Source organism: Flavobacterium sp. GNP010 (assembly GCF_056428945.1).
Map to the genome: position 1 here is coordinate 1 of NZ_JBWJVK010000013.1, position 57,671 is coordinate 57,671.

A 57,671-nucleotide genomic window follows, 5' to 3' on the forward strand; every position below is an offset into this window, starting at 1 on the left:
GGACGCATGGTTTTCATCCATGTAAGAGCGGTTCGATTCCGCTACGGGCTACAATTTCAGTATACTATATTGATAAAAACTTAGGGGATAATGGTCCGTTCGTCTAGGGGTTAGGACGCCAAGATTTCGTCTTGGTAACAGGGGTTCGATTCCCTTACGGACTACAAAATTAGTAAAAGATAAAAAAATTATAAAATGGCAAATCATAAATCAGCTTTAAAAAGAATTAGAAGCAACGAAAAGAGAAGAGTATTAAACAGATACCAACACAAAACTACTCGTAACGCTATCAAAGCATTGAGAATAGCTACTGACAAAACAGATGCTACGTCAAAATTATCAAGCGTAATTTCGATGATTGATAAATTAGCAAAAAAGAATATCATTCACGATAATAAAGCTTCTAATTTAAAGTCTAAATTAACTAAGCACGTTGCTAAATTGTAATTCATACAATTATAAGATATTTAAAAGCTCTCAATTTTTGAGAGCTTTTTTTTTGGTTTGGATTGTTTGGATTTTAATTTATTTTGTCTTTTAAATAATCAAGCATAGCTTGGGTTATCGGTTTGGATAAAAAATCAATCACCATTGGGTATTGTTTTGATTTTTCTAAATCTTCAGGATCTATTGTAGACGATAGTACTACGACTTTTATATTTTTGAATTCTGCAAATTCTGGAGTGTTGAAATAATCTAAAAATTCCCATCCACCCATAACAGGCATGTTTAAATCTAAAAAAATTAATTGAGGTAGTGCTTTCGATTGGTTTTCTACTTCTTTTAAAGTCTGGAAGTATTGTAATGCTTCTTCGCCATTTTGCACTGTTATTATTTCATGAGAAAATGATGATTTGATTATTACTTTTTTACATAACATCAGTGTTATCGCGTCGTCATCGATGCATAAAATTGTATCTAACATTAGTGTTTGTTTTTAAATGTTAATGTAAAGGTAGTTCCTATATTCACTTCACTATCGATTTCTATTGTACCTCCCATAGTTTCAACTTGCGATTTTACTAAATAAAGACCAAGTCCTTTGCTGTCTGGATAATTATGGAAACGCTGATAAAGTCCAAAAATTTTAGTCCTGTTTCTTTTTAAGTCTATACCGATTCCGTTATCTTTAAAAATCATCACAACACCATTTTCTGTTTTTTCAGTGGTAATTGTTATTCTAAGCTTTCTATTCTCGGATTTGTATTTTATTGAATTAGACAAAAGATTGAGTAGAATGCTTTCTAGATAAGCTTTATTAGTATCTAGAACTAAAACCTTTTCAAAATTGAGTTTAATTATTGGTTTGTGTAATTCGATTTGTGAAGTAAGTTGACTGAAAACATTTTCAAAAATTTCTTTTATTAAAACCGTTTCTCTCTTAATTGAGGGATTGTCCTTGATAATAATAACTTTTACCAAGTCATTGATAGTGTCATTTAATAAATGGGTAGACTTAGTGAAGCCATTTAATATTTCTTTTAATTCTGGATTCTCAATTGGGATATCTTCTAGTAGGTTTAAAAGTCCAATAAGATTTGATAATGGCGCTCTGAGGTTGTGAGATGTGATATAAGAAAATTGTTTTAAGTCTTTGTTGTTTTGAGTCAATTCTCTAATGAGTTGCTCTTTTTCTTTTTCTTGCCTTTTTTCTTCGGTAATATCTCTTTGAATTGAAATCCAATGCGAAAGTTCATTATCAGAATTGTAAATGGGTATCATAGAAAAGCGTACCCAATACTCTTCTTTATTTTTGGTGTAACTCACCGTTTCTATTAAACATTCTTTTTTATTGTTTATCGAAATTAAAAGCTTGTCAAGTTCGCTCTTATCAGAATTAGGACTGTTAAATGGATTTGCTGGTTTTCCTTTAATTTCATCAAAACTAAATCCTGACATTATTGAAAAAGCAGGATTTACATATAAAATGTTTGGAATTTTTCCTGCTATTGCATTGGCTTCGGTAATGATTATAGAGTCTTTGGATTGCGTAAAAACCGTTTCTAGTAACTTAAGCCTTAGTTCTTCTTCTTTTTGTTTGGTAATGTCTTGTATTGCTCCAATCATTCTAATGGCTTTACCGTTTTCATCTTTTAATAAAAAACCACGATCTAAAACGTATTTATAAGAATCATTAGCACATTTGAAACGGTATTGATCTTGCCAATTTTCTGTTTTTTGTTCTATAAATGAGTAGAGTCTTATAGACATTTTAATACTGTCCTCGGGATGAATTTTGTCAAACCACCATTTCGAACTTTTCCCAACTTCTTCGTCAGAGTACCCAAAAACATTTTCTATTCCTCTGTTCCAAGAAAAGCTGTCTTCTTGCATCTTCCAATCCCAAATTGTATCGCTAGTGGCTTTTGCAACAATGTCGTATTTTTCATTTGACTCTTTGATATCATCGTTCGTTTTTTTTAGCTTTTTTACGATAGAGATGTTTCGAGAATCGTTTTTGGATAAAATAGTTTTGAACATTATTCCAGTCAATATAATGAACAAAATATCTTTAATAAAAGTATAGAATTGATAATTTGGATCGGTGTTGTAATGGTATAAAAATTTGTAACTAACAATGACTAAAAACACTGCAATTAGTATGTAGATGCTGATTACTTGATTAGTTTTACTTTTCATTACTCAAATATAATTAATAATTGCTTAGTTTGTAAGGAGCAGGTATAACTTATTTTTCAGTTTTTTCTAAAGGTCTATTGTTGTGGTTAATGGGTTAAGAATTTGTAAACAATTGTTTAAATATTTTTTATATCAAAATAAAGTGTACCTTTGCACCCATTAAAAATCACAGATGGAATCTATTAGAAACATTGCAATTATTGCCCACGTCGATCACGGTAAAACAACTTTGGTTGATAAAATTATGTATCACTGTCAGTTATTTCGTGATAACGAAAATACAGGTGACTTAATCCTTGATAACAACGACTTAGAGCGTGAAAGAGGTATTACCATTACTTCAAAGAATGTTTCTGTAGTTTACAAAGGAACAAAAATCAACATTATCGATACTCCTGGTCACGCTGATTTTGGTGGAGAGGTAGAGCGTGTGTTAAACATGGCCGATGGGGTTTGTCTACTTGTAGATGCCTTTGAAGGACCAATGCCACAAACACGTTTTGTATTACAAAAAGCGATTGACTTAGGATTAAAACCTTGTGTTGTAATTAACAAAGTTGATAAAGAAAACTGTACTCCAGAAGAAGTTCATGAGAAAGTTTTTGACTTAATGTTTGAATTAGGCGCCGAAGAATGGCAATTGGATTTCCCAACTGTTTATGGTTCTGCTAAAAATAACTGGATGTCGGATCATTGGGAGAACGTAACTGATAATGTAGAAGCATTGTTGGATATGGTTATTGAGAATGTACCAGCTCCTAAAGTTTCTGAAGGAACTCCACAAATGTTAATTACTTCATTAGACTTCTCTGCATTTACGGGTCGTATAGCTATTGGTCGTCTTGAAAGAGGTGTTTTGAATGAAGGAATGCCAATCTCATTAGTAAAAAGAGACGGTACTATTTCAAAATCACGTATTAAAGAATTACATACTTTTGAAGGGCTTGGTCGTAAAAAAGTACAAGAAGTTATCGCAGGAGATATTTGTGCAATTATTGGAGTTGAAGGATTTGAAATTGGAGATACTATCGCTGATTTTGAAAACCCAGAAGCTTTAAAAACAATTGATATCGACGAGCCTACTATGAGTATGTTGTTTACAATCAATGATTCTCCTTTTTTTGGAAAAGAGGGTAAATTTGTAACTTCTCGTCATATTAGAGACCGTTTGCATAAAGAATTAGAGAAAAACCTAGCGATGAAATTGGGTGAAACTGATTCAGCTGATAAGTTTATGGTTTTTGGTCGAGGAGTACTTCACTTGTCAGTTCTTATTGAAACAATGAGAAGAGAAGGGTATGAATTACAAATTGGTCAACCACAAGTTATTATCAAAGAAATTGATGGTAAAAAATGTGAGCCAATTGAAGAATTGACAATCGATTTACCAGAAACACTTTCTGGAAGAGCGGTAGAGTTTGTTACTATGCGTAAAGGTGAAATGTTGAGCATGGAAACTAAAGGAGAACGTATGATTGTAAAATTCAACATTCCATCTCGTGGAATTATTGGATTGCGTAACCAATTGTTGACTGCAACTGCTGGTGAGGCTATCATGGCGCACCGTTTTATAGGATATGAGCCTTTCAAAGGAGAAATTTCTGGACGTAATAAAGGTTCGTTGATTTCTATGGAAAAAGGAAAAGCTATTCCTTATTCTATTGATAAATTACAAGATCGTGGAAAGTTTTTTGTTGAACCAAATGCTGAAATTTACGAAGGTCAGGTAATTGGAGAAAATTCTCGTGGTGATGATATGTGTGTAAACGTAACGAAAGAGAAAAAACAATCTAACGTTCGCTCGTCTGGAAATGATGAGAAAGCAAGAATAATTCCTCCAATTATTTTCTCGCTTGAAGAAGCTTTAGAATACATTCAGAAAGATGAATATGTTGAGGTTACACCTAAATCGATTCGTTTAAGAAAAATATATTTGACAGAAACAGATAGAAAAAGATTTAAATTCTAATTTTATTTTATATTAGAAAAGCCATTCGAAAGAATGGCTTTTTTTATGACTTTATTTTTTTAATAAAAACTCTAGCGGAATATTCAATCTTTCTTTCCAAGATTTTTCAGAATGATCTTTGCCTGCAAAGTATTTTGTCATCCAGTTTTTAGAGGTAAACTCTTTCTCTTTCATTACTAGATCTACTTTTTGCTGTAGTGGTTTATACAGTGCGTCTAAAGTTTGATCTCCGTAATCAAAATAGATTTTATTGGTTTTTGGATTTGGAAGGTTTTGTTTTAAATAGCCGACAAATGAATCCGGAACAGGATTGTTTTCCGTCGAAAAAATTCCAGGCCAATGTGTCGATAAACAAGCTACACCTCCAAAAACTTTTTGATATTCACAAATGGCATAGATCGAAATTAATCCTCCCATACTGGAACCTGCTGAAAATGTATTTGTCGCATTACTTTTAGTATAGAAAGTTTTATCGATAAACGGTTTCAATTCGGTTACTAAAAACTTTAAATACAAATCAGAAATTGGATTAAAGTTTTCTGAAATTCTCCCTTTTTCTTTTAGTTTTTTGGTAACAAATTCTTTTTGTTCCGTCGTTAAGCCTTCATATGGTTTTTGGGGGAAATATTCTTCATGTCGTTTTTGACCATTATTCCAAATTCCAACTACAATGAATTGCCTCGTTCTTTTTTCAGACATTAATTTACTTGCTATCTCATCGACTTCCCAGACTTGTTTGTTCCATGTGGTTTCGGCATCATATAAAGACTGTCCGTCGTGCATGTACAAAACGGCATATTTATGTTTATCAGAATAGCCTTCTGGTAACCAAACATCGATATTTCGATGATCTATATATTGTGATTTAAAGTTTTCAATACGCTGAACGCTTCCTGAAGAAACGTTCACTTTCTGAGCATTTAAATTTTGAGAAATAATACACAATATAAAAAATAGAATTTTATTTTTCATTAATAGATTAGCAATATATTATCTCTTTAAACTAAAATGACCTTTTACCTCTCGTCCATCCTCTAATTTTACGGTGTACCAATAATCGTCTGAAGGAAGTGGTTGCCCTGTAAAAGTACCATCCCATCCTTGATCTGTTGGAATGATTTGTTTTAAAAGTTTTCCAAATCTATTGAAAATATAAATGATGGAGTTGCCATTAAAATTAGCACTTAATCCTTTAACGTTCCAGTAATCATTATAACCATCACCGTTTGGAGTAAAAAACTTGGGAACGCCAACAACAGCAATTGTTTTACTAACTGTTCCGCAACCATTTTTATCATTAATGTAAACTATATGAATATCAGCTGTAACATTGTCAAAGAAATTGGAGTCTTGAAAAGGTCCAAAAGGCGAATCAAGACTATATTCATAAATTCCTTTTCCTGTTACATTAACAGTTACCGTATTTGTATCTGATAAATCAACTACATCAATGCTGGTAATACTAGCAATATCAGAAGCTGTAACTTTTATTGTTCGAATTCTAGAACATCCTAAAACCGTCGTTACTGCCACAGTGTAGGTTCCTTCTTGATTTACATCTAGGGTGTAGTTGTTTTCATTTGGAAGAAGAACATTATCTTTAAACCACTCATAGGTGTAGTCAGTAGTTGGGGATCCGTCTTGAATTCCAGCATTTAGTGTTACAAAAAAAGTAGGAAGATTAGAACATACCAATTCGTTTTCGGATCCATCAGTATTTAAGTTTATAGGTGGTAAACTATTTACTATGAAAGGTAAAATAATTGAATCTGTACAAGCTGGGTTAGTAGGATTCTCCACAACCGCTGTAATGTTTTGGGTGTTGCTAATGAAGGGATTTGGTAACGGACTAGTTAATGAAGCTCCATTTGCATCAAAATATTTTACAATCATCCCTGTTTGATTTCCTAAAATCGTATTCTGAAAAGTACTAGTGTCAAACGCAAACTTGCCATCTTGTAACAAAGGATCTATTTCATCATCACATACGGTTGTTAAATTTACAGCTACTTGGAAAGCTTCTGGAAGATCATCAACTGTGAACGTTATCAAAGTCTCGTCAAAACATTTTAAAGTTGAATTATTAGTAACAACTGCTTTTATCGTTTGTGTGCCTGTAGTATAAGTCGATGGAAATGGACTTGATAATGAATTGTTATTTTGATCAAAATAAGTAACAGTAATATTAGTTTGTCCTTGTACTAAATCAGATTCTAAAGTAGCTGTATTAAAAGTATAGTTTCCATCTTGGTCGTCATCACATTGTCTTGGAATAGTCACAGGATAAGCAAACGGAAGTTTTTCAACAGTGAGCGATACGTATGGCCCCAGTCCATAACAAGCATTATCTGTATCACTGTCTACGCGACCCCAAATTTCTTGAGTGTTTGCATAACCAATATTTCTGTAATTAGATATATTAGTGATTGCATTTGTTTCTGCTAATGCATCGGCTTGATTGCGATAAAATGTTATTGTATAATTTCCCGCGGGTAATAAATTTTTTATATCCGTTTCTGCACTGCTAAAATCAAAAGTACTTACGCCATCTCTTTTATCATTATTTAGATTATTATTGCCGTTGATATCTAAAAAATCGTCACATTGCGTGAACTTTCTATTGAATGTACTAGGAACTTGTGTTGCTAAAACTTTTAGAGTCAATTCAGCTACACTAAAACAACCATTAGAATTAAGTACTCTTGCATATACTTTCATCATTCCGGGTGTTGTATTCGTAAAAGCTGTTGGCATACTAATTAACTCTGAAGCGTTTGCCGTTGTAGCACCTGAAAATGAGGTGTAGTAAGAAAAGGTTTCATTTGTAAAATTACTGGAAATCTCATCATTCTTTACCGTTAGATTAAATGTGGTTACCGCATCTAAATCATCGTCACATTGAATAATGGTTACATTGTTTACTGTTGGTAACGTATATACGATTAACGTAGTATCATTTGAAAGTAAACCACAACTGTTTCCTATTTTGTCTAATTTTACGCGATACTTATATCCATTCATTGTGTTTGTTACGCTGTTAATAGTCAACTTATTTGTGGTTGATCCAGCATACATCGTATTGTTTGTAATGTCAGTCCATGTTGTTCCATTGATCGAAACTTGCCACTGATAGGTATTTCCGCCATTATCAGCTAAGGTAATAACCGCATTTTGTAGTTCACAAGTTGGCGAAACTGTTGGTTGTGTAGTTATAGCTATAGGAGCAGCGGTAGTATAATTGCTATTTGGAGTTGTATATCCTGTAGCGCTAGTTACTTGACCATTTGGATTTACTGTAACTGGATTATTGCCCAATATTTTGTCATTGTTTGGGTCTAAGAATCCGGCTTCGATAACATCGCTGCATAAATCACCATCAATATCTAAATCACGATAATTTTTTATTCCATCAGAATCAAGGTCATTTCCCGTTTCTATTGCATCAAAAATTCCATCGTTATCACTATCTAAATCTAAATAATCAGGAATACCATCGCTATCAGTATCCACTGGTGTTAGCCCTGGATCGTACGCGTTGTCGATACCGTTTTTATTTGTATCGCTATTTGTTGTAGCTACTGCAGTGTTTGGTTGCGCTTCAATATTATCAGCAATTCCGTCATTATCGCTATCGCTGTCTAACTGATCTGCAATCCCATCATTGTCGCTGTCTTTAGGAACGCACACTGCATTGATAGCTAATGTTGATTTATTAGCGTTAGCATCTGATAAGTTTTTGTGTGTAAAAGTTATAGAGTTCGATAAATTGGTTAGAAACTGAAATGTTGCTGTTCCTGCAGCCAATGGAGTGATACTATTTAATCTAAATCTGATTTCAAATGACGAAAATTGCTTTACTCCACTTTCATAAATTCCGTCATAATTAGTGTCAATCAATAATTGGTCACTTGGATTTAATAACGTGATGGTTTTATTAATATCTGAATTCACTAAGTACTCAGCATCTGCATTCAATAAATCAGTTACATTAGCTGTATTTACATATTTCATTTCCAAACTGATTGGATTGGAGAAAGTCATTTTATAACTAACAAAGTTTCCTTTTCCTGCTGGTACATAAGAAATAAAACTTCCGTCAGTACTTCCAATAAATGGCGTTGAAGTAGCAGTTGTTGAAGTGGTAATTGTTCCAGAAAATGAATTGGAGTAAAGACCAACTGCTACCGTTCCACTAGAAGAATTGGAGATGTCTATAACTTGATTCCCATAAGATTCTGTACAATTTGTAATACCGTCTTTGTCATTATCTTGATCTATATTGTCATTTACGGTATCAAGATCTGTATCCGTTTCACAGGTACTAACAGGAATTAAATCAGACAATACAGGTGGAGAATTACATCCTGAAATACTGCCTCGTACCTGATAGTAACCTGGTTGCGTTGGGGAATAAGAATTGCTGTTTGTATTAGGTATGGCAACGTTATTGAAATACCATTCAAAACTATCATATGATGAAAGTGAACTTACTTTTAGAATAACATTGGGGATGCAATTTGAATTGGAAACTGCAATATTATTACTTACAATTTCTGGTTTTGTATCAAATCCTGAGTAGTAGCCTCCATAAGTAGCTGCTCCATTTGTTCCAAAGTACGATACATAAACCTGTCTAGTAGATTTTATAGTAATATTTCCAGATAAACCATTTACTGTGTAGCGCACAAAATTAGGATTTCCTACTATGGCTACAGCGGGGCCTACAATAGGATTATTATTAAGAGTTACAGTTGCGCCAGTCTCCGTTACTATATTTAATCCACCATCATAAAATGTATTCCCAATTTTTTCAATAGATGGAATATTATCAACAATATTTGGTGTTGAACAATTTATTGGTGGTACAAAAAATAAATTTTGATTGGCAGGCGGATTATTAATTGTGTTTCTTCCTCCAATACTTTGGTAGGCAAATACGCTTTCAGAAGTAGTTACGTATAAGTTTTCATTAGTAAATTTGCTTCCGTCAATATCAGCATATTCACCTTTATTTAGTGTTCTAAAAAGAGTAACGCCGTCTAAAAATATTTTGGTATTGTCTTCATTTGCGATCAATAATACACGTTCTATTTCATCTGTGCCAAGACCTTTGACAAAAATATATTCTTTCCCAGTTTTTTCTGCGGAGACGATTTGGTCAAAACCAATATCTCTCCCTGTTGGTTGCCCATTATTTAGCATTGTGCTATTACTCCCGCCAAACGAACCTGAATTCACAACAACCGGTTTGTCTGTTATTACTAGAGCACCAATCATTTTTGAACTGTTTGAAGGTGTTGTGTTTGGGGAGTTATCCATTGCCAACACGTAACTTTCATTTTTATTTAGAGTAACTACAATATCGCCAGAAATAACAGTTCCATTAGACAATACTGTTCCATTAGGAATATTAGAGATAGTTACTTTGGTTCCGTTTTCAGTGGATAAAATGGAGGCGAAATTGAGTAAGCTGCTGTCTAAAAGTGGGTTTAACATCGCGCCCAACCTAAATATTTTGCCTAATGCACTATTACCTTTAGACACTAATCCTCCCGCATGTGCAAAGGAATTATTACCCTGATTAAATCCACCATTAACTCTCACGCTAACGTATATTAAATCCTCAGCTTCTACGATATATCCCCTGTTACTTAATATGCCAATATTCGTTTTTGGAGTTACCAGTTGTGTATCTTGGCCCTGACCAATGGTATAAATGTAGGGTGTTGTCTTATTGACCACTCCGGTTATAGTACCGCCTCCAATTGCCATAATTTTAAAATTGACATTGGTAGTACTTGGAGTAGAAATATATAAGTACTGGTCGCCAGCTATATTTGTGGCACAAGCTACTGGTGGTATGTAATGTGTTTTACTGAATTGTGCGAAACAGCCAATTGATAAAAAAGTAAATAAAATGAGTATTGTTTTTTTCATGGGCTAAAAATAGGAAAATTAGTTTTATCTTTTTAAAGAAAAATGACCTTTTATAATTTTTCCATCTTCAAAAGTTAATTTAAACCAATAATCATCAGCAGGTAATGAAATTCCATCAAAGGTTCCATTCCATCCTAAATCTGAGGTGTTTAATTGCTTAAGTAATTTACCATAACGATTGAAAATAAATAAGTTTGTTTGGGCAAAATTATCCATATTTTTTATCTTCCAAAGATCATTATATCCATCACCATTTGGGGTAAAAAACCTTGGATAATCTAAAACATACGTTGTATATGGTACTGATAAACCACATCCATTTTTATCACGGGCGTAGATTGTATATTCACCGGCAACAATGTTACTAAAGGTAGGAGATTCTTGAAAAAAAATACCATCTATAGAAAATTCATAATTTCCAATTCCAGTATATGTAATGACTATTGAATTTTTTTCTCCAGAAAAATCAGTTACTATTGTTCCTGTAATACTTGCAATTTCTGAAACTATAGCCGTATATTTTTTTGTTTTTGAACAACCATTAGCATTGGTGACGGTAACAAAATATTCACCAGGAGTGGTAATAGTGATAGTATTGGTATTTGAACCTGTGTTCCATAAATAACTTGTAAAACCAGAGTCTACATTTATATTTATCGAATTGCCTTCACATAAACCTACAGTTTCATCTTGAAAATTGGGAGGATCAAACGAATTCACAACGAGTTCTATGGGTGTTATTGCATAACAATCTGGACCATTTATTATGCGAGCATAAATCGTTTGTTGGTTTCGAATCGTATTTTTAAAAATATTGGGAACTTGATTTTGTTGTATAATAGCATCCTCTTGATTTAAAAAATATGCTACGATGAGACCTGAAGGTAATCCTGTAAGAACTTGAGGAGTTGCTTGAGCCTCTAGATCAAATTGTGAAAATCCATCTAACATGCCATCAGTATCGCAGGTAGTGATTGGATTTTGAGGTGCAATAGCAGTACTTGCGATGAGGAGTTTGACTTCGGCATAATTTACGCAATCGAAAGCATTACTCACTCGTGCAAAAACGGACTGATTGACCACCTTATTGCTGTATGCTGTAGGATTTACAATTGGGTTAATTTTTGCCACAGCATCTGCTAATGTTTCGTAGTATACGACTGCGCTTAGATTGGCTGCATTATTTTTTACAACGGCATCTACTTTCGTTAAATTAAAAATTGATATACCGTCAGTATCAACATCGCATTGTGATAGTGATGTATCTTTTAAGAGTATTGCTGCTGCAAACTCGATTTTTATTTCTGCTGTTGTGATACAGCTTGGGGTCAATTGGACTTCTACTTTGTAAGTACCAGGACTTGTTGCCGTAAAACTGGAAGAATTATTTATAAATGCAACATTATCTTTGTACCATCTGTAGGTATAACCAAGGCTAGCTGGAAGTTTAGCATCGATGGTATATCCTTCGCCTGAACAAATGGGATTATTATTAGCTAATAATCGGTCTGGTCCTAAATCAATTTTTGGTAAAAAACTGCCTGCTTTGAGGAAAACCGCAGAATCATAAAATCGGTTTCTTTCATCAGCGATTACTAATTTTATATGGTATGTTTTTCCTGGCTCCACTTTTGTTTGTGCAGTCAAGATTTTAGTCTGCCCAGCATAATTTGCGGGACTAGTCGCTGTATTGTAGCCGCCCCAATATATTTCGTTTTCAGGTCCGCAACTCTTTATTGGTTCTGTCGAATTCGGAACCGGATTAATTGTTGGATGTATGTTTTTTGAAGAAACGGGTGTGGCTGTACCCGGAAGCACTGCTAAATTAACATAAGTACTAGTGTTTACTTCTTTGATTAAAAAAGCGAACCCGTCAGAGTAATTACAAGGAAAATCATCTTGATATTCATTAGATGCAAATAGGTAGTCAAAACTGATGAAGTCTGTTAAAGCCTTAAAATCAAATTCTACTAAGGTAGCATTTATGGTGTTTGAAGTGCCTAATGCTTGTTCTAAATCAGCATCACCTAACCAAGCAGAACTTCCACCTCCAAGATTCCTTACAAAAGGTCCTTGGGAATTCTGACTACTCCAAGTGCTCAAAACAATTCCTTCAGTAAAAGGAAAACTCCCCCCTTGATTATTAAAATATCCGTAGCTGTTTTGACTACCTGAGAAAGGATCTCCTTTTACTGTAAAATTTGAAACAGTAACGCAAGAACTGTTTACTAAAACATTTTCAACAAGTTGTTGCGCTGTATAGGAGTCATTAACCACAATAGATTGAGCTGTTGCGTCAAATAATGTGCAGTTGATTAAAATAGATAATAATATGAATTTTACACATTTCATCATGTGTAAAGATACTACAAATCTCTATTTTTTAATAATCGATACGAAAGGAAAATAAAAGTTACTGTCCAAAATAAAACGATACAAATAGACAGTAAAGTAACATTGTATTCTTTGATGTTGTCCAGACCAATTTGGGTTCCTAGGTTTTTTACAACGGATAATCGTGTAAACGGTTCTACTATTAAATTCGACATGGATTGCATTGGTAAAAACTGTGTAATTGTTGCAGCAGTTTCACTATTTGGGAATACTTTAAAAGTTAAAACTCCATTAATAATTCCTTCGATAATATTCCAGACCAAAAGAAATCCCAGCGCAAATGCCGAGCGCTTTACCAAAATACCTAAAAACAAACAAAAAGAGAAAAAGCCAACTAGTTTTACAAAGTATGCCAGAAGATACTCTAAACCAGAAAAAACGATGCTAAACTCGGTATACGAGGAGTAACTAAGTCCTAAAATAAGTGACATCAAAAAAACAAAAGCAGTAGATACTGAAGCAAACAAAAGGACAGTTAAGAATTTAGATTGTATAAATTCTTTTTTACTCATTCCGTCAATTAAGTTTTGTTTCAGTGTGCCATAACTATACTCATTTGCCATCATAGACACAATTACGATGGCTAAAAAAAGTTTCAAAATGGCTGCTATATACGTATTAAAGTGCCAGATGAAAGGAAAATTAAAAATTCCCATTTCGGCTAAGTGAAATTTAAAAATCCCGAGATCAAATTTTATAGATGCTATTAATGCTATAAAAGTTAGGAGAATAAAGTACGCTAATGTTAAAACTCGACTGGCTTTGTTTTTCCAAATTTTTTGTAATTCTATGGAGAGTAATCTTTTCATGTTTTAGTTTTTGAAATTTGAATTGGAATTAGTCAGTTCTAAAAATTGTTCTTCTAAGCTGTTTTTGCGCTTAACCAAATGATTTAGAATAATGTTTTTTTCAAAAAGAAAGCGATTTAATTCTTTAGCTTCCAAGTCATTTTTTAAATACACTAGAATCTTTCCATCTTCATTAATTACATTCTTTACTGCCGAATGGGTTTTTACAGCTACCATTAAACTCTCAGCATCATCTGCTTGTAATTCAAAAAAGCCTTCATTAGCTGACATGCCATCGACTAAACCAGTATATAAAATTTCTCCTTTTCTTAAAACTACCACATGGGTACATACTTTTTCGACTTCGTCTAATAAATGCGAAGCCAATAAAATAGTAGTTCCCTGGGATGCAATTCGTTTAATAATATCTCTAATTTGATGAATTCCTTGAGGGTCTAAACCGTTTGTGGGTTCGTCAAGAATCAAAATCTCTGGATCATTAAGTAATGCAGAGGCTATTGCCAAGCGCTGTTTCATTCCTAAGGAAAAAGTACTGAATCTACTATTTTGTCGCTCAACCAGACCAACTAACTCTAGTTTTTCAATAACTTTTGAAGATTGAATTCCTTTGATTTTACAGACTAATTCTAAATTTTCTGTAGCCGTCATGTACGGATAAAAGTTAGGTCGTTCAATAATGGCACCTACTTTTTTTAGCGCTTCATGGGTTTCGATAGTTCCATTAAACCAATTGTATTCACCAGAGGTTTTGTTAACTACATTTAAAACGATTCCTAATGTTGTTGATTTACCGCTGCCGTTTGGCCCCAGAATTCCGTAAACATTGCCTTTGTGTATGTCGAAAGAAACGTTTTTTAGAGCTTGAATAGAGCCATAACGTTTGTGGAGATTTTTGATAGAAAGTATTGTTTCCAATGGGTTCATCTTTTTGGTTTAACATAGGACGAACAAGTTTGGAAATTGTTACGGGGAAAGCTATAATTAGTTTATTTCAGCAATTAATTTGCACAGCAACTCTAATTTGTTTGCAGTTATAGGTTTCTTAATATAATCTTTAATGACATCGTATTTTTTTGCCATTTCAATATCTGCAGGGTCTATGGAAGAAGTCATAATAAAAATAGAGATTTCTTTTTTTAGGGCTAATAAAATAAATTCATCCAAAAATTGCCATCCATCCATTACGGGCATATTTAAGTCGAGTAAAATAGCATCTGGAAGAATTGAAGTATTAGTACTATTTTCTTTTAATGTATCAATAGCCAATTGGGCATTATAAAACGAGTGGATTTCTTCGCAAAACTTACTTTTAGAGATAAGAATACTCATTAATTTCACGGTCAATTTATCATCGTCAATGATGTATGTTAATTTATTTTTCATTTAAATAAATTTTAAAATTAGAACCTTGACCCTCTTCGCTCTCCATTGCTATTTTACCATCCATAGCTTCGAGTTGGTTTTTTGTAATGAATAATCCAATTCCTTTAGCATCTGCATTACCATGAAAGGTTTTGTACATTCCAAAAAGTTTGTGTCCATTTTTTTTCAAATCCAATCCTAAGCCATTGTCTCGAAAGTTAATCACAGAGTAGCCGTCTATTTTTTCATAATAAATATCTAAAGTCGCATTGCGTTTTGGGGATTTATATTTAATAGCATTTGTAAATAAGTTAAGAAAAATACTATCTAAGTAAGCAGGAATTGCTTTAACTACAACATCCTCCGGAATAGTATTTGTAATTGTTATTTTACTCTCTTTTATGGCTAAACTCAATGCCATTCTTGTTTTTTCAATTTCACTTTTTAAGTGAATCTTAGTTTTTTCAACATTTGTTTTTTGTTGAATGGTAATAATTTCATTCAAATATTCTATCGATTCTGATAATTTTTCTGTTCCTTCTCTAAACAATTCAAAGTAAGAAAGCTTTTCGTCAATATCATCAGTATTTTCAATAACATCTACCACCATTGATAAATTGCTGGCGTGGGAGCGTATATTATGCGAAACAATATGCGTAAAATTATATAATTTATTATTTTGATTGCTCGTTACCTCTAGCAATCGTTTCATCTCAAGCTCCTTTTCAATTCGCCTTGTCACGTTGCGACCGACACCTATAAAATTAATGAAATTATTGTTACTGTCAAAGACGGTAGTAATGTTGAGTTCAAACCAATATTTCTCTTTGTCTTTATTGTAATTTAGTATTGTGATTTTGATGCTCTCTTTATTTTTGATGGCCTCTCTCATTAATTTTGAAGCTGATAAATCAGTTTGAGGACCTTTAGACAAATAACCAGGTTTTTGACCTATTATTTCTTCCATATTCAAACCAGTTAAATCTAAGTAGGCTTGATTTGCCCATACTGCTTCCCCTTTTTCATTTGCTATTACAATGGTATCTGTTGTCTCTGAAGCAGCAAGTGAAAGTAAATTTAATTTATTTTCCGCATTTTTTCTTTCGCTAATATCTCGGATAAAGCATACAACATAGGTTTTTTGATCAACTTGAAATTTTTTTCCAGATGCTATTTCAACTGGTTTTATCGTATTAGATTTTGTTTTGATAACAGTTTCATTGATGGTATATTCATTTCGATCTAAATTATATTTTAGAAAATAACGGATGTCTCTTTTAAATTCATTTGGAAATAATTTAGAATTGTGCAAGCCTTTTAATTCTGCATTACTATAACCAGTAAGTTCTGTCGATCTGAGATTACAGTCACTGATTTTTCCATTTGATGTGTCAATGATAAAAATGGCATCATTAGCACTAGAAAAAATAGAAGAGAATTTCTCTACATTATATTGCAATTCATTTATTAAATTCTGCTCATTTGTTATATCCTGAAATGTACCTAATAAATTCGATGGCTTTCCGTCAATAAATTCTACCTGGCAAATACATTCGATATACTTGATATTATTTTTAGCGGTAATAATTTGAAATTTTCTCTCAAAAGAAATCCCTTCACTTACTGCTTTATCCATCAATAATCTAATCCGATCTCGATTTTCCCCGGCAGTATAAAAGTTTACTGCCGTGTCAAGCTCTGGCTCGTAATCAAGGGGTACTTCATGAATACATTTAGTGACAGCATCCCAAAAAATAGTATTGGTATGCAAGTTAAATTTCCATATTCCGATTTTAGCTGACTGTGCAGCCTTGATATAATGGTCAAGTTTTTCTTTCATTAGTAGGATTCGGAGGGTTTAACTGTCTTTCAGACAGGCAATATAAAGTTTACAATTTTGGTTTTACAATTTTAATATATAAAGCATTAGCCTATAATTCTATTTTTATTATTCGTTAATAGTATCGTTTTTAGGTACTAATGAGCTTTGATATTTCACAGTAAATAAAAAATTGAATATAATCCTTTGATTAATTAATTTGCTTTTTATAGTTAACCCATATTGTTTTCATTTCAATAAGAAAATCTGGTAGCGTATGCAGGTTATTTTAAACTTCAAATGGTAAGGTAGTTAAAACATATGGAATGAGTGTATTACATCGGCTTATTTTATTGTAATTTTGTTTTAAATCCTTATTTCAATGAGTAGTGAGCCCGTAATGCTTTTTAAAAAACCATCGTATCCAGTAAATAAATCACTTTTAGAATATTTGGAGCGTTTTGATCGTTTGTCAAAAGTTGCTATTGTCTATGATGATTTATTGCGTTTTTCTGGATCGGTAACCGTTTATGATAAAAACGATGAAGATACGTTATGGATTCGTGTGTATTATACTGAATTTGAGCGACAAGAAATTGATTTAACTTTAAAAAAAATCTATTCATTGCTGCATTCTGATGGTAATTTGGGAATCATTAAATTCTTAAATGTAGATTCTATAGATTATTGCACTTTTGGTAACTCAAAACCTTTTCGAATAAAAATCAGAAATATATTAAATGACAATTACACGCACTTCTACGTAAAGAAAGCCGATGCTTCTCGAATTTATGGACTCGAATTAGAGCATATTTTATCTCCAGATAAAATTAATTTTCTGGTGTATAACGACACTTTAATAGAAGAACACATTATGGGAATTCCCGGTGATGTTTTTATTAAAAAATTATTGTCAGAGTGCACCGAAACTGAGAAATCTCAAATTGCTAAAGAGTTCGTAAAATTCAATGAGCGTTCCATGATACGATTGCTTGGCGATATGCGCTCCTACAATTACGTGATAGTTCCCACTCATGATTTTGATCATGTTGTGTATAAAATTCGCGCTATAGATTTTGATCAGCAGTGTTACGAAGGAAATTTTAAAGTGTACCGACCTCAATTTTTTAAGGAAAATTATCCAATGGTAAAATTGGTAAAGGATAAACTTCAAAACAGTTCTATCGAGCAATACAAGGATGAAGAAAGAGCGGTTCTTGCCAAGAGAATTCATTCTGCTGAAAACCGCATAAAACGACTGTTGCAAATTATGGGAGATGACGTAATCGCTCCCGAAGAACATTTGAAACAATTGCAATTAGAATTGTATCGCTACACGAATGATATGAATTTTAAAAAAGCCAAATCTATGGGGAATATCATGAGTGCAGCTTTTGGATTTATTACAAGAAATTTCAAGAATGCAACTGTTTTTAAGATTTGATATTAGTTTTCTTAAATCTATTTATTACTACTAATTTTACTATGAGAAATTATATTTTCACTCTATTTGCATTGATTGTTTTGTCCTGTCAGCACGATTCAGGAACTGTATCACCCGTTTATTCATTACCCAAAAAACTAAAAGAAGTTTCAGGAATTATATATTTAGATTCAAGTAATTTACTCTGGGTGCTGGAGGATAGCGGTAACGAGAATGAAATTTACGGACTCAATTTTGAAAACGGTGCAATTGAAAAAACACTAACGATTTCAAACACAACCAATATCGATTGGGAAGACATTACTAAAGACAAAGACGGCAATCTCTATGTTGGAGATTTTGGTAACAATGATAATGAACGAAAGGATTTATGTATTTACAAAATTGATAAAAAGTCTTTAACTACAAAAAGCGCCATTCCAGCCTACAAAGTTTCCTTTGCATATCCTGAGCAAAAAGATTTTCCTCCTAAAAAAACAGAAATGTTTTATGATGTAGAAGGATTTTTCGAATTCAAAAATAATTTCTATCTCTTTACAAAAAATCGAAGTAAAGGTTTTGACGGAACCGCTTTTTTATATAAAATCCCCAATACACCTGGTTTTCATCAAGCGGTTTTGATGGGAGAATTTAAAACCTGTGACAACTACAATCATTGTGCAATCACGGCTGCAACTATAGCTCCAGATGACTCTAAAGTTGCTATTTTAACCCATGATAGGATTTTCTTATTCGAAAATTTCGAAGGGGATAATTTTTTGAATGGAACAAAAACTACTTTCGAATTAAATCATTTTTCCCAAAAAGAAGCAGCATCATTTATTGATAATGACCGACTTTTTATTGCCGATGAAAAAACCAAAAGCGTAGGAGGGAACGTTTATGAAGTTAGTATCAAAAAATTAAAATCCAAATCCTAGTCCAAAAGCGATTCGGGCTTCCTCATTAGAATTTTTAAAATAAGTGATTCTGGCTGTGATTACATTTAATCCATTGAGCCATAAACCGCCTCCAAAAGATTGATGCCATTTCTCTGAATTTTCACCTTTTTGCCACACGCGTCCATAATCTACACCACCCAGAATTCCGTACGTCATAGGCAAAACGCTTCTTCTTATTTTTCCTATATTCCAGCGAATATCGCTGCTTTGATAGAATGATTGATTGCCTAAAAAACGTTCGTTTCTAAACCCTCTTAAATCATAATCACCACCCAAAGTAGCTCCTTGATAAAATTCGAAATTAGTATTCAACAGCATTTTTGCTTTCAAAATTGTTGCTAATACTACTTTTCCATTGGCATCAATTTTATGGTTAAAATTCAGTTTACTCTCTAATGAAGGAAAATTTCGTTTGGTATCATTCACATTCATTTTCCAGGTTCCTGCAATAGAAAATCCCATTCCCATCGATGGAAATGAAGGCATATCATAATTTTCAAAACTGTATTTGAATGTTGCTCCAGCAAATCGTTGGTTATCAAAAACATTGGGATTTACAATTCCTGGAATGTTTACGAATCGGTTATTGGTTTCCTCTACACTGATTTGTTCAAATGAAGTTTGAAAATAAATTGTACTACCATATTTCCCTACTTTTTTGATTGACGGTAAAACTTTGAGCATTCCAATACGAACGCGATTGTAATCCATTCCGAAAATTTCGTCATTATTTGCGCTTTCGTTACCAGTTCCAAAATAATTAATGGTAAAATTAGGACTGTTAAACTGGCTCTCTAAGTCTAAATCCCATTTACCTATTGATTTTGGGAAATGTGCATTGTAAACCAGTTCATATCCATCTGTTGCAAAAAAGTAATTTGCTTTCAAAATGTGTTTCTGTGTGTAGGGATTTTGATTGAATTTATTGATCGTATAGCTGGTAATAAAACCTATTTTGACTCCGTCATCTGGATTAAAACCAATATTGGGTAATCCTGAAAAAGCATTATATTTTGGTTTTTTATAATCATATAAACTAGCTTTATAATCATCAGATAAAAGGACTCTTGTTTTTGAGTCTAAAGTGAAGGTATTCGTTTTGGATTTAAAATCATGAATTTTTACCTTTTTACCATTCTCAACAGTATAAGAATCTTCGTTTTGACCGCCAATTAACCGTATGTTTATACCTGTTTTTGCGATTCCTTTTACTTCAAAAATATCATCTTCATCCAAGCCGTAGATCCAAATATTTTTTGTTTTATCGGCAAAGAATTCTTTCTGGTACAGTAATTCGTCTCCTTCATTTTTAGCACGGTATACGTCGACTTCTATTTTATTTTTGGTAGCTTGTCGAATTATAAATTTATCTTTTTTATCGGTACCAACAATTAAAACTGTTTTTTGTAAAACCGTATAATAAGCTGATGCGTAGCTTTGTAAAGCTGTTTTTCTAATAATTAATTTTTGTTTAATGCTAGTAAGTGTTGCATCTTGAACTTCCTTTGGTAGATTGTCAAAGGCATTGTAAATAGCTGTATCGGTTAGATTTTCCTGAATGAATTTAGCTTGTTTGATCCACTCCTTATCGTCGGCCGTTTTAAGCAAAGCGAGGTCCAAAGGATAAGGCTCACGATTAAACCATTTTACATTTTTAATTTTATTTTCAAAACTTTGCATGTGGCGCAACAAAGGCATATTCATCAATATGGTAAGCAATGCTCCATCATATTTTGTAAAAGCCTGATCTCGATCCCTTGGTATTGGTTTGTAAACTATTTTTTTTTCTACTTTATATTCGCCCCAGCGCCATTGATCTTCGTTTCTGTTCCAATCTCCTATGAGCATATCAAATAATCGTGCTTTGATATATTCGGCTTCGTCTACACTATATTTTTCATCTTTATGCAGGTTCTTTAAAACATCTTGTGTACTGATAATAGCACTAGGATTCCCATAGCTTTTCGCATTAATTTGGCTATCAGTAGGACTTTCTTCAACCAAATACAATTCATCTCCAAAACTTGTATTGAAATTTTTTAAGACTTTGTGTTTAGGAATATAATACAATACTGGATTGGGATGCGAAACTCCAATTTTTTCGGCTAAATTCCCAACTGCAAATGTTGTGTAAGGATGCGAAGTTGTGTAAAAATCAAGCAAAAAATTCTCGGCATAGGTGTCTTCAAATTCATTTTCGATGAATTGGTTTTTAAATGCTTCTGCTTGAAGGAAACGAGAAGCGCTTTTTTTCAAGGCTCGCATTACATATTCTTTCCCGTTTTTGTCCACAATTTGTAATGATCTGGACTGATGACCACCTCCAGCTCGTTTTGGTTGTAATCCCCCAAAAAGAGTATCAAGAGTTGTTGTTGTTGTTGCTGTTATGGGTAAACTGTAATAATTCCTGTAATGTTTTCCAAAAAGGAATCTATAAAAGGCTTTTTGATCCGTTTGTTTTGCGGTATAGACAGTTGCAGTAGTGGTTTTAGCAAATGAAGTAGGGAAGCTTCTAGTACTGAAATCATCTTTTTTTGCAAGTATAAACTGTTCGAAAATCAGTTTTTCTTTATTGTTTTCTTTTCCATAAAAAGTAACTTTTGCCGCTCCGTTTTCATAAACACTTAATTGAGCATAACCATTTCCCCCATAAGAAAAATCATTAGGGTTCACCGCTTTTGCAGCTTCTGATTTTGAGCCGGCCCCACTTATAATTTGTCTGAGGTTGTCTTTTTCAATGTATTGTAAATTATGGTCATGACCAGAAACTACAATGACATTTTCTTGACTTTGTAACAATGTTTTTAGTCGTTTAATAAAAATTGTATACTGTTTATTTTGAATGTCTTGCGGGCTAATCCCCGATGTTTTACGAACGAAGTTAAGAATAGAGCCTAACACAGGTAACGGAATTTTTTGTTCTAATGGGAATAGTTGTTTTTCTAGTGAAAACTGTCCACCATGTGTCCCGTTACTCATTAATGGGTGATGCAACGCCAGAAGTATTGTTTTTTCTTGGTTTTTATTCAGGATTTCTTCTAATTCATTAAAAAAAGCATCTCTAGATTTTATTGTACAATCATCATTTATAGTAGGACTGTTGTCCCAGTCTTCTAAAAACCATTGACTGTCAATAGTTATTAAAACTAGATTTTTATTGATTTCTAGGTTGTCGATACCACAGCCTTTTCTGGGCAAAAATGAATTTTTATCATTCAAATAATCGGTGATAAATTTTGCTTGGCGTTCTAAACCTTTTATTCCGCTGTACCAATCGTGGTTTCCTGGTATAAATATGGTTTGGCCCTTAAAAGTTTTAGACAATTTGAGTTGATTTGTAAGTTTACTTTCGGCAATTAATCGCTCATTTGCTTTAGTAGTGGTAGGTAATCCTTTTGGATAAATATTATCACCAAGAAATAAAAGTGTTGCGTTATTATCTGCTTTTTTTAAACGATCCTCAAGTAAACTAATTGTTTGTTGCGCTTTTTCTTCATTGGCATTTCCTGCATCACCAATTAAATAAAAAGTATGCGAAATTTTAGAACTATCTATTCCTTTTTGTTCTGCTGTATTCTTGGTTTTTTTACCAAATTGTTCGTGATGTGTAGCACAAGATTGGAAAATAAATACAGCTATAAGTACCTTAAAAATTACTTTATTCGAAGTAATAAAACAATTATCCGAAAACAATTTCATATTTCAGTTATGTAAAAATTTTTGTATGAACCTTATCGAACAATCCGAAAATTTGGTTAGTAAATTACTCAAAGATAAACTTTCTCGTTCATATACCTACCATAATTTTAAGCGCACTCGTAATGTAGTCAAGGCTGTTATAACATTTGCGGATAGTGAGGATATTACTGCGTTTGACAAAGAAATTGTAGTAGTTCATCTTAGTGTGATGATACAGGATATACAAGAAATTGTAGAAATAATGTTGCTACTAGTAGTGCGACAAGTTCTGATTTTTTATCAGAAATGAGAAAATCTGTAGATTATATTGAGAAAGTGACTGGACTAATTAAAAGTACTGAAACGCAATGTGTTTCTCAAAGTCTTTCTGAAAAATAATTAAAGACGCAGATTGTTCTTCATATTGTAATCGATTAGTAGGTTTCAGTTGTGAAAGATTACGAAATGAGAAAATCGTGTGATATTAAATAAATGTAGAAGCGAGTTTTTAAAAGTTCAATTTAGGCAGAATGTATTCTTTTATTATGAAATCCTATTAGGGTTTCATTAATTTCTTTCAATTCAGGCGTGAGAAATGTTTTTCTACCTTTTTCATCATTCGTTAATTCGAGTTCACAAACGGTGCATTTAAATTCTTTGAAATGATTAGTAACATTTCTTGTTGTAATTATTTTGTGACCAAATAGGGTGCACAGTACTTTTTTGCTTAAAAATTTTTCTTTAAATTCGATTAATTTCATACTAATTAGATGTTAATATTTTGATTTTAAGAGCAGTATAAACATAATCAATTGTAATCAAGTTTTCGAATTTAATCGTTAAAAAACACTATTTCTGAATAAAAACCATATATTTCTTATATAATTAGATTTATTTCTTATATAATTTTTGTTTAATTGTGATATTAAATTAAAAAAAATCCTCAATTGCTTAAGCAATTGAGGACTATATAGTTGCCATTGAGGTTGAGTCTAGCTTTTTTCTTCTTTGTTAAAATAAACCAGATAATAGTACATTTGTTTTTCTTCATCCCAACCCTTTTCTACATACTTTTCAGCACTCTCAGGGTTGATAAAATCCATTTTAATTTGAATGTGCGTATCTAAATTAATGACGTTTTTGATTGATTTACGTGCGTCAGAAACTGCTGCATTTGCAATAGGAAATGAGGTAACATCTTCTATACTGTATTTCTCTCCTTTGTCTACTTTATAATTTTTAAATTCAGGAATTAAATCTGGATTATCTAAGACTTCATTTAAAAAGTTTGTTTCCTCGAACTGATCGTTTTTTGCAAAATAGTTTACAGAGCGATTCATGAACATCACTTCTTCTTTTTTATCCTCAGCTGGAAAAACGACGTCTTTAGCAAAGTTTTGGCAGAATTTTAAATATTTTTTAGTGATAAAATTCTCATCTTCAAAGGCATCTACTGATAAAAAATGCTCTAACCAATATCTGGCATCATAGCGGTTACTATCAACGGTTAGTATTTTATATCCTTCCTCTTTTTTGTAGTTAAAGATCAAGCACCCTTTGTCTAGTTTATTTAAACTCACACCATGCTGTAAGATCATCTCTAAATGGGAACTTTTTTCTTCAAACTGTAAAAAGTCGGCTTGAATTTCACTTTTAAAAATTCCAATAGCGTCAACCACATTATTATCAATACTAACGTTGCTTAAATACGTCACGTATACCTCACCATTCTTGATATGAGGATGATTGGACTGCTCAAAGAGGTGTGTTGTGATTTTTTTAGAAATTTCATGAGCACTACTAGGATTGTCAAAAATTTCTGTAGCAAACTTGTACATATCATTGTAATCCAAATCAACTTCATGAGCAAATTGAAAATAATTTTCTTCTTTTTCTCTAAAGGATTTAAAGAAAAATTCCTTCATCAAAGGCACAATTTCATCATTGAGCGTAAAGGGTTGTTCTGATAAAAAAATGGCTTCGTTTCTACTTTTATTCCCCACTCTGTGAATGGACAAATTTTCGATGTGCGTATTGTATAAGTTGATCATTTTTTTTAGGTGCTAAGTACAAAAGGTACTGAGTTACTGAGGTTTTTAATTTCTTTCTTTTATTTTCACGATGAATGAAACTAGCATTCGCTCAATTTCTCGGCTATCTTCATATAACGTATTGAATTCTTCTTCGTTTAAATAGTCTATGTTTTTCGCAATTTCTAATTGTGTTTGCATTTCAAATAATGATCCAATTGAAATATTTAAGAAACGTAAATATTCTTTGTTGCTATCTCTTCCAAACCCTTCAGCAATATTACTTGGAATTGAAACAGAGCTCCGTCTTATTTGGGATGTTAATGCAAATATTTCTTCTTTTGGAAAGTTCTTGGTTGACTTATAAATTTTTGTTGTTAATGACATTGATTTTTGCCAAATCATTAGTTTTCTAAAATTGCTCATGGGGTTTGGAAATATTAAATTTGTATAACGTAAAAACTTCGTACCTCAGAACCTTACATTCTTAGAGCCTTTTTTTAATTAATTCCAATTTTCTTCAAAACCGTAGTCTTCAAAACTATCGTCTCCCTCAAACATATCTAAATCATCTTCATCTAATCCGTCTTCAAATTCAGCATTGTAGTCATCGGCATTGTCAGATTCAAAGTTTTTTTCCATTGCTTCATCCGGCATTTCGCCATGAGAAAAAATAGTTTCAGGATATAAATTTCCAACAACTTGATCTTCTACAGCAGCAAGTTCTACAAGGAAGGTCCACATATTAATAAAATCATAAACATAGAGGATTTTAGTATTTTGTTTGTCTAAAATATCAGATAATTGATAGTCACTCATGATTTTTTGCTCACCGGGAACGTCACCAGTATCAAAAAGTGAAATCTCTTCTTCTTGGTTCCAAGTTTCATCACAGGTGTAAAACGAAGCCACTTCCATGCCATCAAATCCAAAGGAATTAAAAATAGCATTGTGCAAATCTTCTAAAGTATCGTCTTCAAGTATTGCGATGTCTCTAAAAACATCTTCTTCCGCGTCTAGAATCACTCTAAATTTATAAACCATAATCTTTCTTTTTATTGAAAGGTCAAAGGTAAAATTTAATTTCAGTTTTCGATTTCAGTTTTTAGTTTTGTTGATAAGATTTTTGCAATCGATTTACGAAGGGAATGAGCTCTTGATTATCAAAAACAGTTACTGCTGTATATTGGTTAAGGCAATAAATGGAATTGTTTTGCTTTATTTTCAGTACCGTTTACATGTTTTTTAAATAGGGAAGTCATTAACTTTTTATATGCTATGAAACCATTATTCATGTACATTATTAGGTATTTAGCGAATCATTTAGTGGGATTCACCTAATCCATTTTAAATTCGGGATACTATCGAAATTTTAAATTTATAAAAAACCCCAAAAATCATCTAGTTTTTTGGGGGCTTTCTATCAATTTATAAGTTGAATTATTTCGTCTCAGAACAAAGTCCAACGATCTCATGAAAAACATCATGCAATTCAGTAATTGATTTTACTATCGCAGCATCAGCTCCGTTTGAAGTAACTAATTCATGAAGCGCTTTACTTTTTAATTGCAAGCGTTCTGCCGAAGCCAATATTGCTTTTGTTTTAAATTCTTTTGGAATATCAGACTTTAATAGCAAAGCCGCCTTGTTCATCATTTCCTCTGAACGTGCTTTTATTGGTGCTAAATTTCCTTCCTCTGCAGGATGAAAAGTTTCAGACATTACACCATGAAATTCTTTTATGGCTGGCCATTTATCAAAAGTTGATTGTGCCGATACAGAATTTGCGACAACAATAAGTGCCAAGACTAGAAAGGTTTTAAGATGTTTCATTATGATTTGTTTAGGTTTAATTTGTTATACCAAATATAGTAAAATTTAGTTTTGACATGTTCCTATTTTCTTTTGGAATTCATTATTCATTCAATTTCCGAATCACTGTTGCTGGGTTTCCTACAGCCAGTGAATTATCAGGAATATTTTTGGTCACCACAGAACCAGCTCCAATAACACAGCCTTTTCCTATCGCGATTCCAGGGCATATAACCGTATTGCCACCAATCCAGCAGTCATCACCAATGGTTATTGGTAAGGCGTTTTCCTGAATTTTTCTCAGTTCAGCATCTAGCGGATGTGTGGCGGTATACAACTGTACATTGGGTGCAAAAAACACATTAGAACCAATTGTAACGGGTGCACCATCTAAAACCACACAGTTTACATTGAAATACACATTCGCGCCACACGTAATATTGTATCCGTAATCACAATGAAAGGGCGGTTCCACATAAAAATTCGCTCCTGCATTTGGGATTAACTCTTTTAGGATTTCCCGTGCTTTTTTTGTCACTCGGTATTCCGTTACATTCAATCTGTGAAGCAAATTTTTAGCTCTTCGACGGTCTTTTACTAAAACCGCATCGCCTGCGGAGTAAAAAGCTCCGGCAATCATTTTTTCTTTTTCGGTTTGTACTACCATTTTTTCTTTTTTATTTTTTGGGCATGCCCTCCGCAAAAGCTTCGGTCGGGCTCCTTCGTTTCAATCTTTATTGTCTCGTTTTGACAACGAGACAATAAAGGATTTCCACTGCGATCCCTCATGCAAATTAGATCCGTATTTTGACACTTGATGTAAATATACCAGAAAAATAGGTGCGCTACAATTCATCCATTAATTTCAACAGTTCGGTACAGTATAGTTTTTCATCGTTCGTAGCTATTCTATTTTTGTTTCATCAAAAAATCAAATCACATGAAAACTATTATTACACTTACCATTTTTTTATATACCACGTTTGTTTTTTCTCAAGCTACACTATCAGGAAAAGTAGTAGACGAGAAAGGAAAATCCGTTGCAGGTGCAAATGTTTTTATCGAAGGAACCTATGATGGTGCTTCAACTGCTGAAACGGGTAATTTTAGTTTTACAACCACAACAACGGGCAAGCAAATTTTGGTGGTGAGTTTCTTAATTTATGAAACTTCAAAAACGGTAATTGATGTAGCTGCTTTTCAAAATAAAACCATTAAACTTCGGGAGAGTGTAAACGCGCTTGATGCCGTTGTCATTACAGCTGGAACTTTAGAAGCAGGCGATAAATCAAGGGTTTCGGTACTAAAACCATTAGATATTGTAACTACAGCTGGTTCTGCAGGAAATATTATTGCGGCGCTGCAAACCTTGCCAGGAACACAAACCGTGGGCGAGGACGGCCGATTGTTTGTTCGTGGTGGCGAAGCCAATGAAACACAAACCTTTGTAGATGGCATTCGGGTAGCGCAACCGTATGGGGCAACCACGAATAATTTACCTACTCGAGGACGGTTTTCTCCCTTTTTATTCAGTGGAATATCATTTTCAACAGGGGGTTACTCAGCAGAATATGGTGAAGCATTGTCCAGTGTTTTGCTATTAAATACACAAGATGAACCAAATCAGAATAAAACCGAAATCTCTTTAATGACAGTAGGGTTAGGAATTGGAAATACTCAAAAATGGAAAAAAAGTTCGTTGAGCGTCAATGCCAATTACATTAATCTGGCTCCGTATCAAGCGGCAATTCCTCAAAATGTAGATTGGAACAGTCCTTTTCAATCTTTGTCTGGGGAAACGGTGTATCGCTATAACTTCAACAATGGAATTTTGAAAGTATATGCTGCTTTCGATTCTTCAAAATTTGATATCAATCAGGAAAGCATTAATTCGCTAGATAAAATCAGGGTCGCTTTAAACAATAATAATTTCTATTTGAATTCATCTTACAAGGGAGTTTTTGGAAATAATTGGCAACTTACTTCTGGGTTGAGTTATGGTTACAGCACAAACAAAGTCGATTTAGCTACTGATAAAGTGAACAACAACGAAAATGCAGCACATTTAAAATTAAAACTACGAAAAAGCTTTTCAGATCGATTGAAAGTTTCCTTTGGAGCAGATTATTTTGTAACCCAATTCAAAGAAGATTTTAATGAAAATTCGGGTTCTGTTTTTACCAATGGGTACGATTCAAATATTGGCGCTATTTATACCGAAGCGGATCTATTATTCTCTAAAAAGTGGGCGGCAAAAGTTGGTGTACGGGCTTCTAATAATGATTTGTTAAATGAAACGGCTATTTCTCCGCGGGTTTCTTTTGCATATAAAATGGCTAAAAACAGTCAGCTCTCCTTTGCCTACGGTGATTTCACACAATCTCCAAATACAGATTACATCAAATATTCTAACAATCATCAATTTGAAAGCGAGAAAGCATCACATTATATTTTGAACTTTCAATACAGTAAAAACGGAAAAACATTTCGTGCCGAAACCTATTACAAAGACTATCGTAATTTAGTAAAATTCGACACTCAAACGGCTCTATTTAATTCGGTTTATGACAATACAGGTTCTGGATATGCAAAAGGCTTGGATTTGTTTTGGAGAGATGGAAAATCTATCAAAAACTTAGAATATTGGGTTTCTTATTCGTACATCGATACCGAGCGTGATTATAAAAATTTTAGTTCTCAAGTAACGCCAAGTTTTGTTGCAGATCATAGTTTGTCTATCGTTACTAAATACTGGATCAATGACTGGAAATCACAAATAGGGTTTACAAACTCCTACAGTTCTGGTCGTCCCTACAACAATCCAAACGAAACAAAATTTATGAACGGTAAAACAAAATCCTACAATAGTTTAAGTTTCAATTGGGCGTATTTACTGTCACAACAAAAGATTTTATATTTCTCAGTTTCTAATGTTTTAGGTTCTCAGAATGTATTTGGTTACGAATACGCCAACAATCCAGACAATACTGGTTTTTATAAGCGAAAAGAGATCATTCCTACTGCTGATCGGTTTTTCTTTGTAGGTTTCTTTTGGACGATAAGCAATGATAATAAAGACAATCAATTGAGGAATCTTTAAAATGAGTCATACAATCTTTAAGTCTAAGGTCTAAAGTTCTTGTAAACGAAAACTCTTTCAACTTTATGACTCTCGACTTTGGACTAAAACACAATTCATCCATCAAATTCTACAGTTCAGTATTTATAAATTTTAAACCACGAATAACCGAGATACTTTTGAAGTATAAATTAATTATAACGTTTCAATCACAAAAAAAACAACTATTTAAAACCAAGAAATTATGATCAAAATTATCACAACTATCGCATTTTTTATCTGTAGTTTAGTATCTGCTCAGGGACAATTCGAACAAGGAATGGGAAAAGCTTTTCAATTATGGGGCGAAGGAAAAAACACTGAAGCTTCGTATGTATTCGAACGAATTGCAGCTGCCGAAAAAGCAAGTTGGTTGCCTAATTATTACGTTGCATTAGTAAATACCACAACTGCTTTTAAAACAAAGGATAAAGACCAAATGAATTTGTTGCTTTCAAAAGCACAAAAAGCATTGGACATAGAAATGGATAAAAATCCTAACAATGCAGAATTATTGGTTGTACAAGCAATGATTCACACCGCCTGGATTGCTTTTGATCCCATGACAAACGGACAAAAATTATCTGGAACAGTAATGCAATTATATGACAAAGCACAGGCAATTGCTCCAGAAAATCCAAGAGTAGTTTATAATAAAGCAGAGTTTGAAATAGGTAGTGCTAAATTTTGGGGAACCGATACCAAGCCAATGTGTGCTCAAATTGAAAAAGCTATCGGACTTTTTGCTACTTTTAAACCAGAAACACCTTTCTCACCAAAATGGGGTTTAGAAAGAGCGATCGAAGCACAAAAAAACTGTAAATAAGAACGCAGCATCTTGAAATTTCATGAAAAATGCGCAACAATAAAAAGCTACACAAATGAATATTCTCTATAATCAACTACTGAAAGCTATAAAACTAACACTAGTTATTTTTGTAGTAATGCAAATTATTAATGTGGTTATGGGTAGCGAAATCCATTTTGGTAAAAAATTACTAGTTCAGTTTTTCTTTACTGCATTGTATACTTGTTCACTTTATGGCGTAAATACGCTACTTTTCATGAAGTTGGATTCTTTTTTTACAAATCGATTTTCCGTAAAAAGACTAATCGCGGGTTTTCTCGGTTCCTTCATCGTTTCATTAGTCGTTATTTTTTTATTGCACGTTTTTGAAGAAGTAATCTATAATGGTAACTCATTTGACTATTTTTTGGGAAATGAAAAGCCTTCGAATTATTTGGGGTCCATAATAATTACGTTTTTTGTAACCTTATCTGTGTATGCCATTTCATTTTACAAGGGCTACAATGAAAATAAAGTCAAAGAGCAAAAAATCATAGCAGGAACAGCTAATGCCAAGTTTGAAAGTTTAAAAAACCAAATCGATCCGCATTTTCTTTTTAACAGTTTGAATGTTCTGAGTTCTTTGATCGAAGAAAATCCAGAAAATGCACAACGGTTTACCACTTCTTTGTCTAAAATTTATCGGTATGTTTTAGAACAAAAAGACAAAGAATTAGTTTCTGTTGATGAGGAATTGGCTTTCGCCAAAACCTACATGAACTTGCTAAAAATGCGTTTTGAAAACAGTCTTTTTTACGATTTACCAGCAACGGTTATAAATCCAGAGGCCAAAGTAGTGCCGCTATCGCTGCAATTATTATTAGAAAACACAGTAAAACACAATGTAGTGAGTGAGCAACGGCCGTTGCATATTAGGATTTATGTAGAGGGCGATTACTTAGCAGTTCAAAATGATTATCAAAAGAAGGAAGTGTTACAAGAACGTCAAGGCGTTGGTTTACAAAATATAATCAATCGTTACGGAATCATTACCAAAAGAAAAGTATTGATTGCCCAAAACGAAAAAACATTTACAGTCAAAATACCTATTTTAACCAAACAAATAATAGTAATGGATACCACTACAAATTACAACGAAAACAATGCGTATTACAAAGCAAAAAAGCGAGTAGAAGAGCTAAAAGGGTTTTACGGAAACCTAATTTCATACTGTTGCGTTATTCCTTTTTTAATATTTATAAATTTAAAATTCTCCCCACATTTTCAATGGTTTTGGTTTTCTGCTGTGGGATGGGGATTTGGATTAATCATGCACGCTTTAAAAGTGTATGGATACAGTTCGAACTGGGAAGAACGTAAGATTCAGGAAATTTTACAAAAAGAGGACAACAAGAAAAATTGGAATTAAAAACATAAAAAAGTAGAACATGGAAAATACATTTCAGAACGACGAGCGCTATTTTAGAGCAAAAAAACAAATTGAAGAAATTAAAGGATTTTATGGTAACTTGGTTTCCTACATTGTCTTTAACAGTGTGTTACTAGTGATTAATTTAGTTGCATCACCAGATCATTTATGGTTTTATTGGCCTTTGTTTGGTTGGGGAATTGGTGTAATTATCCACGGATTGAGAGTTTTTAATTATTTGCCATTTCTAGGTAAAGATTGGGAAGAGCAAAAGATTAAAAAACTCATGGATCAGGAGAATAAAAAAAATTGGGAGTAATCCAGATTAGATAATTTTTTAAATTAGATTATGATTTTGGCGATCTTAATCGGTTTCACTTAAAAAGAAAATAGTATGATAAACAATACTGAGGTGGATTATAATGGCCACCAACCAGAGGATAAGTATGCAGAAGCTCAAAGAAAAGTTAAAAAATTAAAAGGCTTTTATAACCATTTGATGATTTACATATTGGTTAATGTTTTTATTTTTTTCCTAAACGTTAATGACCTAAAACCGGGTGAAAGTTACTTTAAATTAGAAAATTTCTTTACAGCATTTTTTTGGGGAATAGGACTGTTGTTTCATGGTTTGTCCGTTTTTGGGGGAAATATATTTTTTGGTAAAAGTTGGGAAGACAAAAAAATCAAGGAATTGATGGAAAAAGAGAAAAGTGAAAAATGGGAGTGATAATATGATTTTTCCTTTATATTTGGGAGCATTTCAGTAGTCAATATTTATAATTTTAATCATAATTCAACCTTGAAAAAATATCTACCAGTCATAACTATTTTAGCACTTATTAAACTTTCTATTCACCTAGTAGGAAACCAAAATTATGGATTTCATCGGGATGAATTATTACATTTATCAGTAAGTGAACACTTAGATTGGGGGTATTTTGAATTTCCGCCTTTTATTGCTTTTGTTGGTAAAATTGCCCAATTTACTTTTGGTTATTCGCTATCTGGTGTTCGGTTTTTTTCCACACTGGCGGGAGTTGGGATACTAGTACTTTGTTGTTTGATTGCCAAAGAATTGGGAGGAAAGACAAAAGCAATTTTGTTAGCAGGAGTTTCTGTTTTAGCTTTTGTTCCTTTTTATCGCAATCACATGTTGTTCCAGCCTGTAGCTTTCGATCAATTTTTTTGGACACTTGGATTTTATTTTTTGATTAAATATTTCAATACTAAAAATGTAAAATTCCTTCTATTACTTGGGGTTTCTGCTGGTTTTGGATTAATGAATAAGTATACCATATTAGTTTGGGGATTAGGAGTCGTAGTGGGTTTGTTGTTTTATGAAAAAGGTAAATTATTCAAGAATAAATGGCTTTATCTTTCTGGATTAATTACTTTTTTAATTGTTTTACCAAATTTAATTTGGCAAATAAATCATCAATTTCCACTGTTATTGCATTTGCAAAAGTTAAAAGAAAGTCAGCTAGATGAGAATGGTCCTTTTGATTTTGCAATAGAGCAATTAAAACATCCTTTCACGCTAACAATAAGTCTAATCGGACTTTTTGCTTATTTTTTCGATAAGGATTTAAAAAAGTATAGAACGTTTGGAATAGCTGCTTTAGTGATATTTGTCAGTATGTGGATCATGCAGTCTAAGGCTTATTATTTCTTCGCTATTTATCCTTTGTTATTTGCCGCTGGAGCAGTGAAAATTGAAAAATTACTACTAAATAAACCAAGATGGAATTATGCAGTAGTCTCTGTTTTATTTCTTCCAATACTTCCTTTTTTGCCTCACGCGATTGCTATTTTGCCAATAGAAACCTATATTGGTTACTCTAAATTAGAACCAGAAAAAAATGGGCGCATTCATCTCACAGATGATTATGCTGATATGTTTGGTTGGGAAGAACAAGTGAAATTAGTTGATAGTATTTACCAATCATTACCTGCAAAAGATAAAAACAATTGCGTTATTTGGGCAGAAAATTATGGTGAAGCCGGAGCAATAGAAATCATTGGAAAAAAGTATGGATTGCCAAATCCAATTTGTAGCAACGGAAGTTTTTGGCTTTGGGGAAGTGGGAAAACAAGCGGACAAGTTTGTATTAGCATTGGTAATGAAAAGGAAGTCATCGAAAGGGTTTTTGCAGATTATAAATTAGTGAAAATTATAAAACACAAATATGCAATCGAAGAAGAAAATAATATTCCAGTGTACCTGTGCCGAAAGCCAAAAATAAATCTTCAACAAAAATGGAAATCATTGGAGATTCATGTGTTTGATTAGTAAATAGCAAAATAAACAGTATACTTTTTGAAAACTTAAATATAAATGATGACTACTATAATAATTGAAGACGAAAAACCTGCTGCCAGATTACTGCAAAGAAAATTAGGAAAATTAAACGTTGCAGTAGGAGTAATGTTGCACTCTGTGGAGGAATCTATTGATTGGTTTTCTAAAAATGAGCATCCTGATTTAATTTTTCTTGACATTCAATTATCAGATGGGTTGTCCTTTGAAATTTTTGAAAAAGTAAGTATCAAAAGCGCTGTGATCTTTACAACTGCCTATGATGAATATGCGCTTCGTGCTTTTAAATTAAACAGTATCGATTACCTCTTGAAACCCATCGATGAAGATGATCTTGAGGCCGCTGTTACTAAATTTAAATTACTGTTACCAAAACAAGAATTACAAACTCAAAATCTTACTATCGATTTTGAGCAAATCAAAAAAATGCTAACCAATCCTTTTGAAAAAACTTATAAAAAGCGATTCACAGTAAAAATTGGGCAACATTTAAAAGTGATTTCAATTGAGGAAATTGAATGTTTTTTTAGCGAAAATAAAGGAACGTATTTGCATACTTTTGACAATAGGAATTATTTATTGGAATGCACATTGGAACTTTTGGAACAGGAATTAGATCCAGCAGATTTCTTTCGAATCAGTAGAAAATTTATAATTCCTCTGAAAGCAATAAAAGAAATTGTTGTATACAGCAACTCTCGTTTGAAAGTTATTTTGCCTTCTTATAAAGAGGAAGAAGTAATTGTAAGCAGAGAAAAAGTATCTGATTTTAAGACTTGGATTGAGTAATTTTAAAACATAAAAAAACTGTTTCAAATGAATATCAAAAAATCCTAATATGAAATTTTGACTCTAACAATTGAAACAGTTTTAAGTACGTGTTGGATTTAAAAATTAATCAAATAATGATTTAATTTCTTTTTCTGTCTTTCCTAATTTTTGCTGTAATTTACCCCACATTTCATCTTCTTTTCCTTCGTCGTAAAGTAAATCATCATCGGTCAAATCGGCATATTTCTGTTTAAGTTTTCCTTTCAACTCATTCCAGTTTCCTTCAATCTCTTTTGAATTTGGCATAATATCTAAGTTTTAAATTACTATTTGTTCTTTACAAATTTGGTTATTTTAAACGGTTAAAATGTTATGCAATTCTAGGAAACAGTTGTATAATTACTATCCGATTTATTTTTCTTCACCGTAATAAAAATGAAATAGTTATTATGAAATTAATTAAATTATTAATTCATATAAAATCATTTAAATCACTGGTAATGTACTGTTTAAATTAGCGGTATAGATTTTTGTTATCAGGAGTTTAAGCCTTAAACACTGTTTTTCTGATGCCAATTATCACAAAAATAAATAGGGTGTAAATAATGAAAAATGGAATGATGTATTCTATGAATCCAGCAGGTAGCATTATTGCAATTATCAACAATTGAAAACCCAAACCGTAAATGGATAGTAGTGTCATAAACCAGTTGGGGAATGTCTTTACCTTATATGCGTTTTTATCTAGGGAGTGAATTATTTTGTCAAAAACGCCATATACAATAGTATAAATGCCAAACAAAATATCGACCGATTTTTGAGTTTCTCCTGCTAAAGCGCGTGGTGATTTGTATTCGAAAACTTTGCTAGTTGTGTCGCCTCCAACCGATTTATTTCGAAGTATTACATAATAATAATTGTATAAAGTGCCTTGTAATTGAATGCCAATAAAGGCCAAAATTGTCAGCCAAATTGTTGTTTTCGAAACATAACAAATAGTCATTAAAAATAGAAAATTGAGTATGATATCAAACACGCTATCAAGGTATCGACCAGTATAAGAAGGGGTGTTTTTCTGTCGTGCTAATTCACCATCTGCAGCATCAATTCCGGATTTTAAAACTATAAAAAAACCTGCCCAAAAATACGATCCGTCAAGAATACTATAAATAGCGATTAAACCCGAAACTCCAAAAAGCAGGGTGACATGAATGGGTGTAAAGCGGGTATCTTTTAATTGACTGGCTAGAAGTTTTCCGAACGTTCTTCCATAATCTGATAAATCTAAAAATTTATCTTGAGCGGCAAGTTTTGACATTTTAGTACTACGTGAACAAAGGTAAATGCGACAATATAGTCTGAATTTTATGTTTTTATGAATGTATTTTTTTTGATTTAGATTCTAAAATAATGTAAAATTGAACTCCAAACAATAGAGTTGCTAATACCACATGAACAGTTTGTGTACCAAATGGAAAATCAAGATAATACATGGCTATTCCAGAAATAATCTCCATAATTAAGATTGCTATTACCCATTTTGTTTTTGAAAATCCTAAACTTAATTTGTGGTTTAGTGAAAACAAGTATAAATTAGTTAGCAATACTACAATAGAAAAAGAACGATGAATGTAAAACACTAGGGTTGGATTTTGAAGCCACATGATTTCTGGCGCACCAGTTTTTGAAATGATGTCTACTTGTTCTCTCACATCGGTACCTAAAACAATCTGAATTAAAGTAAGCGCTAATGATATTAGTAAAATGGTATTGAATTTAGCATTGTAGCCAACTTTTTTCTTGTTGTTTTGAGTGCTGTGAATAACAATTAATTGAAAGGCTACAATTAACAATGCAGCAAGCATGTGAGTAGTTATTTTGTAGGGACTTAAATCAGAGTCTACAACGGTTTTTCCCAGCCATGCCTGAAATCCCATTAAAACACACACTAAAAAGGTCAGTAAAAGGAGTGTTTTATTTTCTTTCCTATACCCAAAAGCAAGTGCAAAAGTGATGACACACGCAATTCCTGCTAGTGCTCCCAATAATCGATTAATATATTCTACCCAAGTGTGTATTGGGTTGAAAATAGCGTAATCGTGTTTGGTGTATTTTTCCCAGTTCGACGCATCAAAATTTGTTTTTGAAGTAAAACCAGTTTTGGCAACTAATAGCATTTCGTCTTTGATGATCACTTGACCTTTATCATATTCTTTTTGTGCTGTAAAAAGCAGTTCTTTTTTCTCTGTTGGCGGTATGTAATATCCAAAGCATTTTGGCCAATCTGGACAACCCATTCCAGAGCCTGTCAATCGTACAAAGGCACCGGCAAAAATGACAAGATATACAAGAACTAAAGCTATTTTGGCTGATTTTAAAAAGTATTTTTGCACTCGAAATTTATTTTGGTAAAATTATCTTTTTTTGGTGTAGAAATAAAATGCACAATAGTTAAACTTTAACTAAACCTAATTTGGTCGCTTTTTTCAACATGAATTCATAAGCAGCTTGGTACTCGTTAGGGATTTCGCCTTCCAGAATGGCTTCCTTTATAGCTTCTTTGATCATTCCGATTTCTTTTGATGGTTTTAAGTTGAATAACTCCATAATTTCTTCTCCTGAAATAGGCGGTTGAAATTTACGTACGTGATCACGTTCTTCAACTTCAACAATTTTTTTCCGAACGATTTCAAAATTTTTGTGGTATTTCTTGAACTTATTTGGGTTTTTAGTCGTTATGTCTGCTTCGCATAACGTCATTAAATTTTCAACATCTTCACCAGCATCAAAAACTAAACGACGAACGGCACTATCGGTAACCATATCTTGTGATAAGACAATAGGGCGGGAGCTCATCATTACCATTTTTTGCACAAATTTCATCTTTTGGTTTAACGGCATATGCAATCTTTCGAAGATTTTTTTTGCCATTTTCCCGCCAAGAAATTCATGACCGTGAAAAGTCCATCCTTGTTTTTTATTGAAACGTTTCGTGGGTGCCTTTCCAATATCGTGTAGTAAAGCAGACCAACGCAACCAAACATCATCTGTATTGGGGCAAATATTATCAACAACTTCAAGCGTGTGATAAAAATTATTTTTGTGTGTGTGACCTTCAATTTCCTCTACTTGATTTAATGCAGTCAATTCAGGTAAAATAATATCCAAAAGGCCGGTTTGGAATAAAAGTAAAAATCCTACTGATGGTTTGTCTGTAGATAGTATTTTATTCAACTCGTCTACGATGCGCTCCCCAGAGATGATCTTGATTCGGTTTGCGTTTTTGGTTATCGAATTTAGCGATTTTTCTTCAATTTTAAACCCCAATTGGTTGGCAAAACGAATTCCTCTCAACATGCGTAAAGGATCATCAGAGTAGGTAATATCCGGCTCTAAAGGTGTTCTTAGAATCTTTTTTTCAAGATCTAGTAATCCTTCAAAAGGATCCAGTAAATCCCCATAATTTTTTACATTAAGCGAAATAGCGAGCGCGTTGATTGTAAAATCACGACGGTCTTGATCGTCTTGTAGTGTGCCGTTTTCTACAATAGGATTTCTACTATCAGATTGATAGGATTCTTTACGAGCGCCTACAAACTCTATTTCGGTATCTTCAAAACGCAACATGGCGGTGCCATAGGTTTTAAAAACTTGAACTTTTGGTTTATTGGGAAGTAGTTTTGAAACGTGTAAAGCCAATTCGATTCCGCTGCCAACGGCAACAATATCAATATCTTTTTTGAAATCTCTTTTTAAAAGTAAATCTCGCACAAAACCACCAATTACATAACTATCAACGTTAAGTTCTTGGGAAGCTTGAGAGATGACTTCGAAAATTTTATTTTGTAATGCTTGTTTATAGTTCATTTTTTATTACCGCAAATTCGCTAATTATTTTTTGGTATCAACGATACGTTTGTATTCAAGGGAGGTCAAGTTAAAATTAACTAGTATGGCAAGTTTGTTTCCAGAAATTTTTAAATAATTTAAACACTGATTGTAATGGCTATTGTTAAAACATTCGACAGTTTTTATTTCAAGAATTATTTTGTCAAGAATTATAAAATCTGCGTAAAATTTATGTTTTAAGATGGAATTTTTATAGTTAACAGAATATTCTTTTTTCCTCTCATAATGAATATTATTTTCGTTAAATTCAAATTCTAGAGCATCTTTATATACGATTTCTGAAAAACCTTTACCTAAATTTTTTGTACTTCATACAATAGTCCAACAATTTTATAACATTCTTCTTTATAAATTAAGTCATCCATTTCTAAAATTAAATTAGCGAATTAGCGGTGAAAAACTTTTATTTCCGAATAATTTTAACCTGACTGTCTGAACTCAATTTTATAATCGTAGAAGGTTTTCCTCCAATTTTTTCACGATGCAAATTTACAACATAGTCCACACCTTTTATAATTTCGGGACTAATATCTTTAAAGGCAATGGGCGTAGGTTTCCCAGAGATATTTGCCGATGTTGAGACTAATGGTTTTTTCATTTTTTCCATTAATTTAAAGCAAAAAGGTTCCTTGACAATCCGAATTCCAAGAGATTTATCTGCTGATATGATATTTGGAGCTACATTTCTAGGATTATCTAAAATTAGAGTGGTTGGGTTTTCAGATAAGTCGATAATTTGCCAAGCCACTTCTGGGATATCTTTAAAAACATTGTACATCATTTTTTCGCCATTCATCAAGACGATCATGCTTTGGGTTTCGGCTCTTTGTTTCAGTTTGTAGATCTTGGCCACCGCCTCAGCATTTGTGGCATCACAACCAATTCCCCAAACGGTATCTGTAGGGTACAAAATAATTCCGCCTTCTTTTATTATTTCGTAAGCGTTGTATATTTCTTGGTTGATATCCATATTTATAATTTCTTGAATTTGATTTTAATGAATAAAATTAATTTTTTATATTCTTTTTTTGGACTATTATAACGAAAATTAATGTAGTTTTTATGAGCGATATAAAGTTCCTTCGTTTCCACTGAAGTTTTATTGTGTATAGATTTAAACTTTTCTATTTCAAAACTTAGTAATGTAGCTTGATATGATTTATTGGCTCTTGGAATGGATTTAATTTCTTCCAAATATTTATTTGTTACCTGTAAATAGGATTGCTGCATTAATTTGTAATTTTTAGATAAACTAGTTGATAGAATTCTGTAATTGAATAATTTTTGATCTACAAATCCAAATTTATAACCTTTTTTTGATAATCGTAAATTGATGTCCCAATCCTCTGTTGCAACTTCTTCATCAAAAGGATTTTCATTGAGAATATTTTTTTTTACAAAAAACCCAACATTTCCTGTTGTATTTCCAGCAATGTTTTCTTCAAAAACATTATGAATTGTATTTATTATTTTTTTCTTTCTTTTGGAGCTATAAAACGCAATTTTTTTCTTTTCTTTTTCATGGTATTTATATCCATCAGCTAGTATTACATCAAGATTGTTAACTTCTAAATATTCTAAACGTTTTTCAATATTTTCTTTTTCATACCAATCATCACCTGATAAAATTGAAATGTACTCTCCAGAAGCTTTTTTTACTTGAATATTTAAATTTTCTGAAACGCCTTTATTTACTTTATTTTTGAAGCCAATATATTTTAATCCGCTATTTTTTAATATAGCATCGCCAATTTCAAAAGTTTTGTCTTTTGAATTGTTATCCAAAAAAATAACTTCTAAGTTATTATAGGTTTGATTTAGGATGGAATGACATGCCTGTGCAATGTATTTTTCATGATTCATTGCTATTAGAGTAATTGTTACCAAAGGTTTATTTGTCATTTTTAGTATGAATTTAGTGCGGAAATTACATTTTGAACTTCTTCACTAGTCATTACAGGACTTATTGGAATACTCAAAACTTCCTGATGGATTTTTTCAGTTATTGGAAAATGTAACTGGTTGAACTCTTCATAACATTTTTGTTTATGAGGAGGAATTGGATAATGAATTAAAGTTTGAACCCCTCTTTCGAAAAGATATTCTTGGAGTAAATCTCTATTTTTTGTACGAATTACATATAAATGCCAAACATGTTCATTCCGATCAATAGGGAAATTTGGAAGTATTATTTTAGTATTTTGAATTTCGATGCAATATCGTTTTGCAATTTCTTTGCGTTTGTTGTTGTCCAGATCAATATACTTAAGTTTCACATCAAGAACGGATGCTTGAATTTCGTCTAAACGACTATTTAAACCTTTGTATGAGTTTACATATTTCTCATCAGAACCATAATTTGCCAACGCTCTTATGGTTTTTGCTAATTTATTGTCATTAGTAGATACAGCTCCAGCATCGCCTAATGCTCCAAGATTTTTACCAGGATAAAAGCTAAAACCAGCGGCGTCACCAAGATTTCCTGCTTTTATACCTTTCCATTCTGCACCAATGGATTGGGCATTATCTTCAATAATTTTAAGATTTTTTTTATTTGCTAATGCTTTTAATTCTTTTGAAAAAATAATTTGGCCATACAAATGCACAACCATTATTGCTTTTGTTCTGGTTGTTATTTTTTGTTCAATTTTTGAAATATCTAAATTGTAAGTTTCGATATCAGGTTCAACAAAAACAGGAATTAGTCCATTATCAGTTATGGCTAGTACAGATGCGATGTAAGTATTTGCTGGAACAATAATTTCGTCCCCTAATTTTAAATATCCAAGTTCGATGTATCCTCTTAAAATTAATCTCAAAGCATCTAAGCCATTGGCAACACCAATACAGTTTTTTGTGCCTAAATAAGTTGCTAAATTCGTTTCAAAAGTCTTTACCTCATCACCTAATAGATACCATCCACTTCTAAAAGTTTTTAAAAGCTTTTCTTCAATTTCATTTTGATATTGAATATTTATTTTTTGTAAATCTAAAAATTTAATCATTGCTTATGATTTTACCGTAATTATCAATTATTCCTCTTTGAATTGCTGGATTTCCAAACCATAATGTATTTGCAGGAATATCTTTTGTAACGACGCTACCAGCACCAATAAGTGCATTTTCACCAATAATTATTCCAGGAAGTATAGTGGCATTTGCACCAATAGAAGCTCCTTTTTTAATGAGGGTTTTTTCAAGTATGAAATTAATATTTTTTGATCTCGGAAATACATCATTAGTGAATGTAGCATTAGGGCCAATCATAACATCATCCTCAATGGTAATCCCGTCCCAAATTTGGACACCTGGTTTTATGGTGACATTATTCCCTATAGTTACACTGTTTTCAATAAAAACATTACAATTTATATTGCAATCTTCTCCTATTATTGCATCTTTAAGAATAATACAAAATTGCCAGATTAGGGTGTTTTTGCCAATATTTGTTGATTGAACATCAGCGGTGGGATGTATTTTTACCATAAGTAAGAAATCAGTTCTTTTATTTTTGTTCGATATTAGTAGGATTTATTTGAAAATCGGAATGAAAATGTATTAGCTTTTTTTAGAGACATAATAATTAAAATCAAAATTTACAATTTATTCAAAGTTTAAAAAAATTGAAAAATTTTCCCAGACGTCACTCATTAAAACAATTCTTTTCATTTTTTTTGCAAATATAACATATGTCAATGCAGCTCCTGTAGCTCAAATGATAAATTTTTGTTTTTGCATAAGACAAACTAGTCCGAGAAAATTTAGATCTTTAAAAAAGACTTTTTTACTGCTCAATAATTTTATCCTCTTTAGAATTTCTTGCTTTTTATTTGCATACTATGTAAATTCTAACAATTGTGAGTTTACACCCGTTTTTATTCAATTTTAAATTTGCTATTTTTCTACTAAATTCCACAATTGGCTTTCATGCATTTGTGAATAAAGAAAATAATTTGTGTTTTGTAAGTAGTACAATAAAGTAAACGAAGGAGTTTAAAACTTCAATTTTTATAACTTTAGACTTTTATGAAATCCGTATATTCGCGAATATAATCAATAACATCATATTCGATACTAGCAATGCACATTTGAACAGCATTGTGAGTGTATTTCATAGTTCTCCAACACATTTTTGGAATAAACAGCCCTTTGTCAGGGGAATCAAGTATGAATTTTTCAATTGTTCCATCTTTTAATTCTGTTGTGACAATAATTTCTCCAGCAACAGCAACCAAAATTTGTTCTAATTCAAAATGTGAATGGCCACCTCGGTCTACACCTTCTGGTGTATAATAAGTCCAATATATTCTTTTTGGGATAAAAGGGAGATCTTCTTTTTCTGCTAATGAAATGTATCCTAAAGAAGGTTCTCCTATTTTAGGGAATTGTATTAGATGTGGCTTGGAATTATACATATTAATTGATGGATGTTTTAAAATGTTATTTTAACAAAAATATAAAAAAAAGAGTACTTTTGTTGTTTTAATTTTTAATCTGTTAGATGAAGAAAATTCAAGTTGGCTTTTTGGTTTCATACGATTACGAATTACTTAAAAACGCTATACCTCAAGTATATAAAGATTCGGACACGATTTTTTTGGCGATTGATAAAGGTAGAAAAACATGGAAAGGTGAACCTTTTTTTATCGATAATGATTTTTTTCAATGGGTAAAATCTGTCGATACCGACCATAAAATAGAAATTTACGAAGATGATTTTTATTGCCTGGAGTTAACCACTATGCAATCAGAAGTTAGAGAGCGTAAACTGCTAGCAAAAAAAATGGGTGTTGGAAATTGGTTGATTCAATTGGATGCAGATGAATATTTTTTACACTTTAATTCGTTTGTAGCATTTTTAAAGTCAAAAAATCATTTGCTAGAAAATCCAGCTAAGACGCCTGTACAAGTATCACCGTTTTTAATTAATTTGTATAAAAGGGTAGAGGGAGGTTTTTTATATGTAGATAATGCAACAAAAGTTATGGTAGCAACGAACTATCCTAATTATAAAACAGGAAGAAATACAAAAGCTCAAGTCATTTATCAGGATTCGCTAATTTTGCATGAATGTTTATCCAGAACTAAAGAAGAACTGTTAATGAAGTTTAGAAATTGGGGACACGATGTAGACGTAAGTGTCGATAGCTTCATGAAAAAATGGGAGAAAGTAAATGCGACTAACTATAAAACAATGAATGATTTTTTCTATCTGGAGCCGGATAGTTGGAAATCTCTTGAATTTGTGAAAGGAGATTCCTTTTCAGAAGTTTTTGAAAATTTTGAAAAAAAGAGTGATTTTAGACGTTCTAGGTTTTTTATACGGAAGAAAAATTTTGGACAATGGTTTAAACATTTATTTAAAAAAGAATAATGAAAATAGCACTATTAATTTCGACCTATAACTGGCCTGAATCACTTGATTTGGTGCTAAAAAGTGCTTTTTTTCAAACACATTTGCCTAATGAGATTCTTATAGCTGATGATGGTTCAAATGACGATACTAAAAAACTTATAAAAGAGCTTGAGCAAAAAGTGAGTGTGCCAATACATCATATTTGGCAAGATGATTTAGGTTTTAGAAAATCAAAAATTTTGAATAAGGCTATTGCAAGAACTACTGCAGACTATATAATTCAGGTTGATGGGGATTGTATTATGCATAAAAATTTTGTTGAAGATCATGTAAAAGCTGCTCAAAAGGGAGTTTATTTATATGGTTCTAGGGTTAATATTTTGCCAAATTTTGTAGTAAATATTTTCGCCAAAAAACAAATTGATTTTAACTTCTTTTCAAAACAAATTAAAAATAAAACTAGAAGCTTACATATTCCTTTACTATCAAAATTTTATAAAATTCATGATGGTATCTCTAATAAATTTAGGGGTTGTAATGTCTCTTATTGGCGTGATGATTTTATTGCAATTAATGGCTACAATGAAGATTTTGAAGGTTGGGGAAGAGAAGACTCTGACTTAGTTATTCGTATGGGAAATAACGGAGTAAAAGCAAAAAGAATACGATATGCTGGAATTGTATTTCATATTCATCATAAAATTAATTCTAAACAGAATTTTGAGTTAAATGATAAAATACAAAATGAAACGATCTTAAAAAAAACTATTAAAGTAGCCAAGGGTATCGATCAGTATTTACACTAAAATTCGATTTTAGGAAATTTTTTATATTGTAATAATTCTCAAAAATTAGTCTAATAATTTGTGATCTTTGTTCAAATCATATTATAATCTTTGACTAAACATATATTGAATCTCTAATTTTATACCGTGTTGAAACTTAAATTTTAAACAAATTTTATTTGATTAAGATAAAATGAATATTTTCATTTATTAGTCTATTTTTCGATACATAAGCCATAGTAATAAATAGCGTTTAAGCACGGCGAAAGAATGTAAATAGGCTAAAATAAATCCTTCTTTCCCATCTAGAAATCCTAATTTCAAAATATAGTTTTTTAAAAAAAGAGCTATTGGGCGAAGGAAGAAATGATAGATATTAGGTCTTATTTTTTTTTGATAAAGTTCTTGTGCCTCTAGCTTACTGAACAAATTTAGTTTCTCATTATAGGTGTCAAAATTTTTGTAAGCGTAATGATTACTATGATTTTTTAAAACAGCTGTTTTTCCTTGTATAATAAGTTTTTCGTGTACTAAAATTTCGTTATAATGGCATGATTGCTTCTTAAAAATCCGAATCGATTTTTTGGGGTTACAACCTCCAAATTTCATCTGTTTTCCCATAAAATGGAAATTACTTTTTACATAATATGCTGAAAAAATATTTCCAGAGCTAATTGTCATTTGAATTTCTTTAGCAAGTTCTGGAGAGATGTTCTCATCTAAATCAAAAAAGAGAACCCAGTCGTTATTGGATTGCTTTAGTGCAAAGTTACGTTGTGTTGCAAAATCATCAAAAGTTCTTTGAATTACGGTAACACCAAGTTCTTTTGCAAGGGAAACAGTAGCGTCAGTACTGTAGCCATCGATAAAGATAATTTCATCAGCAAAAGAGAAATTTTGAACATATTTTTTTACGTTCTCTTCTTCATTTAAAGTGATTGCCAATACAGTTATTTTTGGTGTCAAATTATTTTCTTTAAGATAAGACATGAACGGGGCAAATGTAATAAATTTACAATTGTATTTTTACAAAAAAAGCAAATGGCGCAATTACCTATTTTAATGTATCATAATGTTTCCCAAAAGGAATTAGAAAGTAATGGTCTTACCATTTCTATTCAGAAATTAGATAATCAATTCCGCTATCTAATGGAGAATAATTTCGTTTCCTTTCATCTTTCAGAATTAGAATCGCTGTCAACCATTCCGCCAAAAAGCGTAGTGTTAACTTTTGATGATGTGACTGAAAATCAGCTTTTTTATGCTTATCCTTTACTCGAAAAATACAATTTGAAAGCTACTTTCTTCATTCCATTTCAATACATTGGTAAAGCTGATTTATGGAATCAAGGAAAAGAAAAAATCATGTCGGTTCAAGACCTAAAAAGCCTTAGTCCTAGAATAGAATTGGGTTTGCATTCTTATGCTCATGGCAAATACGATTCAATGTCAGCTGCTGAAATTAATGAAGATTTCGAAAAATGTTTGCAGATTATCGAACAAAATGATCTGAAAGTATACCATGCACTAGCTTATCCTTACGGTAATTTTCCAAAAAAGAATCCAAAAAATGCAAATTTCAAAACTATTTTAGAAAACAATAATATCAAAATGGGATTACGCATTGGAAATAAAGTCAATAAATTTCCGTTTAAAAATAGGTATGAAATTATGCGAATTGATGTGAAAGGTGAGGACAGCTTACTGCAATTTAAATTAAAATTACGCTTTGGAAAACTGAAATTATTTTAGACCTTTTTCGATTAAAATTATTTTTGCATAGCGAGAAAAAACTCCATAAGCATTCACGCTTGCAAGAGCCAAACCTGGAATCCCATCCATAAAACCTCTTTTTAAAATATAGGACGAAAAAAAGCGGTAAAAAGGTTTGAATATCAAATGAAAGTAGGTTGCTTTTTTCCCCTTATCAAAAGATGTTTTTGCTTGAAACCAAGCATAAGAATCTTTTTTCTGTAATAAATTTGTTAATCCTTTGTAGGTGTAATGAATCATAAAATTTTTCAGTATTCCAATACTTCCTTCTACGTGTAATTTTTCATGAACATCGCCTGTGAAATAAATGTTTTTATTTTTTACCAAACGAACAACTTTGTCTACTTTGTGGTATAAAAAACGATTCATATAAAAATGGGGAAAACAAATTTTATAACCAGCATGCTTGCCTTCCTTAATTACGGATAGAATTTCTAGCTTGAGCTTTTGAGTTACTCGTTCATCACCATCCAGAAATAATATCCAATCTCCCGATGCTGATGAGATGGCATGATTTTTTTGATTCGAAAAGTTGTCAAATTTTCGTTCAAGCAAAGTACAGCCTAAAGCGATTACTTTTTCTCTTGTTCCATCCGTACTGAAAGAATCAATTACAATAATTTGATCAGCAAAATCGATTGATTTTATGGCGTCTTCAATGTAGTTAATCTCATTATAGGTAGGAATTATGACCGAAAGTGTACTCATTATTTCTTTTTATGAAAAACAAAATTAACAAATTTGCGTTACCTTTGCAGCATTATGCAGAAGAATATTTCAGTAATTATAAGCACATACAATTCGACCGAATGGCTTAAAAAAGTAATTTGGGGATACAATACGCAAACCTATCGCAATTTTGAAATGGTTATAGCTGACGATGGTTCTCGACAGGATACCTTCGATTTGATTGAAGAATTGAAAAAAGAAGTTTTTTATCCCATCATTCATGTTTGGCATGAAGACAATGGTTTTCAGAAATCCCAAATTTTAAATAAAGCCATTGTAGCTTGTACCACAGATTATATTATGATGTCTGATGGCGATTGCATTCCTCGTCCAGATTTTGTTGAACAACATATAAAATTTAGAGAAGAAGGCTATTTTCTATCTGGTGGTTATCATAAATTACCCTTACAATTATCTAAGGATATTAGTAAATCTGATATTTATGCTGATTTGTGTTTTGATGTTTCTTGGTTAAGAAAACATGGAATGAAATCTTCATTTAAAAACAATAAAATTAATGCTACAGGTTTAAAAAGTAGTATTCTAAATTTTTTGACCCCTACAACTCCAAGTTGGAATGGGCACAACGCATCAGGTTGGAAAAAAGATATTCTCGCTATTAATGGTTTTGATGAACGAATGCAATACGGCGGACAAGACAGAGAATTAGGGGAACGATTAGTAAATTATGGCATTAAGCCAAAGCAGATAAGGTACAGTACAGTTTGTTTGCATCTCGATCATCCTCGTGGATATGCCACTGAAGAATCGATAAATAAGAACAGAAACATTCGTAAAGAAACAAAAGTGGAAATGAAAAAATGGACTGATTTTGGCATTCTAAAAAAATAAAAAAAGCAACTCTTGGAGTTGCTTTTTTGCTATAAATTATTTTTTAAAAAGAGGTCTAATGCTGGTAGAACTAACTCTGGTGTAAGTTGCTGGTATAATGCATCAGGATTTTTCTCGATTTTCTTTCGTTCTTCAAAAGTAAACTCATCAAATAGGTTTGGTTTTATTTCGAGTAAATGAACTGAATGATGAAATTTTCCGTCCTCGAAACTTGCCCAGTGATCTTTATTTACATAAGGTGAGAAAATGGTAAAAGTAGGTTTATTCAATGCTTTGGCAATATGTACCGTTCCTCCTTCATTGGCTACTAAAACATCGCATTTATCCATGATTTTGATAAAATCACGTATGTTTTTAGCTTTAATATCAAAAATGATATCCGCCTTATTTTGGCAAAGATTGTAAATTTTTTGTGCTTCTTCTTTTTGGTTAGGCGCATAGTTAAACAATATAGATACATTGTAGTTTGCGGCTATAAAATCAACCATTTCTGCAACATATTCGTAGGGCATAGATTTTTGGGGTGTACTTCCTAATATACCTACTACAACTACTTTTTTATTTGAAGGCAACTCTAAGTTAGCTTCATTTTTCTCGTTGTCAGTTAAAAATATTTTAGGTTCATAATCTATAGGCTCATAATTACCCGATTGGTTTAACAAATGAATCCGATCTTCGATAGCCTTACCACAAATTTTTGTTTTCTCTTTCGAAATAGCTACGGGATGAGTATAATAGCCCCAGTTCCCTAGTTTTTTTCTGCTTTTATGACCAATAGTTTGTTTGGCTCCAGAAAATTTACAGATTAGTTTACTCTGTGTTTTGGAGTAAGGATCAAAAATAATATCATATTTTTCGTTTCTGATTTGGCGAATTAATCGAAATAAAACAGGTAGTTTCTTTAGCTCTTTATCATTAATTGAGATAATTTTATCAATATTTGGATTGTTTAGGATTACACCATGGGTAAAATCGTAAGCCAAAAAATGAACCGTACTGTTTGGGTATTTTGCCTTAAAGTTATTTGCTATTACGGAACTAATCAAAACATCGCCAATGCGCTTATTTTGTATGATTAAAACTTTTTTCATAAAATTATTTCTAGGTACAAAGTACTATTTTTTATACTTTTAAACCAAATTTAAATAAAACATAGTGCAAGTTATTCTTCATCCCGATTTTAAAAATCAGAAAAATTCTATTCTTCAATTAGTTGCGACTTTTTTTAATGAAGGAGATTTAATTGTAAAAGGTGCAAGAAACACAATAAAATCCAACGATTTGGACGGGAAAAGAGTTAACATTAAATATTTTGCCAAACCAAATCTTTTTAAATCAATTATCTATTCTTTTTTTAGGAGCACAAAAGCTAAACGTTCTTTTGATTATGCTAATTATTTACTAGTACATAATATTGCTACTCCTGCTCCAATTGCTTATGTTGAAAATCGAAATCGCTTCGGTTTTTTATCAGAAAGTTATTACATATGTGACCAAGTCGAATATGATTTTACAATCAGAGAATTGATACACGATCCCTTGTTTCCCGACCGAAAAAATATTTTAGAGCAGTTTACAGAATTTACCTTTAGGATGCATGATGCTAGCATTAATTTTTTAGATCATTCTCCTGGTAATACTTTGATTGTAAAGAAAAGTGAAGGGAAATATGATTTTTATTTAGTTGATTTAAACCGAATGAAATTTGAAAACCTGTCCATTGAAGCTCGAATGGATAATTTTAAGAAAATGTGGTTGTCTAAAACAATGGTAAAAATAGTGGCTAGTACTTATTCAAAATTAAGCCAACACCCTGAAGAAAAATTGCATAAAATACTTTTAAAAACAACAACCTCATTCAAGCGAAAAATCACTAAAAAGAAATACTTGAAAAGAAAAATAGGCAAATAAAAAAGTCCCAATTTAGAATTGAGACTTTTAATATATTAATACCAAATTAAACGGCTACGTCATATTCTCGAAGCGCATTATTCAAGGAAGTTTTTAAATCAGTTGATGGCTTGCGTGTACCAATAATTAATGCGCAGGGTACTTGAAAATCTCCAGCTGGAAAAGATTTGGTATAACTCCCTGGTATCACAACTGAACGTGCAGGAACATATCCTTTCATTTCAACAGGCGTTTCTCCGGTTACATCAATAATTTTTGTTGAGGCTGTTAAACAAACATTGGCACCTAGAACGGCTTCTTTACCCACATGAACACCTTCAACAACGATACAACGAGATCCAATAAAAGCACCATCTTCAATAATTACTGGAGCAGCTTGTAAAGGTTCAAGAACGCCTCCAATACCTACACCACCGCTTAAGTGTACATTTTTACCGATTTGAGCACAGCTTCCTACAGTTGCCCAAGTGTCTACCATAGTTCCTTCGTCAACATATGCACCAATATTTACATAGCTAGGCATCAAAATCACACCACTTGAAATGTAAGCTCCGTAACGAGCAACAGCGTTTGGAACAACGCGAATACCTTTCTCGGCATAGCCTTTCTTTAATAACATTTTATCGTGGTATTCAAAAATTCCAGATTCCCATGTTTCCATTTTTTGAATAGGGAAGTACATAACGACCGCTTTCTTAACCCATTCATTTACTTGCCATCCTTCGCCGACTGGCTCCGCAACACGTAATTTTCCGGTGTCTAATAATTCGATAACTTCTCTGATAGCATCAGTTGTTGTCGTTTCTTGCAACAAAGCACGGTTTTCCCAAGCTTGTTCTATAATTGTTTGTAATGGATTCATTTTTGATAGATTTTTGGCAAAGATAGGATTTTTAGCTAAAAGCAAAAAGTCAATTTTATTTGAAAATGTTATATATTTGTGCATATAATTGATTTAGTATGGAAACATTCATACTTGAATTTAATCCAAAAAATCACTCATATATATTAGAAATATTGAGTTAATTATCTTCAGACGAATTGAAAATTGTCCATTAGGATGTAGAATACAAAGCAAACATACTACATCAGCTAGTTGCCGTTTTCGGATTTATAAAAAATAAAGATTCCCTATAAAAATGCCAAGAATTCTCTCCATAGATTACGGACAAAAACGAACCGGAATAGCCGTCACTGATGAAATGCAAATTATAGCTTCAGGACTGACAACCATTCCTTCTCCAACCGCGATTGCTTTTTTGAAAGATTATTTTGCCAAAGAAAAAGTAGAAGCAGTACTTATTGGAGAACCCAAACAAATGAACGGAGAACCATCCGAAAGTGCTTCGATCATAAAAGGATTTGTAACCCATTTTTCGAACCATTTTCCTGAGATGAAAGTCATTCGCGTTGATGAGCGCTTTACTTCAAAAATGGCTTTCCAAACGATGATCGATAGTGGCCTCAGTAAAAAAAAGCGACAAGATAAAGGACTTATTGACGAAATTTCAGCAACCATAATGTTGCAAGATTATTTAAATCGGAAGCCTTTTTAGAATTTAATTGTTATCCATTTGGTTCGGTTAAGCTTACATTACAATTTCTTACTTTTTAACAATAAATTGTTATACTTTTTTTACAGATATAAAGTATCTTTGCGCCTTAAATTTTTGTTATGCCTGATACAACCATTCGTTCGCAAAGTGATGTAGTTTTGATAGGTGCTGGAATTATGAGCGCCACTCTTGGCTTAATCCTAAAAGAGTTACAACCAGATATTAAAATTGAAATTTACGAAAGATTAGACATGGCCGCTGCCGAGAGTTCTGATGCATGGAATAATGCTGGAACAGGTCATTCTGCTTTTTGTGAACTCAATTATACTCCAGAAGGCTATGATGGTAGTATTGATCCCAAAAAAGCGATCAGTATTGCTGAATCTTTTGAAGTTTCAAGACAATTTTGGGCCTACTTAGTACAGCAAAATAAAGTTTCCGCATCTGAAAATTTTATCAAAAGTATTCCGCACTTAAGTTTTGTTTGGGGCGAAAAAAATGTCGATTATCTTAAAACACGTTTTGAAGTTTTACAGGCAAATCCACTTTTTAAACAGATGGTTTTCAGCACAGATTTCAATCAATTAAAAGAATGGATGCCTCTAGTCATGGAAGGTAGATCTGAAACAGATAGAGTAGCGGCAACCTCAATGACAATTGGAACTGATGTGAATTTTGGTGAGCTAACCCGAAATATATTTACCTATTTGGCCAATTTAGAAGGTGTAACGATGCATTTTAATTGTGAAGTTCAAAAACTGAAACAGGGTGAAGATAAATTGTGGCGTATAAAAATCACTGATTTGGCAACTGGAATAAAAAGAAAGGCATATACCAAATTCGTATTTATAGGTGCAGGTGGTGGTTCTTTACCTTTGTTAGAGAAAGCCAACGTTCCAGAAGGAAAAGGCTATGGTGGTTTTCCGGTAAGTGGGCAATGGTTAAAATGTACAAATCCTGACGTTATTGCCAAACACAAAGTAAAAGTGTATGGAAAAGCAAGTGTTGGTGCTCCGCCAATGTCGGTTCCACATATCGATTCCAGAATGATAAATGGAGAAAAACAGTTGTTATTTGGACCTTTTGCTGGTTTTTCTACTCGCTTTCTAAAAAATGGTTCCTATTCTGATTTGCCTTTATCTATAAAGCCAGATAATATCATTCCGATGATTGCTGCTGGTATAAAAAATATCCCGCTTACTAAATATTTGATAGATCAAGTGCGTCAGTCGCCTAAGGATCGTATCAATGCTTTACGCGAATATGTGCCTGGTGCAAGATCTAAAGATTGGGTATTAGAACGAGCTGGACAACGCGTACAAGTAATAAAAAAGGATGAAAAAGAAGGCGGTATATTAGAGTTTGGCACAGAAGTGATTACCACTGCTGACGGCACTTTATCGGTTTTGTTGGGTGCTTCTCCTGGTGCATCAACAGCTGTATCTATTATGGTGGACTTAATTACAAGGTGTTTTAAGGATGAAATTGAAACTCCTGAATGGCAGGAAAAATTAAAACTCATGATTCCATCATACGGACAGACTTTAAATGATAATCCTGCTTTATTAGATGAAATAAGACAAAATACGGCTACCGTTTTAAAACTAAACAATTAGAGATTCAATAGTAATTTACAGGCGCTGAATAATAGATTTATCTATATTCAGCGCTTTTTTTATGAAGTTTTTAATAATATTTTGATGTTTTTTACAATGTTTTCTGAGAGGTTCGTCAGCCACATCAACTGCTCTATCACTAATTGAGCTTCTTGCATTTTTAATTGAAACGCCTCTTCATCAATTGCAATTCCCTGCTTCAATTCCTTTTCACGAATATTTTTTAGTTCGGTAAATCGGATTTCCAAGTCTTCCATTAAAATATTTTCTTGAAGCTTTGCGTTATTTTCATTCAAAAGAAAAATGGCATTATCAAGTTTTTTAATAGCAGTATCAACAACTACATTAAATGCTTCAGAGGCAGTTGTCGTTTTGTGTGATTGGATGTAAGTTCCCAATGAAGCTAAAGAAGAAAGTAACGAATGATTTAAAACAGCCAGTTTGTACACTTGTGGCAATTGTTTTTGCTTCGATTTGGGTTCTTGCGTCATACGTTGGAAAGAAGCCATTAAATTACCTATTTCAATAAAGGCATTCTTGCGCGCCAAACGGTAGGAAGTCGAAATGCTTCCTTTTTTATTATAAAAAGCAGCTATTTCTTGAAGATAAATTTGATTGGCTTTGATTGCTTTTTCTAGATGTATTCGCACATTTAGAAATTCCCAGGAAGGCCATAAAAAATGGTTTGCAACAAATGCCAAAACTGCTCCGACGACTGTGTCCAGAATTCGATATTGCACTAAATCACTAATATTTGGTGTAATGATTCCATAAATGAACACAACGTACATGGTGACAAATGTGGCACTTATTTTGTAATTGACTTGCGTAAAATAAAATCCCAATAGCATGCAAGCAATAGAAAAAACACTAATAATACTCTTATCGTTTACAAGGTAAAGGATTCCAAATGCGAGTATGCCTCCCAACACAGTGCCAATTAAACGATGAAAAGATCGCTCCTTCGTCAAACCATAACCCGGTCTCATGATTACAATTATGGTCAATAATATCCAATATTCATTGTGGAATGATACAAATTTACCAATAATAAACCCCGTCATTAAGGTTATGGTTAATCGCATAGAATATCTAAAAATCGTAGATGAAAAACTAAGATTTTGGGTTAAAGTACTTAATGGATAGTATTGCGGATTGAGGAATTTTTCAAGATCCTTGTCAATTCCTTTCCAATCTTGTGCACTAAAACTAGGAGAGAACGCACGCTCTACAATTTTAATCTTTTCTACTTGTTTTTCAGCATATTGTAGCATTGTTGTCAACATAAAAACGCCTTCGGAAGCATTTTGTCTACCTAATTCATTTTCATAAGCTGCTATTGAAAGTTGTAAGGCATGCATGTCATGCAACAAAGTAGACTTATAAATGTATGTCGTGCTTTTCTTGACGCTTTTTGATAATTGTTTTAGACTAGTTGCGAGGGAATAGGCTAAGTTTTGATAGGAGTGCAACACTTTCGGATGGTCATCGAATTTTTGGTGTAACGTATTATGATCAAATGCTGTAGATAAAGCCAATTCTAAAATTTCTACCAATGAGATAAAAACAAGTAGCATTTTTCGGTTTTGATTGGAAGATCCTGAGGCACCGTGTCCGCTAACTAATACCTCTCTTATGCTTTGATGTATGGTATTAAGCTCTACTTGAAGATGTAGTTGCTTCTCGATAATAGCTTTTCTATCGGCAGTTACAGTCCATAAATCGCCTCGAAGTTTTAAATATTTAGCGGTAAGTTTTATACAATCAGCAATCTGTAATTCAACATAGCGATGCGGACTCAGGTATTGAAAAATAATCGAAATAAGTAAATAGAACAGTCCACCTGAAAGAATTAAACTGGAATGAATGATCATAGACCAACCCGTGCTGATACTCGCAAATGCTAATGAAACGGCAACCAAACAGGAAAATGAAACCATGTTGGCTCTTTGTCCATATACCGACAGCATGGCAATAAGGAAGATTAAAACCGCTAAAAAAGGATAAAAAATAAAAGGAAAAGGATAAACGAGATTAACCAGTAAATGGAGTCCCGATACTAAAAAAGCAGTAACTAGAATGCCTTTTATTTTATGTTGAATACTACTAGGAATATCACTTGGATATGCAAAAATTGCGCCTAGAGCCATAGCAAAACCCATTTGAAAATTACCATAGAAAGTGAATAATAGAACAGGGATAACTGCCGCTAATGTAACTTTTAAAGCACTAGTAAAATTGGTGCTGTCGATAATTTTTTGGATTTTGTAAAGCATATATTTGTATTGGTACAAAGGTAAGGTTTGTACGAACGATGCCAAGGATCTGTTACGCTCTTTTTGCTTAAATTTTAAATATTAGCTAATAATTAACAGAGGCTCACGCAATGTCTAATTTTTTACTATTTTTGCAAACTGAATTAATGGGATCTTTTTCCTAATTACAGTAGATAATACTTAATACAAAAACAATGATTTTACCAATTATAGGTTACGGTGATCCAGTTTTAAGAAAAGTAGGCGAGGTGCTTTCACCAGAACATCCTAATTTGAAAGAAACGATTGCTAACATGTACGAAACGATGTACAATGCTTATGGTGTTGGACTTGCCGCACCTCAAGTAGGATTAGCGTTGCGATTATTTGTAATCGATACTACGCCGTTTAGCGATGATGAAGAATTAAATGATACTGAACAAAAAGCATTAAAGGGATTCAAAAGAACTTTTATCAATGCTAAAATGATAAAAGAAGAAGGAGAAGAATGGAGCTTTAATGAAGGTTGTTTGAGTATACCTGATGTAAGAGAGGATGTATACAGAAATCCAACAATTACAATTGAATACTGTGAAGAGGATTTTGTAACTAAAACGGAAGTTTTTGACGGATTAATCGCCAGAGTAATCCAACATGAATACGATCATATTGAAGGAATATTATTCACCGATAAAATATCCTCATTGAAAAAAAGATTGAACCAAAAGAAATTAAAAAACATCTTAGAAGGGAAAACTTTTCAAGAGTACCGAATGAAATTTTTTGCTAAAAAAGGAAGATAGAACAATTTTTAGTACTCAATTTTGGTATGAAATTTGTTTCTAAATGAAAAACGAATAAGTCAAATTCTTAATAATAATTACACAAAACATGAATTTAGAAAAAATATTAGCCATTTCTGGTAAACCAGGTTTATATGTATTAAAAGTGCAAACACGTACTGGGTTTGTAGCAGAGTCATTATTAGACGGAAAAAAAATCACAGTAAACTTAAAAAGTAATGTAAGCTTACTATCTGAGATTTCAGTTTATACCTATGAAGGCGAGAAACCTTTAGCTGAAATCATGCAAACAATTGCAGATAAAGAAAATAAAGAGCAAGCAATTTCTCATAAAGAGGAAAACGGAAAATTAACTGCTTATTTCAAGGAAATTTTAGCAGATTATGACGAAGAAAGAGTATATCCTTCAGACATAAAAAAAATCCTAAATTGGTACAATATGTTGCAAGCAAAAGGGTTAATTGTAGATGAAGCGCCAGTTGCAGCTGAAACTACTACAACTTCTGAAGAAGAAGTAACAACTCCAGAAACTAAAGCTCCAGCTAAAAAAGTAAAAGCAAAAAAAGAGTAATACTACTTAACAATAATATTTAATCCTGTTCAGCTATTTTCTGAACAGGATTTTTTTATTTTTACCAAAAACATTTTCTAATGAATTCAAGACAAAATCAATTGCAAGCTTTCGAAAGATTATTGGACATTATGGATGATTTGCGTGAAAAATGTCCGTGGGACAAGAAGCAAACCATGCAAACGTTGCGTCATCTTACCATAGAAGAAACCTATGAATTGGGCGATGCCATTTTGGACAATGATTTAAATGAAGTCAAAAAAGAGCTGGGAGATTTGCTATTGCATATTGTTTT

The 57,671-nt window shown here is 32.4% G+C and carries 53 protein-coding genes and 1 tRNA gene (1 of these 54 running past the window's edge); 23 read left to right on the forward strand and 31 right to left on the reverse strand.

The genetic code is table 11. From position 1 onward, the window contains the following. Positions 1–92: 92 nt before the first annotated feature. Together AC061C_RS07200 and rpsT are read left to right on the forward strand one after the other, a co-directional pair. Positions 93–164, forward strand: a tRNA-Glu gene (locus AC061C_RS07200). A 31-nt stretch (positions 165–195) separates the two neighbouring features. Further along, the gene (rpsT, locus tag AC061C_RS07205) at positions 196–447 is read left to right on the forward strand and encodes a 30S ribosomal protein S20 (protein ID WP_035673520.1); all 252 of its coding nucleotides are present in this window, start codon (positions 196–198) and stop codon (positions 445–447) included. Positions 448–520: 73 nt separating this feature from the next. Here the strand turns inward: rpsT and AC061C_RS07210 are convergent, their stop codons facing one another. Together AC061C_RS07210 and AC061C_RS07215 are read right to left on the reverse strand one after the other, a co-directional pair. Beyond that, on the reverse strand, positions 521–925 hold the full coding sequence (locus AC061C_RS07210; protein ID WP_478290609.1) for a response regulator: 405 nt from the start codon (positions 923–925) through the stop codon (positions 521–523). Beyond that, on the reverse strand, positions 925–2,640 hold the full coding sequence (locus AC061C_RS07215) for a PAS domain-containing protein (RefSeq protein WP_478290610.1): 1,716 nt from the start codon (positions 2,638–2,640) through the stop codon (positions 925–927). The genes AC061C_RS07210 and AC061C_RS07215 overlap by 1 nt, the downstream gene beginning before the upstream one ends. Positions 2,641–2,812: 172 nt before the next feature. Between AC061C_RS07215 and typA the strand changes: the two genes are divergently transcribed. Then, entirely contained in the window at positions 2,813–4,609 is a 1,797-nt protein-coding gene (gene typA / locus AC061C_RS07220) for a translational GTPase TypA (RefSeq protein WP_478290611.1), read from the forward strand. A 51-nt stretch (positions 4,610–4,660) separates the two neighbouring features. On the opposite strand, the gene AC061C_RS07225 is transcribed toward typA, so the two are convergent. From AC061C_RS07225 to AC061C_RS07255, 7 genes are all read right to left on the reverse strand, one after another. After that, entirely contained in the window at positions 4,661–5,518 is an 858-nt protein-coding gene (locus AC061C_RS07225; protein WP_478290612.1) for an alpha/beta hydrolase, read from the reverse strand. Between the two features lie 81 nt (positions 5,519–5,599). Then, a complete protein-coding gene (locus AC061C_RS07230; RefSeq protein WP_478290613.1) occupies positions 5,600–10,546 on the reverse strand; it encodes an FIDD domain-containing protein in 4,947 nt (1,648 codons plus the stop codon). Between the two features lie 24 nt (positions 10,547–10,570). Next, on the reverse strand, positions 10,571–12,901 hold the full coding sequence (locus AC061C_RS07235) for a choice-of-anchor L domain-containing protein (protein ID WP_478290614.1): 2,331 nt from the start codon (positions 12,899–12,901) through the stop codon (positions 10,571–10,573). A gap of 11 nt (positions 12,902–12,912) precedes the next feature. After that, positions 12,913–13,749 carry an ABC transporter permease gene (locus AC061C_RS07240; RefSeq protein ID WP_417970309.1) on the reverse strand — a complete coding sequence of 279 codons (837 nt, stop codon included), beginning with the start codon at positions 13,747–13,749 and terminating at the stop codon, positions 12,913–12,915. A 3-nt stretch (positions 13,750–13,752) separates the two neighbouring features. Further along, positions 13,753–14,664, reverse strand: a complete 912-nt coding sequence (locus tag AC061C_RS07245; RefSeq protein ID WP_478290673.1) for an ABC transporter ATP-binding protein — start codon at positions 14,662–14,664, stop codon at positions 13,753–13,755. A gap of 66 nt (positions 14,665–14,730) precedes the next feature. Then, the gene (locus tag AC061C_RS07250; protein ID WP_478290615.1) at positions 14,731–15,132 is read right to left on the reverse strand and encodes a response regulator; all 402 of its coding nucleotides are present in this window, start codon (positions 15,130–15,132) and stop codon (positions 14,731–14,733) included. Then, a complete protein-coding gene (locus AC061C_RS07255; RefSeq protein ID WP_478290616.1) occupies positions 15,122–16,951 on the reverse strand; it encodes a PAS domain-containing sensor histidine kinase in 1,830 nt (609 codons plus the stop codon). The genes AC061C_RS07250 and AC061C_RS07255 overlap by 11 nt, the downstream gene beginning before the upstream one ends. 361 nt (positions 16,952–17,312) lie before the next feature. On the opposite strand from AC061C_RS07255, the gene AC061C_RS07260 reads away from it, so the two are divergent. Both AC061C_RS07260 and AC061C_RS07265 read left to right on the forward strand, forming a co-directional pair. Continuing rightward, positions 17,313–18,374 carry a hypothetical protein gene (locus AC061C_RS07260; protein WP_478290617.1) on the forward strand — a complete coding sequence of 354 codons (1,062 nt, stop codon included), beginning with the start codon at positions 17,313–17,315 and terminating at the stop codon, positions 18,372–18,374. A gap of 41 nt (positions 18,375–18,415) precedes the next feature. After that, complete coding sequence (locus tag AC061C_RS07265; RefSeq protein WP_478290618.1) at positions 18,416–19,294, forward strand: hypothetical protein; 879 nt, start codon at positions 18,416–18,418, stop codon at positions 19,292–19,294. Here AC061C_RS07265 and AC061C_RS07270 read toward each other — a convergent pair. Then, on the reverse strand, positions 19,277–23,014 hold the full coding sequence (locus AC061C_RS07270; protein WP_478290619.1) for a metallophosphoesterase: 3,738 nt from the start codon (positions 23,012–23,014) through the stop codon (positions 19,277–19,279). The two genes, AC061C_RS07265 and AC061C_RS07270, sit on opposite strands and share 18 nt — an antisense overlap. A 25-nt stretch (positions 23,015–23,039) precedes the next feature. Here AC061C_RS07270 and AC061C_RS07275 point away from each other — a divergent pair, with 25 nt between their 5' ends. Beyond that, positions 23,040–23,303, forward strand: coding sequence for a hypothetical protein (locus tag AC061C_RS07275; protein WP_478290620.1), 264 nt, complete (start codon positions 23,040–23,042; stop codon positions 23,301–23,303). 211 nt (positions 23,304–23,514) lie between these two features. Here AC061C_RS07275 and AC061C_RS07280 read toward each other — a convergent pair whose 3' ends face one another. The 6 genes from AC061C_RS07280 to AC061C_RS07305 form a co-directional block, all read right to left on the reverse strand. After that, complete coding sequence (locus AC061C_RS07280) at positions 23,515–23,754, reverse strand: DUF1660 family phage protein (protein WP_478290621.1); 240 nt, start codon at positions 23,752–23,754, stop codon at positions 23,515–23,517. A 231-nt stretch (positions 23,755–23,985) separates the two neighbouring features. Further along, positions 23,986–25,044, reverse strand: coding sequence for a nucleoid-associated protein (locus AC061C_RS07285; protein WP_478290622.1), 1,059 nt, complete (start codon positions 25,042–25,044; stop codon positions 23,986–23,988). A 45-nt stretch (positions 25,045–25,089) separates the two neighbouring features. Further along, positions 25,090–25,449, reverse strand: a complete 360-nt coding sequence (locus tag AC061C_RS07290; protein ID WP_478290623.1) for a four helix bundle protein — start codon at positions 25,447–25,449, stop codon at positions 25,090–25,092. 78 nt (positions 25,450–25,527) lie between these two features. Next, complete coding sequence (locus tag AC061C_RS07295) at positions 25,528–26,067, reverse strand: IS1096 element passenger TnpR family protein (protein ID WP_113634318.1); 540 nt, start codon at positions 26,065–26,067, stop codon at positions 25,528–25,530. 396 nt (positions 26,068–26,463) lie between these two features. Beyond that, complete coding sequence (locus AC061C_RS07300) at positions 26,464–26,856, reverse strand: hypothetical protein (protein WP_478290624.1); 393 nt, start codon at positions 26,854–26,856, stop codon at positions 26,464–26,466. Between the two features lie 82 nt (positions 26,857–26,938). Further along, on the reverse strand, positions 26,939–27,502 hold the full coding sequence (locus AC061C_RS07305; RefSeq protein WP_478290625.1) for a sugar O-acetyltransferase: 564 nt from the start codon (positions 27,500–27,502) through the stop codon (positions 26,939–26,941). A gap of 273 nt (positions 27,503–27,775) precedes the next feature. Here AC061C_RS07305 and AC061C_RS07310 point away from each other — a divergent pair, with 273 nt between their 5' ends. The 7 genes from AC061C_RS07310 (at position 27,776) to AC061C_RS07340 (ending at position 35,278) form a co-directional block, all read left to right on the forward strand. After that, the gene (locus tag AC061C_RS07310; RefSeq protein WP_478290626.1) at positions 27,776–29,935 is read left to right on the forward strand and encodes a TonB-dependent receptor; all 2,160 of its coding nucleotides are present in this window, start codon (positions 27,776–27,778) and stop codon (positions 29,933–29,935) included. 223 nt (positions 29,936–30,158) lie between these two features. Beyond that, complete coding sequence (locus AC061C_RS07315; RefSeq protein WP_478290627.1) at positions 30,159–30,779, forward strand: hypothetical protein; 621 nt, start codon at positions 30,159–30,161, stop codon at positions 30,777–30,779. 55 nt (positions 30,780–30,834) lie between these two features. Beyond that, positions 30,835–32,169 (forward strand): histidine kinase, encoded by a 1,335-nt coding sequence (locus AC061C_RS07320; protein WP_478290628.1) that lies wholly within the window; start codon positions 30,835–30,837, stop codon positions 32,167–32,169. Positions 32,170–32,188: 19 nt separating this feature from the next. Continuing rightward, positions 32,189–32,488: a 2TM domain-containing protein gene (locus AC061C_RS07325; protein WP_478290629.1), complete on the forward strand. Its 300-nt coding sequence runs from the start codon at positions 32,189–32,191 to the stop codon at positions 32,486–32,488. A 75-nt stretch (positions 32,489–32,563) separates the two neighbouring features. Then, complete coding sequence (locus tag AC061C_RS07330; RefSeq protein ID WP_478290630.1) at positions 32,564–32,899, forward strand: 2TM domain-containing protein; 336 nt, start codon at positions 32,564–32,566, stop codon at positions 32,897–32,899. A 72-nt stretch (positions 32,900–32,971) separates the two neighbouring features. Next, on the forward strand, positions 32,972–34,462 hold the full coding sequence (locus tag AC061C_RS07335) for an ArnT family glycosyltransferase (RefSeq protein ID WP_478290631.1): 1,491 nt from the start codon (positions 32,972–32,974) through the stop codon (positions 34,460–34,462). A gap of 48 nt (positions 34,463–34,510) precedes the next feature. After that, positions 34,511–35,278 (forward strand): LytR/AlgR family response regulator transcription factor, encoded by a 768-nt coding sequence (locus AC061C_RS07340; RefSeq protein ID WP_478290632.1) that lies wholly within the window; start codon positions 34,511–34,513, stop codon positions 35,276–35,278. 105 nt (positions 35,279–35,383) lie between these two features. Here the strand turns inward: AC061C_RS07340 and AC061C_RS07345 are convergent, their stop codons facing one another. The 10 genes from AC061C_RS07345 to AC061C_RS07390 all read right to left on the reverse strand — a co-directional run bounded on the left by AC061C_RS07345 (position 35,384) and on the right by AC061C_RS07390 (position 43,584). After that, positions 35,384–35,566 carry a CsbD family protein gene (locus AC061C_RS07345; protein ID WP_309759718.1) on the reverse strand — a complete coding sequence of 61 codons (183 nt, stop codon included), beginning with the start codon at positions 35,564–35,566 and terminating at the stop codon, positions 35,384–35,386. 238 nt (positions 35,567–35,804) lie between these two features. Continuing rightward, positions 35,805–36,578 (reverse strand): CDP-alcohol phosphatidyltransferase family protein, encoded by a 774-nt coding sequence (locus AC061C_RS07350; RefSeq protein ID WP_309759716.1) that lies wholly within the window; start codon positions 36,576–36,578, stop codon positions 35,805–35,807. A gap of 55 nt (positions 36,579–36,633) precedes the next feature. Continuing rightward, the gene (locus tag AC061C_RS07355; RefSeq protein WP_478290633.1) at positions 36,634–37,653 is read right to left on the reverse strand and encodes a COX15/CtaA family protein; all 1,020 of its coding nucleotides are present in this window, start codon (positions 37,651–37,653) and stop codon (positions 36,634–36,636) included. Positions 37,654–37,711: 58 nt separating this feature from the next. Continuing rightward, the gene (locus tag AC061C_RS07360; protein ID WP_478290634.1) at positions 37,712–39,127 is read right to left on the reverse strand and encodes a CCA tRNA nucleotidyltransferase; all 1,416 of its coding nucleotides are present in this window, start codon (positions 39,125–39,127) and stop codon (positions 37,712–37,714) included. A 24-nt stretch (positions 39,128–39,151) separates the two neighbouring features. Further along, complete coding sequence (locus tag AC061C_RS07365; RefSeq protein WP_478290674.1) at positions 39,152–39,445, reverse strand: GxxExxY protein; 294 nt, start codon at positions 39,443–39,445, stop codon at positions 39,152–39,154. A gap of 127 nt (positions 39,446–39,572) precedes the next feature. Then, positions 39,573–40,139, reverse strand: a complete 567-nt coding sequence (locus tag AC061C_RS07370; RefSeq protein WP_478290635.1) for an L-threonylcarbamoyladenylate synthase — start codon at positions 40,137–40,139, stop codon at positions 39,573–39,575. 2 nt (positions 40,140–40,141) lie between these two features. Next, entirely contained in the window at positions 40,142–41,071 is a 930-nt protein-coding gene (locus AC061C_RS07375) for a glycosyltransferase family 2 protein (protein ID WP_478290636.1), read from the reverse strand. 2 nt (positions 41,072–41,073) lie between these two features. Then, on the reverse strand, positions 41,074–42,174 hold the full coding sequence (locus tag AC061C_RS07380; protein WP_478290637.1) for a DegT/DnrJ/EryC1/StrS family aminotransferase: 1,101 nt from the start codon (positions 42,172–42,174) through the stop codon (positions 41,074–41,076). After that, positions 42,167–42,655, reverse strand: a complete 489-nt coding sequence (locus AC061C_RS07385; protein ID WP_478290638.1) for an acyltransferase — start codon at positions 42,653–42,655, stop codon at positions 42,167–42,169. Before AC061C_RS07385 ends, AC061C_RS07380 begins: the two co-directional genes overlap by 8 nt. Positions 42,656–43,185: 530 nt before the next feature. Then, a complete protein-coding gene (locus AC061C_RS07390) occupies positions 43,186–43,584 on the reverse strand; it encodes a sugar 3,4-ketoisomerase (protein WP_478290639.1) in 399 nt (132 codons plus the stop codon). 86 nt (positions 43,585–43,670) lie between these two features. On the opposite strand from AC061C_RS07390, the gene AC061C_RS07395 reads away from it, so the two are divergent. Together AC061C_RS07395 and AC061C_RS07400 are read left to right on the forward strand one after the other, a co-directional pair. Beyond that, positions 43,671–44,543, forward strand: coding sequence for a hypothetical protein (locus AC061C_RS07395; protein ID WP_478290640.1), 873 nt, complete (start codon positions 43,671–43,673; stop codon positions 44,541–44,543). Further along, positions 44,543–45,331: a glycosyltransferase family 2 protein gene (locus AC061C_RS07400; protein WP_478290641.1), complete on the forward strand. Its 789-nt coding sequence runs from the start codon at positions 44,543–44,545 to the stop codon at positions 45,329–45,331. Before AC061C_RS07395 ends, AC061C_RS07400 begins: the two co-directional genes overlap by 1 nt. A gap of 189 nt (positions 45,332–45,520) precedes the next feature. Here the strand turns inward: AC061C_RS07400 and AC061C_RS07405 are convergent, their stop codons facing one another. Further along, positions 45,521–46,300: a glycosyltransferase family 2 protein gene (locus tag AC061C_RS07405; protein ID WP_478290642.1), complete on the reverse strand. Its 780-nt coding sequence runs from the start codon at positions 46,298–46,300 to the stop codon at positions 45,521–45,523. A 51-nt stretch (positions 46,301–46,351) separates the two neighbouring features. On the opposite strand from AC061C_RS07405, the gene AC061C_RS07410 reads away from it, so the two are divergent. After that, positions 46,352–47,062 (forward strand): polysaccharide deacetylase family protein, encoded by a 711-nt coding sequence (locus tag AC061C_RS07410; protein ID WP_478290643.1) that lies wholly within the window; start codon positions 46,352–46,354, stop codon positions 47,060–47,062. On the opposite strand, the gene AC061C_RS07415 is transcribed toward AC061C_RS07410, so the two are convergent. Beyond that, positions 47,054–47,791, reverse strand: coding sequence for a glycosyltransferase family 2 protein (locus AC061C_RS07415; protein WP_309759696.1), 738 nt, complete (start codon positions 47,789–47,791; stop codon positions 47,054–47,056). The genes AC061C_RS07410 and AC061C_RS07415 overlap by 9 nt on opposite strands. 54 nt (positions 47,792–47,845) lie before the next feature. On the opposite strand from AC061C_RS07415, the gene AC061C_RS07420 reads away from it, so the two are divergent. Then, positions 47,846–48,664: a glycosyltransferase family 2 protein gene (locus AC061C_RS07420; RefSeq protein WP_478290644.1), complete on the forward strand. Its 819-nt coding sequence runs from the start codon at positions 47,846–47,848 to the stop codon at positions 48,662–48,664. Positions 48,665–48,693: 29 nt separating this feature from the next. On the opposite strand, the gene AC061C_RS07425 is transcribed toward AC061C_RS07420, so the two are convergent. Next, positions 48,694–49,755: a glycosyltransferase family 9 protein gene (locus AC061C_RS07425; protein ID WP_478290645.1), complete on the reverse strand. Its 1,062-nt coding sequence runs from the start codon at positions 49,753–49,755 to the stop codon at positions 48,694–48,696. Positions 49,756–49,819: 64 nt separating this feature from the next. Between AC061C_RS07425 and AC061C_RS07430 the strand changes: the two genes are divergently transcribed. After that, on the forward strand, positions 49,820–50,575 hold the full coding sequence (locus AC061C_RS07430) for a lipopolysaccharide kinase InaA family protein (RefSeq protein ID WP_478290646.1): 756 nt from the start codon (positions 49,820–49,822) through the stop codon (positions 50,573–50,575). Positions 50,576–50,621: 46 nt separating this feature from the next. Here AC061C_RS07430 and AC061C_RS07435 read toward each other — a convergent pair whose 3' ends face one another. Further along, complete coding sequence (locus AC061C_RS07435; protein ID WP_478290647.1) at positions 50,622–51,437, reverse strand: 2,3,4,5-tetrahydropyridine-2,6-dicarboxylate N-succinyltransferase; 816 nt, start codon at positions 51,435–51,437, stop codon at positions 50,622–50,624. 277 nt (positions 51,438–51,714) lie between these two features. Between AC061C_RS07435 and ruvX the strand changes: the two genes are divergently transcribed. Both ruvX and AC061C_RS07445 read left to right on the forward strand, forming a co-directional pair. Then, positions 51,715–52,131, forward strand: coding sequence for a Holliday junction resolvase RuvX (ruvX, locus tag AC061C_RS07440; RefSeq protein WP_309759683.1), 417 nt, complete (start codon positions 51,715–51,717; stop codon positions 52,129–52,131). A gap of 119 nt (positions 52,132–52,250) precedes the next feature. Next, on the forward strand, positions 52,251–53,747 hold the full coding sequence (locus tag AC061C_RS07445) for a malate:quinone oxidoreductase (protein WP_478290648.1): 1,497 nt from the start codon (positions 52,251–52,253) through the stop codon (positions 53,745–53,747). Positions 53,748–53,806: 59 nt separating this feature from the next. Here AC061C_RS07445 and AC061C_RS07450 read toward each other — a convergent pair whose 3' ends face one another. Then, positions 53,807–56,023: an FUSC family protein gene (locus AC061C_RS07450; protein WP_478290649.1), complete on the reverse strand. Its 2,217-nt coding sequence runs from the start codon at positions 56,021–56,023 to the stop codon at positions 53,807–53,809. A gap of 194 nt (positions 56,024–56,217) precedes the next feature. Here AC061C_RS07450 and def point away from each other — a divergent pair, with 194 nt between their 5' ends. The 3 genes from def to mazG form a co-directional block, all read left to right on the forward strand. Next, positions 56,218–56,805 (forward strand): peptide deformylase, encoded by a 588-nt coding sequence (gene def, locus AC061C_RS07455; RefSeq protein WP_417943781.1) that lies wholly within the window; start codon positions 56,218–56,220, stop codon positions 56,803–56,805. Between the two features lie 88 nt (positions 56,806–56,893). Continuing rightward, a complete protein-coding gene (locus AC061C_RS07460; protein ID WP_478290650.1) occupies positions 56,894–57,376 on the forward strand; it encodes a DUF5606 family protein in 483 nt (160 codons plus the stop codon). An 80-nt stretch (positions 57,377–57,456) separates the two neighbouring features. Then, positions 57,457–57,671 carry the beginning of a nucleoside triphosphate pyrophosphohydrolase gene (gene mazG / locus AC061C_RS07465; RefSeq protein WP_478290651.1) on the forward strand. It continues 559 nt past the right edge of the window, so only the first 215 of its 774 coding nucleotides appear in the window; the start codon lies at positions 57,457–57,459; the stop codon falls past the right edge of the window.

Coding starts and splice junctions, on each gene's coding strand:
- rpsT (WP_035673520.1), top strand. CDS start 196: ATGGCAAATCATAAATCAGCTTTAAAAAGAATTAGAAGCAACGAAAAG.
- AC061C_RS07210 (WP_478290609.1), bottom strand. CDS start 925: ATGTTAGATACAATTTTATGCATCGATGACGACGCGATAACACTGATG.
- AC061C_RS07215 (WP_478290610.1), bottom strand. CDS start 2,640: ATGAAAAGTAAAACTAATCAAGTAATCAGCATCTACATACTAATTGCA.
- typA (WP_478290611.1), top strand. CDS start 2,813: ATGGAATCTATTAGAAACATTGCAATTATTGCCCACGTCGATCACGGT.
- AC061C_RS07230 (WP_478290613.1), bottom strand. CDS start 10,546: ATGAAAAAAACAATACTCATTTTATTTACTTTTTTATCAATTGGCTGT.
- AC061C_RS07235 (WP_478290614.1), bottom strand. CDS start 12,901: ATGATGAAATGTGTAAAATTCATATTATTATCTATTTTAATCAACTGC.
- AC061C_RS07240 (WP_417970309.1), bottom strand. CDS start 13,749: ATGAAAAGATTACTCTCCATAGAATTACAAAAAATTTGGAAAAACAAA.
- AC061C_RS07250 (WP_478290615.1), bottom strand. CDS start 15,132: ATGAAAAATAAATTAACATACATCATTGACGATGATAAATTGACCGTG.
- AC061C_RS07255 (WP_478290616.1), bottom strand. CDS start 16,951: ATGAAAGAAAAACTTGACCATTATATCAAGGCTGCACAGTCAGCTAAA.
- AC061C_RS07260 (WP_478290617.1), top strand. CDS start 17,313: ATGAGTAGTGAGCCCGTAATGCTTTTTAAAAAACCATCGTATCCAGTA.
- AC061C_RS07265 (WP_478290618.1), top strand. CDS start 18,416: ATGAGAAATTATATTTTCACTCTATTTGCATTGATTGTTTTGTCCTGT.
- AC061C_RS07270 (WP_478290619.1), bottom strand. CDS start 23,014: ATGAAATTGTTTTCGGATAATTGTTTTATTACTTCGAATAAAGTAATT.
- AC061C_RS07275 (WP_478290620.1), top strand. CDS start 23,040: ATGAACCTTATCGAACAATCCGAAAATTTGGTTAGTAAATTACTCAAA.
- AC061C_RS07280 (WP_478290621.1), bottom strand. CDS start 23,754: ATGAAATTAATCGAATTTAAAGAAAAATTTTTAAGCAAAAAAGTACTG.
- AC061C_RS07285 (WP_478290622.1), bottom strand. CDS start 25,044: ATGATCAACTTATACAATACGCACATCGAAAATTTGTCCATTCACAGA.
- AC061C_RS07290 (WP_478290623.1), bottom strand. CDS start 25,449: ATGAGCAATTTTAGAAAACTAATGATTTGGCAAAAATCAATGTCATTA.
- AC061C_RS07295 (WP_113634318.1), bottom strand. CDS start 26,067: ATGGTTTATAAATTTAGAGTGATTCTAGACGCGGAAGAAGATGTTTTT.
- AC061C_RS07300 (WP_478290624.1), bottom strand. CDS start 26,856: ATGAAACATCTTAAAACCTTTCTAGTCTTGGCACTTATTGTTGTCGCA.
- AC061C_RS07305 (WP_478290625.1), bottom strand. CDS start 27,502: ATGGTAGTACAAACCGAAAAAGAAAAAATGATTGCCGGAGCTTTTTAC.
- AC061C_RS07310 (WP_478290626.1), top strand. CDS start 27,776: ATGAAAACTATTATTACACTTACCATTTTTTTATATACCACGTTTGTT.
- AC061C_RS07315 (WP_478290627.1), top strand. CDS start 30,159: ATGATCAAAATTATCACAACTATCGCATTTTTTATCTGTAGTTTAGTA.
- AC061C_RS07320 (WP_478290628.1), top strand. CDS start 30,835: ATGAATATTCTCTATAATCAACTACTGAAAGCTATAAAACTAACACTA.
- AC061C_RS07325 (WP_478290629.1), top strand. CDS start 32,189: ATGGAAAATACATTTCAGAACGACGAGCGCTATTTTAGAGCAAAAAAA.
- AC061C_RS07330 (WP_478290630.1), top strand. CDS start 32,564: ATGATAAACAATACTGAGGTGGATTATAATGGCCACCAACCAGAGGAT.
- AC061C_RS07340 (WP_478290632.1), top strand. CDS start 34,511: ATGACTACTATAATAATTGAAGACGAAAAACCTGCTGCCAGATTACTG.
- AC061C_RS07345 (WP_309759718.1), bottom strand. CDS start 35,566: ATGCCAAATTCAAAAGAGATTGAAGGAAACTGGAATGAGTTGAAAGGA.
- AC061C_RS07350 (WP_309759716.1), bottom strand. CDS start 36,578: ATGTCAAAACTTGCCGCTCAAGATAAATTTTTAGATTTATCAGATTAT.
- AC061C_RS07360 (WP_478290634.1), bottom strand. CDS start 39,127: ATGAACTATAAACAAGCATTACAAAATAAAATTTTCGAAGTCATCTCT.
- AC061C_RS07370 (WP_478290635.1), bottom strand. CDS start 40,139: ATGGATATCAACCAAGAAATATACAACGCTTACGAAATAATAAAAGAA.
- AC061C_RS07375 (WP_478290636.1), bottom strand. CDS start 41,071: ATGACAAATAAACCTTTGGTAACAATTACTCTAATAGCAATGAATCAT.
- AC061C_RS07380 (WP_478290637.1), bottom strand. CDS start 42,174: ATGATTAAATTTTTAGATTTACAAAAAATAAATATTCAATATCAAAAT.
- AC061C_RS07385 (WP_478290638.1), bottom strand. CDS start 42,655: ATGGTAAAAATACATCCCACCGCTGATGTTCAATCAACAAATATTGGC.
- AC061C_RS07390 (WP_478290639.1), bottom strand. CDS start 43,584: ATGTATAATTCCAAGCCACATCTAATACAATTCCCTAAAATAGGAGAA.
- AC061C_RS07395 (WP_478290640.1), top strand. CDS start 43,671: ATGAAGAAAATTCAAGTTGGCTTTTTGGTTTCATACGATTACGAATTA.
- AC061C_RS07400 (WP_478290641.1), top strand. CDS start 44,543: ATGAAAATAGCACTATTAATTTCGACCTATAACTGGCCTGAATCACTT.
- AC061C_RS07405 (WP_478290642.1), bottom strand. CDS start 46,300: ATGTCTTATCTTAAAGAAAATAATTTGACACCAAAAATAACTGTATTG.
- AC061C_RS07410 (WP_478290643.1), top strand. CDS start 46,352: ATGGCGCAATTACCTATTTTAATGTATCATAATGTTTCCCAAAAGGAA.
- AC061C_RS07415 (WP_309759696.1), bottom strand. CDS start 47,791: ATGAGTACACTTTCGGTCATAATTCCTACCTATAATGAGATTAACTAC.
- AC061C_RS07420 (WP_478290644.1), top strand. CDS start 47,846: ATGCAGAAGAATATTTCAGTAATTATAAGCACATACAATTCGACCGAA.
- AC061C_RS07425 (WP_478290645.1), bottom strand. CDS start 49,755: ATGAAAAAAGTTTTAATCATACAAAATAAGCGCATTGGCGATGTTTTG.
- AC061C_RS07435 (WP_478290647.1), bottom strand. CDS start 51,437: ATGAATCCATTACAAACAATTATAGAACAAGCTTGGGAAAACCGTGCT.
- ruvX (WP_309759683.1), top strand. CDS start 51,715: ATGCCAAGAATTCTCTCCATAGATTACGGACAAAAACGAACCGGAATA.
- AC061C_RS07445 (WP_478290648.1), top strand. CDS start 52,251: ATGCCTGATACAACCATTCGTTCGCAAAGTGATGTAGTTTTGATAGGT.
- AC061C_RS07450 (WP_478290649.1), bottom strand. CDS start 56,023: ATGCTTTACAAAATCCAAAAAATTATCGACAGCACCAATTTTACTAGT.
- def (WP_417943781.1), top strand. CDS start 56,218: ATGATTTTACCAATTATAGGTTACGGTGATCCAGTTTTAAGAAAAGTA.
- AC061C_RS07460 (WP_478290650.1), top strand. CDS start 56,894: ATGAATTTAGAAAAAATATTAGCCATTTCTGGTAAACCAGGTTTATAT.